Annotated in this window: 48 protein-coding genes (1 of these 48 running past the window's edge); 29 read left to right on the top strand and 19 right to left on the bottom strand. The window is 73.9% G+C overall.

Annotated elements, in window-relative coordinates; all coding sequences use genetic code 11:
- The 3 genes from ACBI99_RS43285 to ACBI99_RS43275 all read left to right on the top strand — a co-directional run.
- A protein-coding gene (locus tag ACBI99_RS43285; RefSeq protein WP_357588442.1) for an MFS transporter crosses the window boundary here: on the top strand, positions 1-1,606 show its 3' portion. The gene continues 47 nt to the left of window position 1, outside the view; the window shows 1,606 of its 1,653 coding nt (coding positions 48-1,653); the start codon falls outside the window, past its left edge; its stop codon occupies positions 1,604-1,606.
- On the top strand, positions 1,597-2,712 hold the full coding sequence (locus ACBI99_RS43280) for an FAD-dependent monooxygenase (protein WP_357588440.1): 1,116 nt from the start codon (positions 1,597-1,599) through the stop codon (positions 2,710-2,712). Before ACBI99_RS43285 ends, ACBI99_RS43280 begins: the two co-directional genes overlap by 10 nt.
- Before the next feature lie 87 nt (positions 2,713-2,799).
- Positions 2,800-3,822, top strand: coding sequence for an acyl-CoA desaturase (locus ACBI99_RS43275; protein ID WP_219513887.1), 1,023 nt, complete (start codon positions 2,800-2,802; stop codon positions 3,820-3,822).
- On the opposite strand, the gene ACBI99_RS43270 is transcribed toward ACBI99_RS43275, so the two are convergent.
- Positions 3,814-4,104: a hypothetical protein gene (locus ACBI99_RS43270; RefSeq protein WP_375075116.1), complete on the bottom strand. Its 291-nt coding sequence runs from the start codon at positions 4,102-4,104 to the stop codon at positions 3,814-3,816. The two genes, ACBI99_RS43275 and ACBI99_RS43270, sit on opposite strands and share 9 nt — an antisense overlap.
- Before the next feature lie 57 nt (positions 4,105-4,161).
- On the opposite strand from ACBI99_RS43270, the gene ACBI99_RS43265 reads away from it, so the two are divergent.
- On the top strand, positions 4,162-5,202 hold the full coding sequence (locus tag ACBI99_RS43265) for a hypothetical protein (protein ID WP_375075115.1): 1,041 nt from the start codon (positions 4,162-4,164) through the stop codon (positions 5,200-5,202).
- A 96-nt stretch (positions 5,203-5,298) separates the two neighbouring features.
- On the opposite strand, the gene ACBI99_RS43260 is transcribed toward ACBI99_RS43265, so the two are convergent.
- Positions 5,299-6,291 (bottom strand): aldo/keto reductase, encoded by a 993-nt coding sequence (locus ACBI99_RS43260; protein WP_375075114.1) that lies wholly within the window; start codon positions 6,289-6,291, stop codon positions 5,299-5,301.
- A gap of 131 nt (positions 6,292-6,422) precedes the next feature.
- Here ACBI99_RS43260 and ACBI99_RS43255 point away from each other — a divergent pair, with 131 nt between their 5' ends.
- The gene (locus ACBI99_RS43255; RefSeq protein WP_219513873.1) at positions 6,423-7,262 is read left to right on the top strand and encodes a helix-turn-helix domain-containing protein; all 840 of its coding nucleotides are present in this window, start codon (positions 6,423-6,425) and stop codon (positions 7,260-7,262) included.
- A 58-nt stretch (positions 7,263-7,320) separates the two neighbouring features.
- Here the strand turns inward: ACBI99_RS43255 and ACBI99_RS43250 are convergent, their stop codons facing one another.
- The 4 genes from ACBI99_RS43250 to ACBI99_RS43235 all read right to left on the bottom strand — a co-directional run bounded on the left by ACBI99_RS43250 (position 7,321) and on the right by ACBI99_RS43235 (position 10,768).
- Positions 7,321-8,217 carry a hypothetical protein gene (locus ACBI99_RS43250; protein WP_246646465.1) on the bottom strand — a complete coding sequence of 299 codons (897 nt, stop codon included), beginning with the start codon at positions 8,215-8,217 and terminating at the stop codon, positions 7,321-7,323.
- Positions 8,218-8,414: 197 nt separating this feature from the next.
- Positions 8,415-9,032, bottom strand: coding sequence for a pentapeptide repeat-containing protein (locus ACBI99_RS43245; protein WP_375075113.1), 618 nt, complete (start codon positions 9,030-9,032; stop codon positions 8,415-8,417).
- 83 nt (positions 9,033-9,115) lie between these two features.
- Entirely contained in the window at positions 9,116-10,276 is a 1,161-nt protein-coding gene (locus ACBI99_RS43240; RefSeq protein ID WP_219513861.1) for a cation:proton antiporter, read from the bottom strand.
- 9 nt (positions 10,277-10,285) lie between these two features.
- The gene (locus tag ACBI99_RS43235; protein WP_219513852.1) at positions 10,286-10,768 is read right to left on the bottom strand and encodes a cation:proton antiporter regulatory subunit; all 483 of its coding nucleotides are present in this window, start codon (positions 10,766-10,768) and stop codon (positions 10,286-10,288) included.
- 229 nt (positions 10,769-10,997) lie between these two features.
- Between ACBI99_RS43235 and ACBI99_RS43230 the strand changes: the two genes are divergently transcribed.
- From ACBI99_RS43230 to ACBI99_RS43215, 4 genes are all read left to right on the top strand, one after another.
- A complete protein-coding gene (locus ACBI99_RS43230; protein WP_375075112.1) occupies positions 10,998-11,660 on the top strand; it encodes a response regulator in 663 nt (220 codons plus the stop codon).
- Positions 11,661-11,731: 71 nt separating this feature from the next.
- Positions 11,732-12,127 (top strand): ATP-binding protein, encoded by a 396-nt coding sequence (locus tag ACBI99_RS43225; protein ID WP_375075111.1) that lies wholly within the window; start codon positions 11,732-11,734, stop codon positions 12,125-12,127.
- A 28-nt stretch (positions 12,128-12,155) separates the two neighbouring features.
- Entirely contained in the window at positions 12,156-13,196 is a 1,041-nt protein-coding gene (locus ACBI99_RS43220) for a PAS domain S-box protein (RefSeq protein ID WP_375075110.1), read from the top strand.
- Positions 13,193-13,564: a response regulator transcription factor gene (locus ACBI99_RS43215; RefSeq protein WP_375075109.1), complete on the top strand. Its 372-nt coding sequence runs from the start codon at positions 13,193-13,195 to the stop codon at positions 13,562-13,564. Before ACBI99_RS43220 ends, ACBI99_RS43215 begins: the two co-directional genes overlap by 4 nt.
- 13 nt (positions 13,565-13,577) lie before the next feature.
- Here ACBI99_RS43215 and ACBI99_RS43210 read toward each other — a convergent pair whose 3' ends face one another.
- Positions 13,578-15,881 carry a phosphoketolase gene (locus ACBI99_RS43210; RefSeq protein WP_375075108.1) on the bottom strand — a complete coding sequence of 768 codons (2,304 nt, stop codon included), beginning with the start codon at positions 15,879-15,881 and terminating at the stop codon, positions 13,578-13,580.
- Positions 15,882-15,972: 91 nt separating this feature from the next.
- Between ACBI99_RS43210 and ACBI99_RS43205 the strand changes: the two genes are divergently transcribed.
- From ACBI99_RS43205 to ACBI99_RS43190, 4 genes are all read left to right on the top strand, one after another.
- Entirely contained in the window at positions 15,973-17,676 is a 1,704-nt protein-coding gene (locus ACBI99_RS43205) for an IlvD/Edd family dehydratase (protein ID WP_375075107.1), read from the top strand.
- Between the two features lie 135 nt (positions 17,677-17,811).
- Positions 17,812-19,443 carry a glucose-6-phosphate isomerase gene (gene pgi, locus ACBI99_RS43200; RefSeq protein WP_375075106.1) on the top strand — a complete coding sequence of 544 codons (1,632 nt, stop codon included), beginning with the start codon at positions 17,812-17,814 and terminating at the stop codon, positions 19,441-19,443.
- A gap of 47 nt (positions 19,444-19,490) precedes the next feature.
- Complete coding sequence (locus ACBI99_RS43195) at positions 19,491-19,835, top strand: spore germination protein GerW family protein (RefSeq protein WP_219518865.1); 345 nt, start codon at positions 19,491-19,493, stop codon at positions 19,833-19,835.
- A gap of 20 nt (positions 19,836-19,855) precedes the next feature.
- Positions 19,856-20,491, top strand: a complete 636-nt coding sequence (locus ACBI99_RS43190) for a LysE family translocator (RefSeq protein ID WP_219518867.1) — start codon at positions 19,856-19,858, stop codon at positions 20,489-20,491.
- Between the two features lie 93 nt (positions 20,492-20,584).
- Here the strand turns inward: ACBI99_RS43190 and ACBI99_RS43185 are convergent, their stop codons facing one another.
- From ACBI99_RS43185 to ACBI99_RS43175, 3 genes are all read right to left on the bottom strand, one after another.
- On the bottom strand, positions 20,585-21,307 hold the full coding sequence (locus tag ACBI99_RS43185) for a VIT1/CCC1 transporter family protein (RefSeq protein ID WP_219518870.1): 723 nt from the start codon (positions 21,305-21,307) through the stop codon (positions 20,585-20,587).
- A 157-nt stretch (positions 21,308-21,464) separates the two neighbouring features.
- Complete coding sequence (gene merB, locus ACBI99_RS43180) at positions 21,465-22,160, bottom strand: organomercurial lyase (protein WP_357588422.1); 696 nt, start codon at positions 22,158-22,160, stop codon at positions 21,465-21,467.
- 42 nt (positions 22,161-22,202) lie between these two features.
- Complete coding sequence (locus ACBI99_RS43175) at positions 22,203-22,853, bottom strand: hypothetical protein (RefSeq protein WP_246646974.1); 651 nt, start codon at positions 22,851-22,853, stop codon at positions 22,203-22,205.
- 158 nt (positions 22,854-23,011) lie between these two features.
- On the opposite strand from ACBI99_RS43175, the gene ACBI99_RS43170 reads away from it, so the two are divergent.
- From ACBI99_RS43170 to ACBI99_RS43145, 6 genes are all read left to right on the top strand, one after another.
- Positions 23,012-24,088 (top strand): Clp protease N-terminal domain-containing protein, encoded by a 1,077-nt coding sequence (locus ACBI99_RS43170; protein ID WP_375075105.1) that lies wholly within the window; start codon positions 23,012-23,014, stop codon positions 24,086-24,088.
- 228 nt (positions 24,089-24,316) lie between these two features.
- Positions 24,317-26,416 (top strand): hypothetical protein, encoded by a 2,100-nt coding sequence (locus tag ACBI99_RS43165; RefSeq protein ID WP_219518982.1) that lies wholly within the window; start codon positions 24,317-24,319, stop codon positions 26,414-26,416.
- 62 nt (positions 26,417-26,478) lie between these two features.
- Complete coding sequence (locus ACBI99_RS43160; protein WP_357588416.1) at positions 26,479-29,868, top strand: phosphodiester glycosidase family protein; 3,390 nt, start codon at positions 26,479-26,481, stop codon at positions 29,866-29,868.
- A gap of 146 nt (positions 29,869-30,014) precedes the next feature.
- On the top strand, positions 30,015-31,142 hold the full coding sequence (locus tag ACBI99_RS43155) for an amidohydrolase family protein (protein WP_375075104.1): 1,128 nt from the start codon (positions 30,015-30,017) through the stop codon (positions 31,140-31,142).
- Positions 31,139-32,323, top strand: coding sequence for a M20 family metallopeptidase (locus ACBI99_RS43150; RefSeq protein ID WP_308126247.1), 1,185 nt, complete (start codon positions 31,139-31,141; stop codon positions 32,321-32,323). The genes ACBI99_RS43155 and ACBI99_RS43150 overlap by 4 nt, the downstream gene beginning before the upstream one ends.
- 11 nt (positions 32,324-32,334) lie before the next feature.
- A complete protein-coding gene (locus ACBI99_RS43145) occupies positions 32,335-35,154 on the top strand; it encodes a glycoside hydrolase family 2 TIM barrel-domain containing protein (RefSeq protein WP_375075103.1) in 2,820 nt (939 codons plus the stop codon).
- Positions 35,155-35,236: 82 nt separating this feature from the next.
- Here the strand turns inward: ACBI99_RS43145 and tuf are convergent, their stop codons facing one another.
- Positions 35,237-36,403, bottom strand: a complete 1,167-nt coding sequence (gene tuf, locus ACBI99_RS43140) for an elongation factor Tu (RefSeq protein WP_357588408.1) — start codon at positions 36,401-36,403, stop codon at positions 35,237-35,239.
- A 301-nt stretch (positions 36,404-36,704) separates the two neighbouring features.
- Between tuf and ACBI99_RS43135 the strand changes: the two genes are divergently transcribed.
- The 8 genes from ACBI99_RS43135 (at position 36,705) to ACBI99_RS43100 (ending at position 47,391) form a co-directional block, all read left to right on the top strand.
- Positions 36,705-38,591 carry a S9 family peptidase gene (locus ACBI99_RS43135; protein WP_375075102.1) on the top strand — a complete coding sequence of 629 codons (1,887 nt, stop codon included), beginning with the start codon at positions 36,705-36,707 and terminating at the stop codon, positions 38,589-38,591.
- Positions 38,555-39,868: a serine hydrolase gene (locus tag ACBI99_RS43130; protein ID WP_375075101.1), complete on the top strand. Its 1,314-nt coding sequence runs from the start codon at positions 38,555-38,557 to the stop codon at positions 39,866-39,868. The genes ACBI99_RS43135 and ACBI99_RS43130 overlap by 37 nt, the downstream gene beginning before the upstream one ends.
- A gap of 12 nt (positions 39,869-39,880) precedes the next feature.
- Entirely contained in the window at positions 39,881-40,708 is an 828-nt protein-coding gene (locus tag ACBI99_RS43125) for a serine hydrolase (RefSeq protein WP_375075129.1), read from the top strand.
- Between the two features lie 23 nt (positions 40,709-40,731).
- Positions 40,732-42,315, top strand: a complete 1,584-nt coding sequence (locus tag ACBI99_RS43120; protein WP_246646769.1) for a CdaR family transcriptional regulator — start codon at positions 40,732-40,734, stop codon at positions 42,313-42,315.
- A gap of 95 nt (positions 42,316-42,410) precedes the next feature.
- Positions 42,411-43,973, top strand: a complete 1,563-nt coding sequence (locus ACBI99_RS43115) for an ABC transporter substrate-binding protein (protein ID WP_357588402.1) — start codon at positions 42,411-42,413, stop codon at positions 43,971-43,973.
- Positions 43,974-44,912 (top strand): ABC transporter permease, encoded by a 939-nt coding sequence (locus ACBI99_RS43110; protein WP_219517728.1) that lies wholly within the window; start codon positions 43,974-43,976, stop codon positions 44,910-44,912.
- A complete protein-coding gene (locus ACBI99_RS43105) occupies positions 44,912-46,723 on the top strand; it encodes a dipeptide/oligopeptide/nickel ABC transporter permease/ATP-binding protein (protein ID WP_357588400.1) in 1,812 nt (603 codons plus the stop codon). The genes ACBI99_RS43110 and ACBI99_RS43105 overlap by 1 nt, the downstream gene beginning before the upstream one ends.
- On the top strand, positions 46,705-47,391 hold the full coding sequence (locus ACBI99_RS43100) for an ATP-binding cassette domain-containing protein (RefSeq protein WP_357588398.1): 687 nt from the start codon (positions 46,705-46,707) through the stop codon (positions 47,389-47,391). Before ACBI99_RS43105 ends, ACBI99_RS43100 begins: the two co-directional genes overlap by 19 nt.
- 68 nt (positions 47,392-47,459) lie before the next feature.
- Here the strand turns inward: ACBI99_RS43100 and menC are convergent, their stop codons facing one another.
- The 8 genes from menC to ACBI99_RS43060 form a co-directional block, all read right to left on the bottom strand.
- Positions 47,460-48,560, bottom strand: a complete 1,101-nt coding sequence (gene menC / locus ACBI99_RS43095) for an o-succinylbenzoate synthase (RefSeq protein WP_357588396.1) — start codon at positions 48,558-48,560, stop codon at positions 47,460-47,462.
- On the bottom strand, positions 48,557-49,321 hold the full coding sequence (locus ACBI99_RS43090) for a GNAT family N-acetyltransferase (protein WP_219517724.1): 765 nt from the start codon (positions 49,319-49,321) through the stop codon (positions 48,557-48,559). Before ACBI99_RS43090 ends, menC begins: the two co-directional genes overlap by 4 nt.
- 125 nt (positions 49,322-49,446) lie before the next feature.
- Positions 49,447-50,436 (bottom strand): M24 family metallopeptidase, encoded by a 990-nt coding sequence (locus ACBI99_RS43085; RefSeq protein WP_357588395.1) that lies wholly within the window; start codon positions 50,434-50,436, stop codon positions 49,447-49,449.
- 13 nt (positions 50,437-50,449) lie between these two features.
- Complete coding sequence (locus ACBI99_RS43080) at positions 50,450-51,400, bottom strand: ABC transporter ATP-binding protein (protein ID WP_357588393.1); 951 nt, start codon at positions 51,398-51,400, stop codon at positions 50,450-50,452.
- Positions 51,397-52,182 (bottom strand): ABC transporter ATP-binding protein, encoded by a 786-nt coding sequence (locus ACBI99_RS43075; RefSeq protein ID WP_219517722.1) that lies wholly within the window; start codon positions 52,180-52,182, stop codon positions 51,397-51,399. The genes ACBI99_RS43080 and ACBI99_RS43075 overlap by 4 nt, the downstream gene beginning before the upstream one ends.
- On the bottom strand, positions 52,179-53,054 hold the full coding sequence (locus tag ACBI99_RS43070; protein WP_246646768.1) for an ABC transporter permease: 876 nt from the start codon (positions 53,052-53,054) through the stop codon (positions 52,179-52,181). Before ACBI99_RS43070 ends, ACBI99_RS43075 begins: the two co-directional genes overlap by 4 nt.
- Complete coding sequence (locus ACBI99_RS43065; protein ID WP_219517720.1) at positions 53,051-54,085, bottom strand: ABC transporter permease; 1,035 nt, start codon at positions 54,083-54,085, stop codon at positions 53,051-53,053. The genes ACBI99_RS43070 and ACBI99_RS43065 overlap by 4 nt, the downstream gene beginning before the upstream one ends.
- Before the next feature lie 4 nt (positions 54,086-54,089).
- On the bottom strand, positions 54,090-55,664 hold the full coding sequence (locus ACBI99_RS43060) for an ABC transporter substrate-binding protein (RefSeq protein WP_219517719.1): 1,575 nt from the start codon (positions 55,662-55,664) through the stop codon (positions 54,090-54,092).
- Between the two features lie 55 nt (positions 55,665-55,719).
- Here ACBI99_RS43060 and ACBI99_RS43055 point away from each other — a divergent pair, with 55 nt between their 5' ends.
- Positions 55,720-56,409, top strand: coding sequence for an Lrp/AsnC family transcriptional regulator (locus ACBI99_RS43055; protein ID WP_357588391.1), 690 nt, complete (start codon positions 55,720-55,722; stop codon positions 56,407-56,409).
- 135 nt (positions 56,410-56,544) lie between these two features.
- Complete coding sequence (locus tag ACBI99_RS43050) at positions 56,545-57,312, top strand: hypothetical protein (protein ID WP_375075100.1); 768 nt, start codon at positions 56,545-56,547, stop codon at positions 57,310-57,312.
- Positions 57,313-57,461 lie beyond the last annotated feature (149 nt).

Below are 57,461 nucleotides of genomic sequence, written 5' to 3'. Positions count from 1 at the left end.
GCGCGGAACCCTGCTCCGGCTCGTAGGAGCGGGCGTCATGCTGGCGGTCATGGCCGACATCACGGCCACCACGATCGCCGTCGGCCTGATGCGCCACACCGACGCCGGCAACGGCATGCCGCTGAACGACCTGGTCTGGCTGACCAGCGCGGCCTTCGTCCCGATCGCGGCGCTGCTGGCGACCGCCGGTCGCTGGGCCGACCTGTTCGGCAGGCGGCGCGTGCTCGTCATCGGGCTGCTCGTGTTCGTCATCGGCGGCATCGCCACCCTCACCATGCCCACCTGGCCGCTCGTGCTGGCCGCCCGGGCCGTGCAGGGCGCGGGCGCCGCCGCGATGATCCCCGCCAGCCTCGCCGTCCTGCTCGGCGAACTGCCCGAGCACCAGCGGCGCGGCGCCATCGCGCTGTGGAGCTCCGCCTCCGGCCTCGGCTGCCTGCTGATGCAGGCCGGCGCCGGCTGGCTCGCGGGCGCCTTCGGCTGGCGCGCCCTGTTCGCGCCCGTCGTCGTCGTCGGCCTGCTGCTCCTCGTCGCCAGCGCCTGGCTGCCCGAGGGCAGCGCCCGCGCCCAGGCCAGGAGCAGGCCCGACATGATCGGCGCCGTGCTGCTGGCCGCCGCCATCGCCGCGCTCGTGCTCGCCATCTCCAAGGTCACCGCCTGGGGAGCCGACGCGGCCTGGCTCGCCTGCGGCGCCCTCGTGCTGCTCGCCGCCGCGCTCGCGCAGGCCCGCCGCCACCGGGTGCCCGCCATCGACCTGACGCTCTGGCGCCGTCCCGGGTTCGCCTGGGGCTGGCTGGCCACGTGGGGATTCGGCGTCCTGTCGTACGGGCTGCTCACCCTCCAGCCGCTCTACCTGATGCACGTGGGCTTCTCCATGATGGAGGTCGCCCTCTGGCTGACCCCGACCTCGATCGCCATGGTGATCACCGCCTGGCTCGGCGGCAAGATCGTCCGCAAGATCGGGCCGTACGGGCTCATCTACCTCGGCGCCGCGGTCTCCGGAGGCGCCTGCGTCGTGGCGCTCGCCCAGACCGGGCCGACCCTGTGGGGCCTGGCCGCCAGCGTCGCCGTCGGCGTCGGCGTCGGCGCCCTCGCGCCCGGCACCTCCATGGCCACCACCCTGGCCGCCCACCCGCACCAGTACGCCTCCGCGGTCGGCGCCGCCGTCATGTCCCGCATGGTCGGCGGGGCCGTGGGCGTCGCCACCGTCTCGGTCGTCATCGACCACCCGTTCATGGCCGGGCCCATGGGCGGACTCGCCAGCGCGCTCGCGCTGTGCGTGGCCGTCTCGGTGCTCATCGGCAGCCTGGCCCTGATCAAGATGCTCCGCATGCCGCACGCCACCGGCGAGGTCATGGTACTGGTGCCGCGCCGCATGCTCCTGGAGCTCCGCAGCACGCTCGCCGCGGTCGCCGCCGAGGCCGACGCGCTGCTGCCCGCCCAACCCGGAGAGCGCCCGGCAGCCGCGACCGGCCGAGCCCCCCATCCCGTACCCGCTCCGCGGCGAGCCCAGGCCCATGCCATGAGGGCCACCCCCGGCTCGTCCACCCGCGCCCATGGGGGCACGCGTCTCGTCCGATCATCAGAAGGGCTCTCGTCATGGCAATGACATCCTGCGACGTCGCGATCGTCGGCGCCGGGCTCGGCGGCTGCTTCCTGGCACTGCTGCTGGGCCGCGGCGGCAAGCACGTCGTCGTCGTGGAGCAGGGGCCGTCCGTCCCCACCGCCGGCGCCGACTTCGTCAAGCGCCCCGGCATGCAGGTGCTCGCCCGCCACGGCCTCATCGGCCTCGTCGAACGGCAGGCGCTCAAGCGCGACGTCGTCCGCTACTACCACGACGGGCAGCCGATCCAGGAGTGCCGCTACCCCGACGGGTTCCTCATCCGCCCCTACCGCGAGCTCGTCGAGGTCATCTACTCCTCCTGCGCGATGGAAGGCGTCGAGTTCCTGTTCGACGCCCGCATCGACCACCTGGCCACCGACGGCGACAACATCGGCCACCTGGTCCTCGCCGACGGCCGCGAGCTGCGCGCCGGCGTCGTCATCGGCGCCGACGGCACCCGCTCGGCCGTGCGCCAGGCGCTCGGCGTCGAGAGGAAGACCACCGCCTACCCGCACCTGCTGCGCGTGGCCACCGTGCCGCTGACGGCCAGCATCGCCCAGCTCAACCGGCTCTACTTCGACTCCAGAGGCTGGTTCAGCTACCTGTACCCGGTCGACCAGGACCAGGCCAGGGTGTTCGTCGGCCTGCCCGGCGAGGCCGAGCCCAGCACGCCCGAACTGCTCGACGGCCTCCGCTCGTTCGTCACCGACAACGCCGACGCCTTCGACGTGCTCGGCAACGCCGCCTGGCAGACGATCCCCATCTCCGCCATGCGGGTGCCCGCCTACCACCGGGGCAACGCCGCGCTCCTCGGCTCCGCCGCGTTCGCCTGCCACCCGATGACCGGCATGGGCATGAGCTACACGCTGCACGACGCCGAGATCCTCGCCGAGGCCGTCATCGGCGCCGGAGGCGACCCCGCCCGGCTGGAGAAGGCGCTGGAGGACGCGTACGAGCCGCGCAGGCGCGCGCACGGCGAGCTCATCGACTACGGCGACGCCCTGGCCGGGACCTACCACGACAGGGACGCCTACCTGCGGACGTTCCGCCAGGACCTGCACGTGTTCGGCGACACGCCGCCGATGGACGAGCAGTTCGTCACCCGCCTCTGAACCCCGCCGCGGTAGGGCCAGCCCTACCGCGAAGACGGGTGGCAGCGGCAGTCCGCCGGCCGGGCGCGACCGCGATGCTTGAGCGATATGACGATCGACCAAGCCCCGGCACGCCCGGCCCGGCAGGGCAGCGACTTCGCCGGCCTGTCCCGCCGCATCGCCCAGGCAGGGCTCCTGGAGCGCAGGCCCGTCTACTACGCCGTCCGCATGACCCTGGTGGCCGCCCTGTTCGCCGGCGGCTGGACCGCCTTCGCCCTCGTCGGGGACTCCTGGTGGCAGATCCTCGTCGCCGTCTTCCTCGCCGTGATGTTCGCCCAGGTCGCGCTGCTCGCCCACGACCTGGCGCACGGCCAGGTGTTCCGCTCCCGCCGCCGCAGCCGCGTCGCCGGCCTCATCGCCGGCAACCTCGGCATCGGCCTCGGCTACGGCTGGTGGACCGACAAGCACACCCGCCACCACGCCAACCCCAACCACGAGGACCACGACCCCGACGTCTCGCCCGACGTGCTCGTCTGGTCCGTCAAGCAGGCCGAGAACAGCAGCGGCGTGGCCCGCTTCGTCGGCCGGTGGCAGGCGTTCCTGTTCTTCCCGCTGCTGACGCTCGAAGGACTCAACCTGCACGTCTCCAGCCTGCGATCGCTGCGCCGCCCCACGCTCAAGAACCGCGGCACCGAGGCCGCCCTGCTCATCGCCCACGACGTCGCCTACCTGGCCGCCGTCTTCGCCGTCCTGCCCGTGGGCAAGGCGCTCGTCTTCCTCCTCGTCCACCAGGCGTGCTTCGGCGTCTACCTCGGCTGCACGTTCGCCCCCAACCACAAGGGCATGCCGGTCCTGACCGCCGACGACGAGCTCGACTTCCTGCGCAAGCAGGTGCTCACCTCACGCAACGTCCGCGGCGGCCATCTCGTCAACGTGGCGCTCGGCGGGCTCAACTACCAGATCGAGCACCACCTGTTCCCCAGCATGCCCGCGCCCAACCTGCGCCGCGCCCGGCCCATCGTGCGCGACTACTGCCGCTCCCTGGACGTCCCGTACACCGAGGCCGGGCTGTTCGCCTCCTGGGGGCAGGCGCTGCGCCACCTGCACGAGGTCGGCCGCCCGCTACGGTGACGACAGCACCACCAGCTCCGCGCCGTCGCCGTCCTCCGACACCTCGAACCCCGCCTCCGCCAGGACCGTCCGTAACGCCAGCCGGACCGCCACCCGGATCGTCGCCCCCCGCGCGCCGTCGCCGCGGGCGGGCACGTCCCACCGGACCACCACCCCGCGGCCCGGCTCCCGCCACACGCTCAGCCCGCCGTCCGCCGGGGCCGCCGCCCGCTCGATCGTGAACCCGGCGTCGATCAGCTCCCGGCGGACCAGCCGCTCCAGGTCCGGGCTCACAGCGCGCATCCCCTACGGCTGCCCGAGGACGGGCGCGGCGAACCTGGCCGCGCTAGGCTCGGCGGGATGCTGATCGCTGAGGCCCGGCGCGTCGCGGGGGAGTGGGCGCGCGACGAGGGGGCGCGGCTGCCCGGGTTCGCCGGGGCGTTCCTCACCGGGTCCGCCCTGTGGGCCGAGCCCGGCGACGACCTCCCCACCGGCTCCGACGTGGACGTGATGGTCGCCCTCGACCCCGTCCCCGACGCCGTCCCCCTCGCCGGGGGCGGCAAGTTCCGGCACCAGGGGGTGCTGCTGGAGGTCTCCTACCTGCCCGCCGACGCCGTCGCCGACGCGGAGACGGTCCTCGCCGACTACCACCTCGCGGGCGCCTTCCACCGGCCCGGCGTGCTCGCCGACCCCGCCGGGCGGCTCACCGCGCTCCAGCGCGAGGTCTCCCGCCGCTTCGCCGAACGCCGCTGGGTCCTCGCCCGGACCGGCCACGCGCTGGACCGGGTACGCGCCTTCCTGGCCGACGTCGTCACCCCCGGCCGCCCGGGTATGACGGAGGAGGCGCACGTCACCGCCTGGCTCTTCGGCACCGGCGTCACCGCGCACGTCCTCCTCGTCGCCGGGCTGCGCAACCCGACCATCCGCCGCCGCTACGAGGCCGCCGGCGAACTGCTCGCCGCGCGCGGGCTGCCCGAATGCCACGAACACCTGCTCGACCTGCTGGGCAGCGCCGCCCTCACCCCCGCCAGGGCCCGCCGCCACCTGGCCGCCGTCGAACGCGCCTTCGACCACGCCGCCCCGGTCCACGCGCCCGCCTACCGCTTCTCCTCCGACATCAGCCGCCCGGGCCGGCCCGTCGCCGTCGACGGCAGCCGCGACCTCCTCGACCGCGGCCTCCACCGCGAAGCCGCCTTCTGGCTCGTCGCCACGTACGCCCGCTGCCTCGCCAAACTCGCCTCAGCGGGCCGGCGGCCCCCGGCGGCCCTGCTGGACGACTTCCACGCCCTCCTCGCCGACCTCGGCGCCGACACCCCGCACGCCCGCCGCGACCGCGCCACCCGCGTCCTCGCCGCCCTCCCCGCCCTCACCGGGATCGCCCACACCCTGGCTCCCCCCTGATCCCAGCGGACGTGCGCACCCCCGCCCCCGCGCCGGACCGCCCGTCCCGCGCTGACCTCGCCCGCCTCCAGGGGGGCCGGATCCCCGGGTCGCGTCTCAGCGGCCGTCGAGGAGGCGGTATTCGGGGCCGAGGGCGGCGGAGGCGGCGTCGCCGATGAAGTCGAGCGGGAAGCCCAGGGAGAAGGGGACCGCGGACTCCAGGCGGCGCAGGGCGTCGTCGGGCAGGGTGACGGCGGCGGCGCCGAGGTTGTCGCGGAGCTGGCCGGGGCCGCTGGCGCCGATGATGGGGTGGACGGCGCGCGAGCGGGCCATCGTCCAGGCGATGGCGACCTGCGAGGCCGTGGCGCCCAGCTCGGCCGCGACCTCCAGCACCGCGCGCGCCGCCGCGTGCTCGCGCTCGCCGAGGGAGCCGGGCGTGACGCGGGTGCCGGGCGCGACCGGCGCGCCGCCGGTGAACTTGCCCGACAGGACGCCGCCCGCCAGCGGCCCCCAGGCGGCGACGCTCATCCCGAGCTCATCGGCCATCGGCAGCAGCTCGCGTTCGATGTCGCGCCACAGAAGGTTGTACGGGACCTGCAGTCCGGCGAAGCGGGTCCAGCCGCGCCATTCGGCCAGCGTGTCGGCCCGGCTGACCACCCACGCGGGAGCGTCCGACATGCCCACGTACAGGACTTTCCCGGCGCGGACCGCGTCGTCGAGGGCGCGCATGGTCTCCTCGATCGGCGTGTGCCGATCCCACATGTGCACCCAGAACACGTCGACGTAGTCGGTGCGCAACCGGCGCAGGCTGCGTTCGAGTGACAGGACGAGGTTCTTGCGGTGGTTGCCGGAGGCGTTCAGGTCGGAGGGGTCGCGGCTGAGCGTGTACTTGGTGGCGAGCACGAACCGGTCGCGCCGCCCGGCCAGCAGCTCGCCGACGACCTCCTCGCTCTCCCCGTACGCCGAGGCGGTGTCGATGACGTTGCCCCCGGCCTCCGCGTACAGGTCGACCATCTCGCGCACCTCGGGGGACGCCTCGCGGAACGTCATGGCCCCCAGGAACAGCTCGGAGACCCTCAGCCCGGTCCGGCCGAGCAGGCGATAACGCATGTTGTTCGTACCCTTTCGTCATGAGCGGTCCCCGCCCACGATGCCGTGCCGGTCGCGCCGGAGGGAGACCGGCCCGATACCGGCCCTGCGGGGGCCACCCTGAGCCCGTCCGATCCGTACACTTCGTCCCCGTGAGTGACAACGAGCTCGGCTCCTACCTGCGCGCCCTCCGTGAAGCCGTCCGCCCCGCCGACGTGGGGCTGCCCGCGGGCCCCCGGCGGCGCACCCCCGGCCTGCGCCGCGCCGAGCTGGCCACGCTGGCGGGCGTCAGCGTCGAGTACCTCACCCGGCTCGAACAGGGCCGCGACCGCAAGCCGTCGCCGCAGGTGCTGGGCGCGCTCGCCGACGCGCTGCGCCTGCCTCCGGGCGAGCGGCTCCACCTGCACCATCTCGTCAAGGTCAACACCGGTGAGAGCGCCCTGTGCCCGGGCATGGACCAGCCGCCCGCGCGGGCCGTGCGCGCCACCGTCCGGGCCGTGCTCGACCGGCTGGAGCCCGCCCCGGCCGTGCTGGTCAACCGGGTGTACGACGTGCTCGCGCACACCACCGGTTACGCCAGGCTCGCCGGGCCGCTCGGCGTGCTCGACGGCGAGGCGCCCAACCTGGCCCGTCACCTGTTCACCGATCCGCGGGCCAGGGCCGCCTACCCGGACTGGGAACGCCTCGCCGCCGCGCAGGCCGTCGAGCTGCACCGCGCCGCCGCGCTCGCCGACGTCCAGGCCCGTGCCCTGGTGGACGAGCTCGCCGTCACCGCCGGGGCGGCGTTCACCGGCCGCCCGGCGCTCACGGCGGCGGAGCCCGGCGCGTACCGGGTCGTCCATCCCGAGGCCGGCGAGCTGCGGCTGACGCCGGAGACCCTGGAGATCCCCGACGCGGACCAGCGCCTGGTCGTCCACCTGCCGGGCGACGCCGCCACGGCCGCGGCGCTCGACGCGCTCGCGGACCGGCGTCCCCGCGCGCTCACCGGCTGAGCACGGCAGGGCGGGCCCCGCCGCCACCGGCGGCGAGGCCCGCTGTCGGAACCGCCGGTCAGCCGGGCGGGATCCGGCCGTCCTTGGCGACCGGGACGCCGAGCTGGACCGCCGCGGTGAGCGTCGCCCGCTCCTCGGGCAGGCGGGCGAGCACCGGGTTGAGATGCCGCAGCGCCAGGTCGACGGGCGTGATCGCGCGCGCCGTGATGTCGTACTTCTCCAGGTCGATCCACCGGACGATCTCCAGCACGTCGGCCGGGATGTCGTCGCCGCCCTTGTACACGGGCACGCAGAGCTGGCGCGAGTAGCTCACCCGCACGTCCGCCGTCGGGATCTTGCCGACGAGCACCGGGTTGAGCTGCTGGAGCGTCAGCGCCCTGTTCATCGGCACGTTCGGGGTGGCGCCGTAGCAGAGCAGGTCGACGTGACTGACGACCCGCAGCACCTCAGCCGGGGGCAGCACGCCGTTCTTGGCGACCGGGACGCACAGCTGCTCCGGCCGGTTCAGCGTGATCTGCTTGCGCGGCACGTCACGCAGGACGGGGTTGAGCTGGCTGAGCACGAGCGGCTTGTTCGCCGCCGGCCCGGTGACCCGGTAGCACGACAGGTCCACGAACCGGATGAAGTCGAGCACCCCGTCCGGCGGGATCACGCCGTTCTTGGCGACGGGGACGCACAGCTGGTCGCGCTGGCCGAGCGTGACCTGCTCGCTGCGCAGGCCGCTGAGCACCGGGTTGAGGTGGCGCAGCGTCAGCCCGACGGCGGGCGGCTGGTAGGGGCTGGTCTTGAAGCACTCCAGGTCGAGGTTCGACACCAGTTGCAGCGGGGTGGGCAGCGCGACGGCGCTGACGGGCGGGGTGACGAGGAAGACCAGCGCGACGAGTCCGACGATCGCCGATAAGGCGCGGCGGACCCGGCGCGTGGGGCGGCGTTCTGCGGGGGCGGGCGGTTGCATGCTTCTCCTCAGGGTGCTGGACGGCGGGCGAGCGAGGGCTGGACGGCAGCACGCGCGGGTGGGACGGGCCGGTGAGACGGACCGGCCGGCGAAGGAGAACGCGTCGCGCGGCTCTCACCGTCGTGCGTGGCCGGCCTGACAACGCGACTGTCCGCCGCGTGAACCACCCGGTCAACCCCACGAATGAGGGGCGAGGCTCAGCCGGTCACCGTGAAGCCCAGGGCGCTCGCGACGACCGTGGCCTGGAAGGGGTCGATGATCGCCCGATCGACCGCCGTGACGTGCGGGTCGAGGCTGCCCAGGTCGCTGCCGCGCAGGTCGCAGCCGGTGAGGTCGGCGCTGTGCAGCCACGCGCCCGACAGGTCGCACCGCCTGACCTCCGAGCCCTCCAGCCGGGCCCCGGTCAGGTCGGCCTCGCGCAGCCGGACGCCGTGGAAGGAGCTGCCGCGCAGGTCGGCGCCCGGCAGGCCGGCGAACGACCAGTCGCCGCCCTCGACCTTGAACAGGCCGAACGTGCAGCCGTCGAACATGCTGCCGGTCAGCTTGCAGCCGCGGAACGTCGCGTCGAAGAAGGAGGAACGCGAGAACGTGCAGTTGAGGAAGCTGGCGTCCTCGTGCTCGGAGACGTTGAAGCGCACGTTGCTGAACGTGCACTCCTCGAACGCCGAGCCCCGGTCGACCAGCTCGGTCATGTCGACGTCGACGAACAGCACCCGGTGATAGGTCTCGCGGATCAGCTCACGGCCGTCCCAGTCGGCGGACCTGATCGCCGACTCCGTCGGCGGCGCCGGGACCCCGTGCTTGCGGTCGGCCATCCAGCCCGTCACCCCTTCCGCGCCCTGCCCTCACCTCGGACGACCAGCCTGCCATCGCCCACCGACAGAAAACGCGCCCGGGGTCAGGCGCGCTTGGCGATGGCCTCGAACAGCGGCTGCACCAGCTTGGCCGCCAGCGGGCCGAACGCCGCCAGGATCAGCACGTACGCCGCCGCCAGGGGCCCGAGGTCGGGATGCGCCCCGGCCGCCACCGCCAGACCGGCGATGACGATGTTGAACTCGCCGCGCGGCACCAGCGCGATGCCGGCCCGCGCCTGACCGGCCTTCGAGATCCCCGCCCGGCGGGCCGCGTACATGCCGGTCAGCAGCTTGGTGATCATGCTGACCAGCGCGAGGGCGGCGGCCAGCCCGGCCACTGGGAGGATCTTCGCCGGGTCGGTCTGCAGGCCGAAGAAGACGAAGAAGACCGCCGCGAACAGGTCGCGCAGCGGCGCGAGCAGCGCCTGCGCGTCGTGCGCGAGCTGGCCCGACAGCGCGATCCCGACGAGGAACGCGCCGACCGCCGCCGACACCTGGAGCTGCTGCGCCAGCCCGGCCACCAGCAGCGCCAGGCCGACGACCTTCAGCAGCAGCACCTCGGAGTTCGGGCTGGAGACGAACGCCTCGATCCACTTGCCGAACCTGAGCGCGACCAGCAGCACCACGCTCACGGTGCCCAGCGCGATCGCCACCGTCACGGCGCCGCTGACCAGGCTGAGCCCGGCGAGCATAGCCGTCAGCACCGGCAGGTAGATCGCCATCGTGAGGTCTTCGAACACCAGCAGCGACAGCACCGTGGGCGTCTCGCGGTTACCGATCCACCCCAGGTCGGACAGGACCTTCGCGGTGATCCCGGACGAGGTGGCGTACGTGACGCCCGCCATCGCCACGGCCGCGACCGGGCCCCAGCCGAGCAGCAGGGCGCAGATCGCCCCGGGCGCGGCGTTGAGCACCAGGTCGACGATGCCCGCGCGGGCGTTGCTCTTCAGGCTCGTGACGAGCTCGTCGGCGTTGTACTCGAGCCCCAGCGTCAGCAGCAGCAGGACGACGCCCAGCTCCGCGCCGACGGAGATGAACTCCTCGCTGGTGGCCAGCGGCAGCACGCCGCCCGTCCCGAAGGCCAGGCCGGCGATCAGATAGAGGGGGATGGGCGAGATGCCGGCGCGCAACGCCAGCGCGCCCAGCACACCCAGACCAAGAAGTACGGCACCGAATTCGAGAAACAGGATGGCGGTGTGGTGCACCCGCGGCCCTTAACCTTCGGCCAGGATGTCGGCGACTTCGGACGTGCTGTCGGCGGTGCCCACCACGACGACGATGTCGCCGGCCGCGAACACGAAACCGGGGCCCGGGCTGGCGACCACGTTCCCGTTGCGCACCACCGCCACGATGGAGGCGTTGGTGCGGGTCCGGACGCGGGCGTCGCCCATCGGGCGGTCGGCGTACGGGGAGCCCGGCGGGATCACGAGCTGGAGGCTGACCAGCCCCTCGACCTCCTGATGCGCCTGGTTGAGCCGCTGCACGATGCGGGGGGCGCCGAGGAGCTCGACCAGGGCGTCGGCCTCCTCGTCGTTCAGCTTGACGACCTCGCAGGCGCGGTCGGGGTCCTCGCGGTCGTAGATCACCAGGTCGCGGCGGCCGGTGCGGTGCGAGACGACACCGACGCGTTTGCCGGACTGGGTGGTGAAATCATGGCGCAGCCCGATCCCGGGCAGTGCCGTCTGCTCGACCTCCACCGGTCTATCCCACCCATCAAGTCCGGAAATATCCCGAATACCCTACCAATGCTCGCCGCCGGGTTTGTCCATACAGAAGACCTCTTCAGGGGACAACAGGCTCCCCTCACGGCCACAGACCGAGCCCGGTTCGGTCGCCCCCGGACGCAGGCAGGGGTCTCGCGGGCCTCCGGCGGGATCGCGGACAATGGACGGGCCCGGTGACCGGCCCTCAGCGAACGGAGCCCGCATGACGCAGTTACCGCGCCCCCCGGCGACCGGCCCGATCCGGCTGATGCTGGTGGAGGACCACGACATGGTGGCCGAGGCGCTGGGCGCTGCGCTGGGCGAGGCGGCGGGCATCGACCTGGTGGCCACGGCCGCGACCGTGGCGGCGGCGGTGGCCGGCGCCGGGAGGTGGCGCCCCGACGTGGTGGTGCTGGACCGGCGGCTGCCCGACGGCGACGGCGTCGCGGCGATCGGCCGCATCCGGGAGGCGGCGCCGGGCGCGCGCGTGCTGGTGCTGACGGCCGAGGCGTCGGCGGACGTGGCCGCGCGGGTGGTGGAGGCCGGGGGAGCGGGCCTGGTGGTGAAGACGTCGCCGCTGCGGGAGCTGGAGTCGGCGGTCCGCGAGGTGGCGGCGGGCGGCGTGGTGTTCGGGCCGGCGGTGCTGCCCGGGGTGCTCGACCGGCTGGCGGGCCGGGACCGCGGCCCGGGCGGGACGCTCACCGGGCGCGAACGCGAGACGCTGCTCCTGCTCGCCGACGGGGTGAGCACCGAGCAGATGAGCAGGCGGCTCGGGGTGGCGCGCAACACGGTGCGCAACCACGTGCAGCACGTCCTGGAGAAGCTGGGGGCCCGCTCGAAGCTGGAGGCGGTGGCGATCGCCCGCCGCGAGGGCCTGCTCGACTGATGCGTTTGCACCAGGCGGACCGGGGCGGATGCGTCTCGTGATCGACGGGCACGCTGCCCGACAGTAAAGGCATGGGCACGGAGGTCGGGCCGTTCAGGCTGGAGCACCGCCTGGCCGAGGAGATGGGCAGCATCACGGCGGCCCGGCGGATCGCCCGCGACGCCATGGACGCCTGGGACTACCACGGCTCCCGCGACGACGTGCTGCTGGTGGTGTCGGAGCTGGTCACCAACGCGCTGCGGCACGGCTCGGGCGAGCCGGTGCTGCGCATCACCGGCGGCTCGTGGCACGTGCGCGTCGAGGTCGGCGACGACGCGGAGCGGCTGCCGGAGGCGCGCATGCCCGGACCGGCCGACGGCTGGGGCCTGCACGTCATCGGCGAGCTGTGCACCCGCTGGGGCGTCACGCCGCACACGGGCGGGAAGGTGGTCTGGTGCGAGCTGACAGCCGGGGAGCGGGCGGTGTGACGAGCGCGCGGCTGTGCGAAGCTGCGGTATGCCCGAGCAGAGCGACCTGGAGCTGCTGGTCCAGAACGTCGTCGACTACGCGATCTTCATGCTGGACCCGCGCGGACACATCGTGAGCTGGAACGCCGGCGCCGAGCGCATCAAGGGGTGGACCGCCGGCGAGATCGTCGGCCGCCACTTCTCGGCGCTCTACCCGCCCGCCGACGTGGCGGCGGGCAAACCGGCGCGCGAGCTGGAGGTGGCCGTCGCGGAGGGCCGGCTGGAGGACGAGGGCTGGCGCGTCCGCAGGGACGGCACCCGGTTCTGGGCGAACGTGATCATCACCGCGCTGCGCGACGACCAGGGGCGGCTGCGCGGGTTCGGCAAGGTGACGCGCGACCTGACCGAGCGGCGCGCGGTCGAGCGGGCGCTGGACGAGCGCGGCAGGCTGCTGGCGCACCTGGTCCACGCGCAGGAGATGGAGCGCAGGCGCATCGCCTGGGACGTGCACGACGACACGATCCAGTCCATGGTGGCGGTCGGCATGCGGCTGCAACTGCTGGCCACGCGGCTGACGGGCGAGCACCAGGCGGCGGTGACGCGGCTCAACGACACGGTCGACGCCGCCGTGGGCCGGCTGCGCAACCTCACCTTCCGGCTGCACCCGCCGGGCATCGACAGCACCGGCCTGGTCGAGGGGCTGACCCGCTACCTGGACCAGGTGGTGTCGGGCGACGGGCTCACCTACGAGCTGACCCACGACCTGGCGGCCGAGCCGCCGCCGGAGACGTCGATCACGATCTTCCGCATCTGCCAGGAGGCGCTGACGAACGTCCGCAAGCACGCCCGCGCCCGCGCGGTGACGGTCCGGCTGGCCTCGGCCGAGCAGGGCGTGCACGTCTGGGTGAACGACGACGGCCACGGCTTCGAGCACGCCGGGGAGAACGACCCCGAACCCGGCCATTTCGGGCTGATCGAGATGCGGGAGCGCGCCGAGATCGCGGGCGGCTGGTGCGCCGTGCGCGGCAACCCGGGAGAGGGGGCGACGGTCGAGTTCTGGGTGCCCGCCGTCTCCCGGGGCGAGCCGTGAGCGACCCGGTCACGGTGCTGGTCGCCGATGACGAGCCGCTGATCAGGGAGGTGCTGGCCGAGGTGCTGGAGGCCGAGCCGGGACTGACCGTGGTGGCGGTGGCGGCCGACGCGGGCGAGGCGGCCGAGCTGGCGGAGCTGCACCGGCCGGCGGTGGCGGTCCTGGACGTGCGGATGCCCGGCGGCGGCGCGTGGGCGGCCCGCGAGATCCGCCGCCGCTCGCCCGCCACCTGCGTCGTGGCGTTCTCCGCCTACGGCGACTCCGCCTCGGTGGACGAGATGCGCCAGGCGGGCGTGACCACGTACCTGCTCAAGGGCCTGCCCAACACGGCCATCGTGGCGGCGGTGCGCCGGGCCGCCGCCGGCTGAACCCGCACGGCACTCAGGACATGGACGTGTCCGGCCAGGTCCACGAGCTGATCGCGGGGGCGTCCTCGCCGTGCAGCCGGGTGTGGGCGCGGGCCTGGAGGCGGGCGTCGGCCATCCGCTGGCGCAGGTGGGCGGCCCGGGCGCCGAGGCCGGGGACCCGGTCGACGACGTCCATGACCAGGTGGAAGCGGTCGATGTCGTTGAGCATCGCCATGTCGAACGGCGTGGTCGTGGTGCCCTCCTCCTTGTAGCCGCGCACGTGCAGGTTGGCGTGGCCGTGGCGGCGGTAGGTGAGCTGGTGGATCAGCGTCGGGTAGCCGTGGAAGTCGAAGATGATCGGCCTGTCCGTGGTGAACAGCGTGTCGAACTCGGCGTCGGACATGCCGTGCGGGTGCTCCGACGACGGCTGCAGCCGCATGAGGTCCACCACGTTGACGACCCGCACCTTCAGATCCGGCAGCTCCTCGCGCAGGATCGCGGCCGCCGCCAGCGTCTCCAGCGTGGGCACGTCGCCGGCGCAGGCGAGCACCACGTCGGGCTCGGCGCCCGCGTCGCTGGAGGCCCACGGCAGGATGCCCAGGCCGCGCGTGCAGTGGGCGATCGCCTCGTCCATGGTGAACAGGTCGAGCACCGGCTGCTTGCCCGCCACGATCACGTTCACGTAGTCGCGCGAGCGCAGGCAGTGGTCGGCCACCGACAGCAGCGTGTTGGCGTCCGGCGGCAGGTAGACGCGCACGACCGACGCCTTCTTGTTGACCACCACGTCCAGGAAGCCCGGGTCCTGGTGGCTGAAGCCGTTGTGGTCCTGCCGCCACACGTGCGACGACAGCAGGTACGTCAGCGACGCCACCGGCCGCCGCCAGGGGATCTTCTGCGACGACTCCAGCCACTTGGCGTGCTGGTTGAACATCGAGTCCACGATGTGGATGAACGCCTCGTAGCAGTTGAACAGCCCGTGCCTGCCGGTCAGCAGGTAGCCCTCCAGCCAGCCCTGGCACAGGTGCTCGCTCAGCACCTCCATCACCCGGCCGCCGGGCGCCAGGTGCTCGTCGGTGGGCAGCCGCTCGGCGTTCCAGGCCCGGTCGGTGGCGTCGAAGACGGCGCTGAGCCGGTTGGAGGCGGTCTCGTCCGGGCCCATCAGCCGGAACGTGCGCGGATTGTCCCTGATGACCTCGCGCAGCAGCGTGCCGAGGACCTTGGTCGGCTCGCTCGCCTGCGTCGCCGGTGACTTGACCTCGACGGCGAACCTGCGGAAGTCGGGCAGCCGCAGCGGCGACAGCAGCTCGCCGCCGTTGGCGTGCGGGTTGGCGCTCATCCGGCGCCCGCCCTCCGGGACCGTGCCGAGCACGCCCGCGACCGGCCGCCCGCCGGTGTCGAACAGCTCCTCCGGCCGGTAGGAGCGCATCCACTCCTCCAGCATCGCCAGGTGCTCGGCGTTGTCGCGCACCGCCGCCAGCGGCACCTGGTGGGCGCGCCAGGTGCCCTCCACCGGCAGCCCGTCGACCTCGCGCGGGCCCGTCCAGCCCTTCGGCGTGCGCAGCACGATCATCGGCAGCCTGCGGTCCGCGCCCTCCCGGTAGGCGGCGATCTCCTCGAACGCCTGGTCCAGGGTGGCCGCCATCTCGCCGTGGTCCGGGCCCACGACGTGCGGGCGGTACCCGTACCCCTCCAGGAGTTTGCGCAGGTCGGCCTCCGGGATGCGGGCCAGCAGCGTCGGGTTGGCGATCTTGTAGCCGTTCAGGTGGAGGATCGGCAGCACGACGCCGTCACGCTCGTGGTCCAGCAGCTTGTTGGAGTGCCAGCTCGCGGCGAGAGGGCCCGTCTCGGCCTCGCCGTCGCCGATGACGCACGCCACCACCAGGTCCGGGTTGTCGAACGCGGCCCCGTAGGCGTGCGCCAGCGCGTAGCCGAGCTCGCCGCCCTCGTGGATGGACCCCGGCGTCTCCGGCGCCACGTGGCTGGGCACCCCGCCGGGGAAGGAGAACTGCCGGAACAGCCGCCGCATCCCCTCCGCGTCCCGCGTGACGTCCGGGTAGCGCTCGGTGTAGGAGCCCTCCAGCCACGCGTGCGCCACCGCCGCCGGGCCGCCGTGGCCGGGACCGGCGATGTAGATCATGTCCTGGTCCCGCTCCCGGATCACCCGGTTCAGGTGGGCGAAGCAGAAGTTCAGGCCCGGCGTCGTGCCCCAGTGGCCGAGCAGGCGCGGCTTGATGTGCTCGGGCCGCAGCGGCTCGCTCAGCAGCGGGTTGTCCAGCAGGTAGATCTGGCCGACCGACAGGTAGTTGGCCGCGCGCCAGTATGCGTCGACATGGTCCATGCCGTGCCCCCTGCCCCGGCGGGCCGGGACGTAAGCGGCGGGCCGCGAGCGGGTACGGGACCGGAGCCGGACGCTCGGCTACAGTGCCGGCATGGCGCTGAGAAGCTCACGGTGGTATTCGGGCGACGACAGGAACTCCTACATCCACCGGGCCTGGATGCGCAGAGGCTTACCGCGCGAGGCCTTCGACGGCGAGCGGCCGCACATCGCCATCGCCAACACCGCCTCCGACCTGACCCCCTGCAACTCCCACCTCGGCGAGGTGGCCCGCAGCGTCTCCGACGGCGTCTGGGCCGCCGGCGGCGTCCCGCTCAACCTGCCCGTGATGTCACTCGGCGAGACGAACGTCCGCCCCACCGCCATGCTCTGGCGCAACCTGGCCGCCATGTCCGTCGAGGAGATGCTGCGCGCCAACCCGATCGACGGCGTCGTGCTCCTCGGCGGCTGCGACAAGACGATCCCGTCGCTCCTCATGGCCGCCTCCTCGGTCGACCTGCCGGCCGTCGTCATGCCCGGCGGGCCGATGCTCACCGGCCACTTCCGCGGCGTCCCGCTCGGCTGCGGCACCGACGTGTGGCGGCTCAGCGAGGAGGTGCGCGCCGGCACGCTGTCGCGCGAGGCGTTCCTCGACTCCGAATCCTCCATGATCCGCAGCCGGGGCCACTGCAACACGATGGGCACCGCCTCCACCATGGCCTGCATGGCCGAGGCGCTCGGCATGACGATCCCCGGCACCGCCGGCATCCCCGCCGCCGACAGCCGCCTGCTCGAACGCTCCCACGAGACCGGCCGCCTGGCCGTCGGCCTGGTCCGCGAGGGACGCCGGCCGAGCGACGTCATGACGCGCGGCGCGTTCCTCAACGCGATCGTCACGCTCGCCGCCATCGGCGGCTCCACCAACGCCGTCATCCACCTGCTGGCCATCGCCGGCCGCCTCGGCGTCGAGCTGGACCTCGACGACTTCGACCGCACCGGGTCGGGCGTGCCGCTGCTGGCCGACCTGCAGCCCGCCGGACGCCACCTCATGGACGACCTCTACCGGGCGGGCGGGCTGCGCGCCCTCCTCAAGGAGGTCGCCGACCTGCTCCACGACGAGCCCACCGTCACCGGCGCGCCGCTGTCCGCCTGCCTGGACGACGCCCGCATCTGGGACGAGACCGTCATCAGGCGGCGCGCCGACCCGCTCCTGCCCGACGCCGGCATCGCCGTGCTGCGCGGCAACCTGGCGCCGTCGGGCGCCGTCATCAAGCCCGCCGCCGCCTCGCCCGAGCTGCTGCGCCACCGCGGCCGCGCCGTCGTCTTCGACAGCGTCGAGGACGTCCACGCCCGGCTCGACTCGCCCGACCTGGACGTGGACGAGACCTCCGTGCTGGTGCTGCGCGGCTGCGGCCCCAAGGGCTACCCCGGCATGCCCGAGGTCGGCAACCTGCCGCTGCCCGCCAAGCTGCTGGCCAAGGGCGTGCGCGACATGGTCCGCGTCAGCGACGCCCGGATGAGCGGCACCGCCTACGGCACCGTCGTGCTGCACGCCTCGCCCGAGGCCGCCGCCGGCGGGCCGCTGGCCCGGGTCCGCACCGGCGACCCGATCGTGCTCGACGTGGCCGCCCGGCGGCTCGACGTCGACATCCCCGACGCCGAGCTGAACTCCAGGCCGCCCGTCGCCGACGGCCACGCCAGGCCCGCCCGCGGCTGGGAACGCCTCTACATCGACCACGTGAACCAGGCCCACCAGGGCGCCGACCTGGACTTCCTGCGCGGGTCGAGCGGCGACGCCGTGGGCCGCGATTCCCACTGACCGGCAAACCGGCCGGCAAAGAGTCCGCTCCGCCATGCGCGGAATGAGGACCGGGGGGTACGGGGTTGCGGGACGATGTGACCGGCCGGCGGTGATCGGCCGGATGAGATCGGATTGACGGTGCCAGGAGGAAACGTGAGCGGCGACATCACCCGGAGCCAGGAGTGGGCGGCCCTGGAGAAGCATCATGAGGAGCTGGCGGGCAGGCATCTGCGCGAGCTGTTCGCGGACGATCCCGGCCGGGCCGCCCGCATGACGGTGACCGCCGGCGACCTCTACCTCGACTACGCCAAGCACCGTGCCACCGAGGAGACCATCGGCCTGCTGGTGCGCCTGGCCGAGCGGGCCGGGCTGCGTGAGCGTGTCGAGGCGATGTTCACCGGTGAGCACATCAACGTCAGCGAGGACCGCGCCGTGCTGCACACCGCGCTGCGCGCCCCCGCCGGGGACAAACTGGTCGTGGACGGCCAGGACGTGACAGGCGACGTGCACGCGGTGCTCGACCGGATGAGCGAGTTCGCCGGCCGGGTCCGGTCCCAGGAGTGGCGCGGCGCCACCGGGCAGCCCATCACCACCGTGGTCAACATCGGCATCGGCGGCTCCGACCTGGGCCCGGCGATGGCCTACGAGGCGCTGCGCGACTACGCCGACGCCGGCATCGAGGCCCGGTTCGTCTCCAACGTCGACCCGGCCGACATCTCGGGCAACCTGCGCGGCCTCGACCCGGCCACGACGCTGTTCGTGGTCAGCTCCAAGACCTTCACCACCCTGGAGACGCTCACCAACGCCAAGGTGGCCCGCGACTGGCTGGTGGGCGCGCTCGGCGAGCACGCCGTCTCCCGCCACTTCGTCGCCGTCTCCACCAACGCCGCCAAGGTCGCCGAGTTCGGCATCGACACCGGCAACATGTTCGGCTTCTGGGACTGGGTCGGCGGACGCTACTCCTACGACGGCGCCATCGGCCTCTCCCTCATGATCGCGATCGGGGCCGACCGGTTCCGCGAGATGCTGGCCGGTTTCCACGCCATCGACCGCCACTTCCGCACCGCCCCGTTCGAGGCCAACATGCCGGTGCTGCTCGGCCTCCTCGGGGTGTGGTACACCGACTTCTTCGGCGCCCAGACGCGCGCCGTGCTGCCCTACAGCCAGCGGCTGCACCGCTTCCCCGCCTACCTGCAGCAGCTCACGATGGAGTCCAACGGCAAGTCGGTGCGCGCCGACGGCACCCCCGTCACCGTCGACACCGGCGAGATCTTCTGGGGCGAGCCCGGCACCAACGGCCAGCACGCCTTCTACCAGCTCCTGCACCAGGGCACCCGGCTCGTCCCGGCCGACTTCATCGGCTTCGCCGAGCCGTACGAGGACCACGAGGGCATGCACGACCTGCTCACCGCCAACCTGCTGGCGCAGACCTCGGCGCTGGCGTTCGGCAAGACCGCCGAGGAGATCGCCGCCGAGGGCACCGCGCCCGAGGTCGTGCCGCACAAGGTGATGCCGGGCAACCGGCCCACCTCCACCATCCTGGCGCCCAAGCTGACGCCCTCCACGCTCGGCCAGCTCGTCGCCCTCTACGAGCACGCCGTGTTCGTCGAGGGCACGATCTGGGGCGTCGACTCCTTCGACCAGTGGGGCGTCGAGCTGGGCAAGAAGATGGCGCTCGACCTGGCGCCCGCGCTCACCTCCGCCGAGCCGCCCGCCGAGTTCCCCGACCCGTCGACCGAGCTGCTCGTGCGCCGCTACCGCGAGCTGCGCGGACGGCGCGTCTGACCCCGAGGGCGCTGGCGCCCGGGCCGTCGCGGGGAGAGCATGGCCGCATGGACATCATGCGACTGGTGGATCAGGCCAAGGACGCCGCGACGGTCGGGCGCGTGTTCGGCGAGCCCGTCGAGCGCGACGGCGTGACGATCATCCCGGTCGCCCGGGTCGCCCACGGCGGCGGGGGCGGCCAGGGCACCGGCGGGCAGGGTGAGCAGGGCAGCGGCTCCGGCTACGGCGTCGCCGCAGCCCCGGCCGGCGTCTTCGTCGTCAAGGACGGCGACGTCCGCTGGCAGCCCGCCGTCGACGTCAACCGCATCGTGCTCGGCGGCCAGGCCGTCGCCGTCGTGCTGCTGCTGACGCTGCGCGCGATCCTCAAACGCCGGGGCCGCCGCAAGCGGTGATCGCCTCTACGCTGGGGGCCATGACCTCTCTGACGCAGATCGTGGCCTTCGGCGGCGTGGTGATGCTCGGCGCGATGTCGCCCGGCCCGGACTTCGCGGTCGTGGTGCGCCGCTCGGCGCTGTCGGGGCGCGGCCACGGCATGGCCGCCGCCGCGGGCATCTCCCTCGGCGTGTTCGTGTGGGTCGTCGCCGCCGCGACCGGCGTCGCCGCGCTGCTGGCCGCCTCGGCGGTGGCGTTCACCGTGGTCAAGGTCGTCGGCGCCGCCTACCTGCTCTACCTGGGCGCCAAGGCGCTGCGCGCGGCGGTCAAGGGCGGCGGCGGGCTCGCCCTCGACACGCCCGCCACGGGCGGCAGGGGGCCGTGGGCGGCCTTCGCCGAAGGGCTGCTCACCAACGTGCTCAACCCCAAGGCGGCGTTGTTCTTCGTCGCGCTGGTGCCGCAGTTCCTCTCCGCGGGGGCCTCGCTCGCCGACACGCTGCTGCTGTCGCTGATCGCGCTCGCCGGGACCGTGCTGTGGTTCCTCACCGTGGCCAACGTCGTCAGCGCGCTGCGCCGCGCGTTCGCCCGGCCCGCCGTCCGCCGCACGCTCGACGGCCTCACGGGCGCCGCGCTCGTCGCCCTCGGCGTCAACCTCGCCACCGCCGCCCGCCCCTGACCCCCTTCCCGGTACGGGGCGCGTACCGGGAACGGGGGCGGGGCGCGTACCGGGAACGGGGGCGGGGCGCGTACCGGCTCGGGCGTGGGCCGGTCAGGCGATGGTCACGCCCAGCAGGTGGCCCAGCCCGAACGTGACCGTGGCCGCGCCCACGCCGAGCGCGAGCTGGCGCAGGCCGCCCAGCCACCACGGGCGGGCCGTCATCACCGCCACCACCGCCCCGAACCCGAACAGCCCCAGCACGCTCAGCACCACGGCCAGCGTCAGCCCCGACGCCCCGAACAGGAACGGCGCCAGCGGCACCAGCGCGCCCAGCGCGAACGCGCCGAACGACGCGGCGGCGGCCAGGCGCGGCGACGGCAGGTCGTCCGGGTCCACGCCCAGCTCCTCCCGTACGTGCACGCGCAGCGCCTGCTCCGGGTCGGCCGACAGGCCCGCCGCCACCCGGTCGGCCAGCTCGGCGTCCAGGCCCCGCGAACGGTAGAGCGCGGCCAGCTCGGCCCGCTCGCCCTCCGGGTTCCTGGCCAGCTCCTGGCGCTCCACGGCGATCTCGGCGCGCATCAGCTCGGTCTGCGACTTCACCGACGTGTACTCGCCCGCCGCCATCGAGCACGCCCCGGCCACCAGCCCGGCGAACCCCGCCAGCACGGCCCCCCGCCCGGCCCCGGCGGCGCCCACCACTCCGGCGATCAACGCGAAGTTGGACACCAGGCCGTCCATGGCGCCGAACACCGCCGGCCGCAGCCAGCCGCCGGTCACGTCACGGTGGCTGTGGTGCTTCTCGGGCGAGTACGTCCGCTCCAGCTCAATAGTCATGACATTCCCTCCCATAAGACCAACTCGTCCGACATTTAGACATATGTCGGCATGATCCGCAACGAAGGGGAGGCTTGCCTGACCTGCGGTTCCACCCTTGGTCGGAACCGCTTCCCGAACGTGTTGACGAGAAAGGGCGCACGTCGGGGCAGGGGTCTCAGAGGCCCCAGAACGGGCCGTCCAGCCCGGCGGCGGCGAAGTGCGCGGCGGCCTCGGACGGCTCCCGGCGGGTGTAGCCGCGCTCCAGGCGGCCGTCGTACCAGCCCCGGGCCAGCCGCCACAGCGCCGGCACGTCCATCACGTAACCGCGCGGCAGCCCCGTACGCGCCAGCCATCCGTCCACGCAGCCCGCCGAGCAGAACAGCCGCTGGTTCGAGCACGTCCGCACGACGTCGTCCCACATGCGGGCCACCGGGACCAGGAAGTGCGCCACCTGCTCACCCGGGGGAGGCGCGGCGCGCCCCACCGACCAGGCGTGCGGCGTCCCGCATCCGGGGCACCGGGTGGCGACCAGCACCTCGGGCTCGTCCTTGAGCAGGTGCGGCACGGCGAACGCGTCCCACGCGCAGCCGCCCCACCACAGCGTCTCCCGGCCCATGACCGAGAACCCCAGCGGCACCGACGAGAACGGGTGCGCCATGACGATCGCGCCGCCCTGGCCCTGGCCTTCGCCCTCGTCGCTGTCGCCGTTGTCGCCCAGTACCAGTGCCCGGGCCCCGTGCAGCCGCCGCAACGCCCGCCGCACCTCGCCGGGCCCGGCGCCGGTGGTCGCGGCCAGCTCCTCGACTCCGGGGGCCCGCCCCGTACGGGCGAACCCGGCGTAGACGGCCACCCGCACGTCCTCGTCGTCCATCCCCACCCCCATCCAGAGGGTCAAGGGTACGGCCCGGTCCGCTCAGGACAGGGGGACCGGGAGAGGGTTCGTGACGGCCTGCCGGGCTTCCTTTTCCTGGATGAGGGCGGCGCAGTCGGCGATCGCCCCCGCCAGCAGGTCACGCAGCAGCGGGTCCGGGTCCGGGACGCACGCCTGGACGATGCCCACCACGGCGAGCTGGACCGCGTTGGGCGCGGCGTAGCGGCGGAAGCCCTTCTCGGTGATCCGCGCCGCCCGGCTGAACCTGCGCGCCTGCGCGGCGGCCTGCGGCACCTGCTCCATCGCCGCCCGGCTCCGTTCGCTCAGCCGCCCCGGCGGCCGGCCGTCGAGCCTGGCCAGCATCTCCTCGGCCGCCAGCACCGACACCGCCAGCGCGAGCTGCCGCTCGGCCGCCGCTACGGGCAGCGCCGTCGTGGCGCAGCGCAGCGCGATGTGGGCGTCCACCCGCAGGTCGTCGGAGGTCAGGCCGATGATCGACGGGACGAGCTCCACGAGCCGGCCGCGTTGCGCGTCGCCGATGTTGTCGTTGACCAGCCGGGCGAGGGCCGCCAGCAGCGGATGGGTGCAGGCGGGATGGTCGCTCCACCGCTCTCCGGCCAGGTAGGAGGCCAGCTCCATGAAGCAGGCGCCCCGCTTGGGGTTGCGATGCCTGCCTCGGGACAGAACCGGCATGTGATCAAGGTGGTTGTCCACGGGTGCTCCACTGTTTCGCGGGATCGCCGTCCTTTCAGTCTGCGCTCCCGGCCGCGGCAAAGCCAGTCTTCTCGAGCTCGGGGAGCATATAACCCGCGTGGGGTTATAGTGGGGGCATAGTCGAAGGAGGAGGTCGCGTGCCGAAGATCAACGTTTATCTGCCCGACGAGCTCGCGGAGGCCGTCAAGGAGGCGGGGGTGCCCGTGTCGGCCATCTGCCAGCGGGCGCTGGAGCAGGCGGTGCGCCGGGTGGCGGCGATCCGCGCCAGCGTCCCCGCGGACCTCGACCCGGACCGGCCGTCCGGGGCGCTCAGCCACCTCACCGCCCGCACCCGCACGGTCCTCAAACTCGCCGCCGACCTCGCCGCCGCCGGCCGCGCCCCCGCCGTGGGCACCGAGCACCTGCTCGCCGCCATGCTCGACGAGGGCACCAACCTCGCCCTGCACGTCCTGCGCGCCATGGACATCGACCCCGCCCACGCCCGCCCCCACCTCCCGGCCGCCCCAACCACGGAAGGCGCCTCCCGCCACCCCAGGGTTCCGACCCCGGAGGGCGCCGGCCGACGGCCCGACGGGACGGACCCCGAGGGCGCCGGCGCGCTCGCCTCCGGCGGATCGGACACCGAGGGGGCCGGTCCCCGAGCCTCCGGGGAGCCAGCTGCCGGGGGTGCGGCCCCCCGGCCGGCCGATGCGCCGTCTCCCGAAGGCGCCGCCCCGGAAGGCGCTGCCTCCGAAGGCGCTGCCTCCGAAGGCGCTGCCTCCGAAGGCGCTGCCTCCGGGGTGGCTTCCTCTGGGGAGCAGGGTGGGGGGCGGTTCAGTGGGGCGGCGGCCAACGCGCTGGAGTTCGCCGTGAACGAGGCCGCGTCGCTCGGGCACAACTACATCGGCTGCGAGCACCTCCTGCTCGGCCTGGTGAACGAGCCCGACGGGACGGCCGGGCAGGTGCTGCGCGGCCTGGGCGCGGAGCCGAGGCTGACCCGCCGGGCGGTGGTCGCCGCGCTGGCGGGCTACGTCCACCTGCGCGCCCAGGCCCAGCAGGCCCCCACGGCAGGCGGGCCTGCGGCAGGCGCCCCCGTGGCGGGTGCGCCCGCCAGCGGAACGCAGGACCCGGCGCAGATGCTGGCCGCCGTGATGCGGGACCAGTTGCAGCCCGTGATCCGGCGGCTGGAGCGCCTGGAGGAGCGGGCGGGCCTCACCCCGGACGCCTCGCCGTGACGATCGCCCGGGCCGCCGTGCTCACCGCGGCGGCCCTGATCGTCGCCGGGATCGTCGTGGCCGCCTTCCTGTGAGCCGCGCCCCGGGAGCCTGTGCCGCACCCAGTCCCGGGGCGTGAAAAGGATCACCTCCGCGGCTGCTCCCGTGCTAGGTTGCCTGCGTTCCATGACATGAGTGGCGCGGGGCGGCCCCGCCGCACTCCCTTCCTTCTCCGCATGGGGGCCAACGGTGAGGTGGGCGCTTTTCCTGCTGGTCGCTTCGACGTTGTGGTGGGCGGCGCCCGCCGTGGCGGCGACCGACGACGCCGCTCCCGGCCGGGTGGCCTTCATCGGGGTGCCGGGCCTGCACTGGGACGACGTCACCCCCGAGTCGGCCCCGAACCTGTGGCGGCTGGCCGGGCAGAGCGATCTCGGCTCGGTGTCGGTCAAGACCCTGGGCACCGTGGCGTGCCCGTACGACGGCTGGCTGACCGTCTCGGCGGGCGTGCGGTCGGCGTTCGGGCAGCGCTGCGGCCTGCCGCCGGAGCCGGAGCGGCGGGGTGAGGGCGCGGTGGTGCCGGGGTTCGCCGGCATCCTGGCCAAGCGTGACGGCGGCTACGTGGGCACGCTCGGCGCGGCCGTGCAGGCGGCGGGGGAGTGCACGACGGCGGTCGGCCGGGGCGCGGCGCTGGCGCTGGGCGACCGTGAGGGCCGCGTCGACGTGTACGCGCCCGACCCGGCCTCGCTGGCCGACTGGTCGCGCTGCAAGGTCGTCGCCGTGGACGTGGACGAGCTGATCAGGCCCTATCTCGGCGCCGACGGCAAGCTGTCGAGGGAGCCGGAGGCGATCACGCCGGAGGCGCGGCGCGCGGCGGTGCGGGCGGCGGACGCGGAGGTCGGCGCGGCGCTGGCCAAGCTGCCCGCCGGGACCCAGGTGGTGCTGGCCGGCAACGGCGACCACGGCTCGGTGCCGCACCTGCGCGTGGCCATGTGGAAGCACGACCAGGCGCGCGGGGCGATCCTCGGCACCAGCTCCACCCGGCGCGAGGACATCGTGATCCTCACCGACATCACGACGACGGTGCTGACCGCCGCCGGCATCCCGGTGCCGCCCACGGTCATCGGCATCGCCTGGACCCCCGGCGACGTCGCCGGGCGGGACGCGGGCGTGGAGCGGCTGCGGGAGGCCGACCTCAAGGCCACCACCGTACGGAGCGCGACCGGCGTGTTCTTCACCGTCTTCGCCACGATCACGGTGTTCTTCTATGCGATCGCCTACTTCGTGCTGTCGCGGCGCAGGCGGCCGGGGGCGATCGGCCCGGTGGCGCTCGGCCTGGCGGCGGTCCCCGTCTCGACGTACCTGGTCAACCTGGTGCCCTGGGTGCAGGGCACGTACCCGATCGTCCCGCTGGTCTGCGCGGTCGTGGCGATCGACCTGGCGATCGTGGGGCTGGCGGTGGGCGGGCCGTGGCGGCGCGACCCGCTGGGGCCGCCGGCGGTGGTGGCGACGTTCACCGGCCTGGTGCTCGTCGCCGACCTGCTGACCGGCACCTACCTGCAGTTCAACAGCCTCATGGGCTACACCGCCGTGGTCGGCGGGCGCTACTACGGGCTGGCCAACATCCCGTTCGCGCTGCTGGCGACGGGTGTGCTGATGACCACGGCGATGGCCGCCGACCGGCTGGTGCGGCGCGGGCACAGGCGGGCCGCGGTGTGGGTGGTGGCCGGGCTCGGCGTGGTCGCGATGCTGCTGGCGGGCTGGCCGGGCGTGGGCAGCGACTTCGGCGGCGTAATCGCGTTCGTGCCGGGCATCGCGGTGACCGCGCTGCTCGTGGCGGGCCGGAAGGTGTCGGTGGTGAAGCTCGGCGCGTTCTGCGTGCTGGGCGGCGTGGCCGTGTCGATCATCGCGGTGCTCGACCACCTGCGGCCCCCGGCCGCGCAGACGCACCTGGGCAGGTTCGTCGGACAGGTGATCGACGGCACGTTCTGGCCGATGATCATGCGCAAGCTCGGCGCCATGCTCAACACCATGCTCTCGCCCAACCTCATGCCGATCGTCATCGCCGGGCTGGCGTTCCTGGTCTTCGCGATCCTGCGGCCGGAGAAGATCAGCGCGGGCATCGTGCCGAGGGCGTTCGCGCGCACCCCGATGCTGCGGGCGGGGCTCATCGGCGCCCTGGTCAGCGGGGTCGTCGGCATGCTGGTCAACGACTCGGGCACGGCCGTGCTGTCGATGGCGGTGGCCACGGCGGTGCCGCTGGTGCTCTACGCGGGCATCAGGTCCGCCCCGCAGGAGGCCGGAGCCGGTGACGGGGCGCCCGATGAGCGGGTCGTCGCCGGCAAGATCTGAAATTTTCTTTTAGTTCACCCCCAAGTCTTGAAAGTTATATCCATGGGCGATTGAGTTCGGTCGTGCAGACCCTCCGTTATCTGGCCGCCGCGGCTCTGGTGTTAACCGCGGCGTCCCCCGCTCACGCCGAGCCCACACCCCCTGCAGAGGACGCGCTCACCGCGTCGTCCTATCCGCCGCCCTCCACGCTGATCGCCACCTCGGACGCCCCGGGCGGCAGGCTGGAGACGGACAAGAAGACCCGGCCCGTCGCGCCCGGCATCACCCTGACCTCCTTCGACACCTACGACGCGCTCGGCTGGCTGCGCGCCGACGCGCTCACCGCCGACCTCGGCGGCGGCGCGAAGGCCGGGTACGTGTACTCCGGCGAGGTGTCCAAGACCGAGCCGCTGTCCGGACCGGCCAAGCGCTCGCGCGCCGTCGCCGCCGTCAACGGCGACTTCTTCGACATCAACAACTCCGGCGCCGCCCAGGGCATCGGCGTCCAGAACGGCGAGCTCGTCCAGTCGCCGCGCGCCGGCCACGAGAACGCGGTCGCCGTCAGCGCCGACGGCGTCGGCCGGGTGCTCAAGATGTACTTCGAGGGCACCGCCACCCCCGAGGGCGGCGCGCCGGTCACGCTCACCCAGTTCAACCAGATCGTCCAGAACAACGGCGTCGGCCTGTTCACCCCGCTGTGGGGCTCCTACACCCGGGCCCGCGCCGTCGAGGGCGCCGCCTCGGTCACCGAGGTCGAGCTCAAGGACGGCGTGGTCGCGGCGGTGCGGCAGGAGGCCGGCAGCGGCCCCGTCACGGCCGGCACCACGATCCTGCTCGGCCGCGACGCCGGCGCGAGCGCCCTGGCCGCGCTCAAGCCGGGCGACCGGGTCGACGTGCGCTACCAGCCGAAGGCCTCCGACGGCGGCGCCGTCGAGTCGGCGGTCGGCGGCAACTACGTCCTGGTCAAGGACGGCGCCGTGCAGCACTCGTCCGACCAGTCGGCCCACCCGCGCACCGCGGTCGGCTTCTCCGCCGACGGCAGGAAGATGTACCTGCTCACGGTGGACGGCCGCCAGGCCGACAGCCGCGGCGTCACGCTGGACGAGCTGGCCGCCATGATGGCCGACCTCGGCGCCGCCGACGCGCTCAACCTCGACGGCGGCGGCTCCTCCACGCTGCTCGCCCGCGAGCCCGGCCAGGCCGACGTCCAGGTGGAGAACAGCCCCTCCGACGGCGGCGAGCGCCACGTGCCCAACGGCCTGGCCCTCTACGCGCCCGAGGGCAGCGGCAAGCTCAAGGGCTTCTGGCTGGAGACCGCCACCGACCCGGCCAGGGCGCCCGGCGCGGCCCCCGTCGCCGGTGGCCGCCCCGACCGCGTCTTCCCCGGGCTCACCCGGCGGCTGACCGCCGCCGGCTACGACGAGACGTACGGGCCCGCGTCCGGCACGCCGCTGTGGCGCTCCACCCCGGCCGTGCACGGCGTCGTACGCGACGGCAGGTTCCACGCCCTGGTGCCCGGCCAGGCGAAGGTCACCGCCTCGCGCGGCAAGGCCAAGGGCACCCTGGAGCTGACCGTGCTGCAGCCGCTGCGGCGGCTCGGCGCCACCGCCGACCGGGTCGGCCTGCCCGGCCAGGACGGCACCGCCGCGTTCGGCGTCGTCGGCTACGACCGCAACGGCAACAGCGCGCCCATCGAGCCGGCCGACCTCACGCTCGACTACGACCGCGGCCTGTTCGAGGTCACCGCGGCCGAGCAGGGCTACTTCACGGTCAAGGCCAAGCGGCCCACCGGGTCGGGGCTCATCACCGCCAAGGTCGGCAAGATCAGCACCGCGGTGCCGGTGACGGTCGGCTTCGAGGACCAGTCGGTGGCCGACTTCGAGAACGCCGCCTCGTGGAAGTTCGCCACCGCGCGCGCCACCGGCTCGCTGTCGGCCGCGCCCGGCCAGAGCGGCGGCGGGCTCAAGCTCGCCTACGACTTCACCCAGTCCACCGCCACACGCGCCGCGTACGCCAGCCCGCCCGAGCAGATCGTGGTGAACGGCCAGCCGCAGGCGTTCGGCCTGTGGATCCACTCCACCGGCAAGGGCGAGTGGCCCAGCCTGGAGTTCTACGACGCGGCCGGGCAGTCGCAGATCCTGCGCGGCCCGTACCTGACGTGGACGGGCTGGAGGTTCGTCGAGTTCGCGGTGCCGCCGGGCGTCAACTACCCGCTCAAGCTGCGGCGCTTCTACGTGGCCGAGACCAAGGCCGCGGCCTCGTACACCAACGAGATCCTGATCGACGGGCTGGTGGCGAAGGTGCCGCCGTCGGTCGAGGCGCCCGAGGTCCCGGCCGTGGCCGATCCGGTGGTGCGGCCGGAGGTCGGCGACATGCCGTGGCGGTTCGCGGTCATGTCGGACGCCCAGTTCGTCGCGCGTGATCCGGACAGCGACATCGTCCGCAACGCCCGGCGCACGCTGCGCGAGATCAAGGCGGCCAAGCCCGACTTCCTGGTGATCAACGGTGACCTGGTGGACGAGGCGTCGCCGGAGGACTTCGCGCTGGCCAAGCGCATCCTCGATGAGGAACTCGGCGGTGAGCTGAAATATCACTACATCCCGGGCAACCATGAGGTGATGGGCGGCAAGATCGACAACTTCCGGGCCGTCTTCGGCGACACGTACCGGACCTTCGACCACAAGGGCACCCGGTTCATCACGCTCGACACCTCCCGCCTCAACCTGCGCGGCGGCGGCTTCGAGCAGGTCGCGCTGCTGCGCTCGGAGCTCGACGAGGCCGCCCGCGACTCCTCGGTCGGCTCGGTGGCGGTGCTGTTCCACGTGCCGCCGCGCGACCCGACGCCCGGCAAGGGCAGCCAGCTCGGCGACCGCAAGGAGGCCGCGCTGGTCGAAGGCTGGCTGGCCGGCTTCCAGCGTGACACCGGCAAGGGCGCCGCGTTCATCGGCGCGCACGTCGGGACCTTCCACGCCTCCCGCGTGGACGCGGTGCCGTACTTCATCAACGGCAACTCCGGCAAGAACCCGGCCACCGCGCCCGGCGACGGCGGCTTCACCGGCTGGTCCCTGTGGGGCGTCGACCCGGTGACGGGCAAGGAGGCCGAGCACGTCAGGCGCAACTGGTTCGCCGACGCGCCCACGTGGATCGGCGCCCAGGTCAGGCCGCACGTCGACGAGCTCACGCTGAGCGCTCCGGCCACCGTCGCGGTCGGCGCGCCGGCCCCGGTGTCGGCGACGGTCAAGCAGGACGAGCGCGCGGTCCCGGCCGCCTACCCGGTGTCGGCGCGCTGGTCGGGCTCGCCGAACCTGCACGTCGGGCCCCGGCAGACGGCCAAGCCGTGGCACGTGGCCGTCCTCGACCCCGAGGCGGGCACGCTCACCGCGCTGCGGCCCGGGAACGTCACGGTCGCCGTGACGGTCAACGGCGTCACCCGGCAGGCAGGCGTCGCCCTGACCGCCAAGGCCGCCGCCTGACCGCCAAGGCCGCGGCTCTGACCGCCGAGGCCGCGGCCTGATCGCCCCCGAACGCCCCGCCCCTTCCCGGGCGGGGCGTTCGGGAGGCGATCTCGCGGGAACGGGGGGAGGATGCCGAAGTCCGACAACCGGGTAGGACCCTCCCAGTGACCGACCTGATCACCGCGCTGCGCGACCTGCCGCTGGTCGACCACCACGTGCACGGCGCCACCGGGCACGACCTGTCGCGCACCGCGTTCGAGGAGCTCATCACCGAGTCCGACCGGCCCGTGCCCTCCTGGATGACGCAGTTCGACTCCCAGCTCGGTCACGCGATCCTGCGCCACTGCGCGCCGCTGCTCGGGCTGGATCCGCACACCGCGCCCGAGGCGTACCTGGCCAGGCGCGCCCGGCTCGGCGCGGACGAGGTCAACCGCCGCCTGCTCGGCGCCTCCGGCGTCGGCCACTACCTGGTGGAGACCGGCTACCGGCCCGGCGAGATCCTCGGCCCGTCCGGCATGGCCGAGGCCACCGGCGCCCCGGTGGACGAGGTGGTCCGGCTGGAGGCCGTCGCCGAACAGGTCGCGGCCACCGGCGTCGACGCCGCCGGTTACGCAGGGCGCTTCGCCGAGACGCTGGCCGAGCGCACCCGCACCGCCCGGGCGGTCAAGACCGTCCTGGCCTACCGGCACGGCCTCGACGCCGACCCCGAGCCGCCGGCGGCCGCCGAGGTGACCGAGGCGGCCGGCCGCTGGCTGGCCGGGGGCGGCGCCCGGCTGGACGACCCGGTGCTGCTGCGCCACGCCGTCTGGGCCGGGATCGAGCGCGGCCTGCCGTTGCAGATCCACACCGGGCTCGGCGACCCCGATCTGGACCTGCGGCGTTCCGACCCGCTGCTGCTGCGCGGGCTGATCGAGCGGGCCGAGCCGTCCGGGGTGCCGCTGCTGCTCCTGCACTGCTACCCGTACCACCGCCAGGCCGGCTACCTCGCGCACGCGTACCCGAACGTCTACTTCGACGTCGGCCTGGGCCTGCACTACAGCGGCGCCACCTGCGCCGCGCTGGTGGCCGAGAGCCTGGAGGTGGCGCCGTTCGCCAAGCTGCTGTTCTCCTCCGACGCGTGGGGGCCGGCCGAGCTGCACTTCCTCGGCGCCGAGCTGTGGCGCCGGGCGATGGCCCGGGTGCTGGGCGGCTTCGTCGCCGAGGGGGAGTGGTCGGCGGCGCAGGCGGCGCGGGTGGCGGCGATGGTGGGCGCGGACAACGCCCGCCGCGTCTACGGCCTGGGGGCGCCGTGACCAGCCGCCGCGACGTCCTGCTGCGCGAGGTGCTCCGGCGCGAGCTGCACACGGCCGTGGAGCTGCGGCGCGAGCTGCACGCCGAGCCCCGGCTGTCCGGCAAGGAGGGCCCGACGCTCAAACGGGTGCTCGACGCGCTGCCCGGCGGCCAGGTGGAGCACGTCGCGGGCACCGGCGCGCTGCTGCGCGTGGGCGGCGCCGGACCGGCCGTCGGCGTGCGCGGCGAGCTGGACGGGCTGCCGATCGTCGAGCGGACCGGCGTGCCGTGGGCGTCGGTCAACGGCGCCATGCACGCCTGCGGCCACGACGTGCACCTGGCCGCCGTGGTCGCGCTCGCCCGCGCCGTCGACCGGGTGACGGACGTGCTCGGCCCCCGTGACGGCGGCGTCACGCCGCTCGTCGTCGTGCTCCAGCCGCGCGAGGAGAGCTACCCGTCCGGGGCCGCCGACATCGTCCGCTCCGGGGCGCTCGGCCGCCACCGGATCACCGCCATGATCGGCGCGCACGTGCAGCCGGTGCTGGACGACGGCGTCATCGCCTGCACGCCCGGCGCGGTCAACGCCTCCTCCGACGAGTTCCGGGTGACGGTCAGGGGCAAGGAGGGGCACGCCGCCTACCCGCACCTGGCCCGCGACCCCGTCGTGGCGATGGCGCAGGTCATCGTGGCCGCCCAGCAGCTCGTCAGCCGGGCCGCCGACCCGATGACGCCGACCGTGGTCACCTTCGGCACCGTGCACGCCGGCACCGCGCCCAACGCCATCCCCGGCGAGGCCGTCGCCCGGGGCACGCTCCGGTCGCTGTCGCAGCCCTGGCGCGAGACCCTGCACGAGCGCTTCGCCCAGATGGCCGCCGACGTGGCCAGGGCGCACGGCTGCGAAGCCGAGGTGACGGTCCTGCCCGGCGAGCCCGTCCTGGTCAACGACGCCTCCCTGGCCGTGCGGACCGGCGAGCTGCTGCGCGCGCGGGGCCGTACGGTCACCGCCGAGCTGCGCTCGTGCGGCGCGGACGACTTCGCCCAGTACGGGGCGCTGGTGCCGTCGCTGATGATGTTCGTCGGCGTCGACACCGAGACCGGCCTGCACACGCCCGGGTTCCTGCCGGACGACGCCAGCGTGGGCGCCGTCGCGGAGAGCATGCTGGCCGGCTACCTCGCCGCTGACGAAAGCACCGCCAGCCTCTAGGCTCGGCGGCGATGGACATCGAGACATTCACCCCCGGTTCCGGCCGCCTGGCTCCCAGGGCGGCTCTCCGCTCCGACGCACCCTCCCTCGACCTCAACGGCCCCTGGCGCTTCCGGCTCTCGCCGCACGCCCGCGTCGCCGACGACTTCGCCGCCCCCGGCTACGACGACTCCGGCTGGGACGAGCTGCCCGTGCCGTCGCACTGGCCGCTGCACGGCCACGGCGCGCCCGCCTACACCAACGTGTCCTATCCGTTCCCGATCGATCCGCCGCACGTGCCGTCGGAGAACCCCACCGGCGACTACCGCCGCGTCTTCGACCTGCCCGAGGGCTGGACCGGCGGGCGGCTGCGGTTCGACGGCGTCGAGTCGTACGCCAAGGTGTGGCTCAACGGGCACGAGCTCGGCTTCACCACCGGCAGCCGCCTGCCCGCCGAGTTCGACGCCGGGCCCTGGCTGCGGCCCGGGCGCAACGTGCTCGCCGTCCGGGTCCACCAGTGGTCGGCCGCCAGCTACCTGGAGGACCAGGACATGTGGTGGCTGCCCGGCATCTTCCGCGACGTGACGCTCACCCGCTCGGCCGCCGACGTGTTCGTGCACGCCTCCTACGACGACGGGCGCGGCACGCTCAGCTTCGACGGGCCCGGCCTGCTCACCGTCGCCGAGCTCGGCGTCACCGGCCTGGCCTCCGGCACCCCCGTCACGCTCGACGTCGAGCCGTGGACCGCCGAGACGCCCCGCCTGTACGACGCCGAGGTGCGGCTCGACGACGAGACCGTGCGGCTGCGCATCGGCTTCCGGACGATCTCCATCGTCGACGGCGTGCTGCTGGCCAACGGGCGGCCGCTGCTGTTCAAGGGCGTCAACCGGCACGAGTTCCACCCCGACCACGGCCGCGCCGTCCCGTACGAGACCATGCGCGAGGACGTGCTGCTGATGAAGCGGCACAACGTCAACGCCGTCCGCACCAGCCACTACCCGCCCCACCCCGACTTCCTCGACCTGTGCGACGAGCTCGGGCTGTGGGTGATCGACGAGTGCGACCTGGAGACCCACGGCTTCGGCCAGGTCGGCTGGCGCGCCAACCCCATCGACGACCCGCGCTGGGAAGAAGCCCTGCTCGACCGCATGCGCCGCACGGTGGAACGCGACAAGAACCACCCCAGTGTCGTCATGTGGTCGCTCGGCAACGAGGCGGGCACCGGCCGCAACCTCGCCGTCATGGCCGCCTGGACCCGCGAGCGCGACCCGTCCAGGCCCATCCACTACGAGGGCGACCTGTCCTGCCCGGACGTGGACGTCTACTCCCGCATGTACGCCTCCCACGCCGAGGTCGAGGCCATCGGGCGGGGCGTGGAGGAGCCGCTGGACGACCCAGCGCTCGACGCCCGGCGGCGCGCGATGCCGTTCCTGCAGTGCGAGTACGCGCACGCGATGGGCAACGGGCCCGGCGGCCTGGCCGAATACCAGGAGCTGTTCGAACGCTACCCGAGGCTGGCCGGCGGGTTCGTCTGGGAGTGGATCGACCATGGGCTCACCCACCCGGTTCTCGGCCACGCCTACGGCGGCGACTACGGCGAGCCGGTCCACGACGGCAACTTCGTCATCGACGGCCTGCTGTTCCCCGACCGGACGCCGTCACCCGGGCTGCTGGACCTCAAGAAGGTGTACGAGCCCGTCCGGTTCGCCTTCTCGGCCGGGGCCGTGTCGATCACCTGCCTGTACGGGTTCCGCGACCTGACCGGGCTGGCCTTCTCCGCCCTGCTGGAGATCGACGGGGAGGAGGTCGCCGCGTTCGCCCTGGAGGTGCCCGCGGGCGGGGGCGAGGTGAAGCTGCCCGACCTGCCCGAGGGTGACGGTGAGCGGTGGCTGACCGTGCGCGCCGTGCTGGCCCGCGACGAGGCGTGGGCGCCGGCGGGCCACGAGGTGGCGTTCGGCCAGGTCCGCCTGGGCACGGGCGGAGCCCCCTACCACGACGGCGGAGCCCGGCCCGCGCCGGCCGCGATCTCCGCCCCGGGGTCCGTGACCGCCGCGCCGGGCGGTGAGCTCGTGCTCGGCGGCGGCGTGTTCGACCCGGTCGGCGGGCGGCTCACCCGCCTGTTCGGGATCGACGTCGAGGGGCCGCGACTGGAGCTGTGGCGGGCGCCGATCGACAACGACCGCTACAGCGACACCGAAGGGCGCTGGCGGCGGCTCGGGCTGCACCGGCTCACCCACCGGGTCGACGCCGTCGAGACCGGCGACGGCCTGGTCGTGCGCACCCGCGTCGCGCCCGCCGCCACCGACGTCGGCCTGCGCGTCACCTACCGGTGGAGCGCCGGCGGCGACGTCCTCGGCCTCACCGTGGACGTCGAGCCCGACGGCGACTGGACCGAGCCGCTGCCCAGGCTCGGCGTGGCCCTGACCCTGCCGGCGGCCTTCGACCGCGTCACCTGGTTCGGCCGGGGGGCCGGCGAGGCGTACCCGGACACCGGGATGGCCACCCGGGTCGGCCGCTGGAGCGCCACCGTCGACGAGCTCCAGACCCCGTACGTCTACCCGCAGGAGAACGGGCAGCGCGCGGACGTGCGCTGGGCCGAGCTCACCGGGCCGGCGGCGGGCCTGCGGGTGACGGGCGACCCCGTGTTCGGGCTGACCGCCCGCCGCTGGAGCACCGCCGACCTGGACCGCGCCACCCACCTGCCCGACCTCGTGCCGGGTGACCGGGTGCACGTCCACCTGGACGCGGCCCAGCACGGCATCGGCACCGCCGCCTGCGGCCCCGGCACCCTGCCCCGCTACGAACTCAGGCCCGCCCCCACCACCTTCACCTTCACTTTCGCCCCGATCTGACCCGACCGGCCCCCGGCAACGACCGCCCGGCCCGGTGCCGGGCGGTCCTCGCTGGGGGCGTCCCGTGGTGGCGGCGGGAGGGTCAGTCGTCCACCGTGAGGACGGTGCCGGCGCCGACCGTGAGGCCGCCCTCGCGGATGGCGAAGCCGAGCCCCGGGTCGAGCGCGACCGGCTTGCCGAGCTCGACCCTGACGTCCACCGTGTCGCCCGGCCGGACGGGCCCGGGCAGCAGCAGCTCGCCCGGCACGTCGGTCGTGCGCAGGTAGAACTGCGGCCGGTAGCCCGGCGCGACGGCCGTGCGCCGCCCGCCCTCGTCCGCCGTGAGCAGGTGGACGCGGGCGGTGAACGTGCGGTGCGCCCGCTGGTGGCCGGGGGCCGCCAGCACCATGCCGCGCCGCACCTGCTCGCGCCGGACGCCGCGCAGCAGCACGGCGGCGTTGTCGCCCGCCTCGCCCCGCTCCATCGTCCGCCCGAACGTCTCGACGCCGGTCACCACGGCCGTCAGCTCGCCGCCGAGCCCGACGGCCTCGACGGTGTCGCCGACGCGCACGGCGCCGCGCTCGATGGCGCCGGTGACGACCGTGCCCCGGCCGGTGATGGTCAGGACGTTCTCCACCGGCATGAGGAACGGCGCGTCCACGTAACGCACCGGGACGGGCACGTGGTCGTCGACGGCCTGGAGCAGCGCCTCGACGGACGCCGTCCAGTACGGGTCGCCCTCCAGCGCGCGCAGCCCGGACACCCGCACCATCGGGGTACCGCGGTAGCCGTGCTCGCCGAGCAGGTCCTGCAGCTCCAGCTCGACGAGGTCGGTGAGCTCCGGGTCGGCGCCGTCGGCCTTGTTGACCGCGACGACCAGGTGCTCGACGCCGACGCGCCGGGCGAGCAGCACGTGCTCCCTGGTCTGCGGCATGATGCCGTCACGCGCGGACACGACGAGGATGGCGCCGTCGAGCTGCGCCGCCCCCGTGATCATGTTCTTCACGTAGTCGGCGTGCCCGGGCATGTCCACGTGCGCGTAGTGCCGGGTCGCGGTCTCGTACTCGACGTGCGAGATGTTGATCGTGATGCCCCGGGAGTGCTCCTCCGGGGTCCGGTCGATCCGCTCGAACGGCGTGTACGTCGCCTGGCCCCGCTCGGCGAGCACCTTGGTGATCGCCGCCGTCAGCGTGGTCTTGCCGTGGTCGACGTGGCCCATCGTGCCGATGTTGAGGTGCGGCTTGGTGCGGGCGTAAGCCTGCTTCGCCATGATCCTTCCTTCTTGACGCCTGGAATCCGTGGTGACCCGTACGGGCCGCTACCTCCCCCCGCCGGGTCACACTCGGGACATACGGGAAGAGGTCAGCGCTCCAGGCCGTCGCAGGCAAGCCCGGACGCGCCCGCGGTGCGGGGCGTCGTCAGGAGGGCGTGCCGGATCATGGTGACCATAGTGAGGGAGTGAGCGTTCCCGGGCAACGGGATATTCCCTTTGGCCGGCCGTACAAGGTCGGAGCTCGCCTTCGTCGTGCAGACCGAAGAACGCGGGGCGGCGCTGGCCTAGCGTTCGCCTCATGCCCCGCCTCACGCTGGACGACCTGTTCCGCATCGCCGTACCGTCCGATCCCCAGACGCGGCCCGACGGCTCCGCGGTCGCGTACACCCTGACCACCTCCCGGCGCGAGCCGGACGAGAACCGTGCCGAGATCTGGCTCGCCGCGCCCGGCGCGGAGCCCCGGCGGCTGGCCGAGGGCTCGTGCCCGCGCTGGTCGCCGGACGGGCGCACGCTGGCGTACCTGCGCGCCGACGGCGGGCCGCCGCAGATCTGCCTGCTGCCGATGGACGGCGGCGAGCCGGTCGCGCTGACGTCCGCGCCGCTGGGCGCGGGCGCGCCGGTGTGGTCGCCCGACGGCACGAGGATCGCGTACGCCGGCCCGCACGGCGAGGCCGACCCGCACGCCCCGGTGGTGGCCGACCGGCTGGACTACAAGGCCGACGGCGCCGGGCTGCTGCGCGGGGTCACCACGCACGTGTTCGTCGTGGCAGCGGGGCAGGCCGGCGGCGAGCCGGTGCGGCTGACGGAGGGCGGCTTCCACGCGGGCCAGCCGGCGTGGTCGCCGGACGGGGAGCGGCTCGCGTTCACCGCCGGGATGGAGCCCGACGGCGACCTCGACCTGTCGAGCTCCGTCTACACGGTCGAGGCGGCCGGCGGCGAACCCAAGCGGCTCACCGGGCCCGAGATGATCGCCGTGGGCGTGTGGTGGCTCGGCGAGCGGCTGGTCGTGGCGGGGATGCGCGGGCCGGTCGCCCACACGCGGCTGTACACGGTCGGCGAGGGCGGGGCCGAGGAGCTGGAGACCGGGCTCGACCGCAACGTCATGGTGGGCGCCCCCGGCTACCCGGGCGCGGCGCCGCAGCTCGCGGGCGACCGCCTGCTGTTCGCGGCCCGCGACGCGGGCTGCACCCACCTGTACGCGCTGCCGGCGGGCGGGGGAGCCGCCGTGAAGGTCGCCGGCGGCGACGCGGTGGTGTCGGGCGCGAGCGTCGCCGGGGGCGTGATGGCGTACGTGGCGTCGACGCCGCGCAGCGCCGGGGACGTGTACCTGGCCGGCCTCCCCACGGACGAGCCGTGCCAGGCGCTGCCCGGCAGGCCGCTCACCGCGTACGCCCTGGACGGGGTGGAGCTGTTCGAGCCGGTGCGGCGCACGTTCACCGCGGCCGACGGGACGCCGGTCGAGGGCTTCGTGCTGCGGGACGAGACGCGGGACGGGCCGGGCCCGGTGCTGCTCGACGTGCACGGCGGGCCGCACAACGCGTGGGCGCCCGTCTTCGACGGCGCGCACCTCTACCACCAGGTGCTCGCCGCGAACGGCTGGACGGTCCTCACCATGAACCCGCGCGCCAGCGACGGGTACGGCGAGGCGTTCTACACGGCGGCGGCCGGGGCCTGGGGGCTGGCCGACGAGCAGGACTTCCTCGGCCCGCTCGACGACCTGATCGCCGACGGGATCGCCGACCCGGAGCGGCAGGCCGTCACCGGCTACAGCTACGGCGGCTACATGACGTGCTGGCTGTCGGCGCGCACCGGCAGGTTCAGGGCCGCCATCCCCGGCGGAGCCGTGACCGATCTGGTCAGCATGGCAGGAACCTCCGATATGGGATATTTCCTGAAAACCTTTGAATGTGGAGGTGATGTCGTCGCCCAGTCCCCGTTCACCCACGTGAGCGACGTGACGGCCCCCACCCTGATCCTCCACGGAGACGCCGACGACCGATGCCCGGTGAGCCAGGCCGAGCAGTGGTTCGGCGCGCTGCGCGAGCGGAACGTCCCCGTACGCATGGTGCGCTACCCGAACGCCTCCCACCTGTTCATTCTCAACGGACGCCCCTCACACCGCCTGGACTACAACGAGAGGATCATCGCGTGGCTGGAGCAATGGGTCACCGGTTCACCGAGCTGATCACCCAGTACGAGGTGCCCGGCGCGGCCCTCGCCTACCTGCACGACGGCCAGGTCCACGAGTTCGCCGCCGGCGTGCTCAACGCGGACACCGGCGTGGAGGCGACCCCCGACTCGCTCTTCCAGATCGGCTCGGTCACCAAGGTGTGGACCGCGACGATGCTCATGCAGCACGTCGAGGCGGGCACCTTCACCCTCGACACGCCCGTCGCCGAGGTGCTGCCCGAGTTCCGCGTCGCCGACGCCGAGGTGACCAAGACGGTCACGATCCGCCACCTGCTGTCGCACACCAGCGGCATCGACGGCGACCTGTTCCTCGACACCGGCCGGGGCGACGACTGCGTGGAACGCTATGTCGAGGCCTGCGCCGACCTGGTGCAGAACCACCCGCTCGGCGTCACCCAGTCCTACTGCAACTCCGGGTTCACCGTCGCCGGGCGCATCCTGGAGAAGCTCGACGGCAAGGTGTGGGACGCCGTGCTGCGCGAGCGGATCATCGAGCCGCTCGGCCTCACCCACACCTGCACGCTCCCCGAGGACGTGCTGCGCCACCGGGCGGCCATCGGCCACGTCGAGGGCGGCAAGGTCGCCCCGGTGTGGGGGCTGATGCGCTCCGCCGGACCGGCCGGGCTCATCTGCGCCCGCCCCGCCGACGTCGTCGCCTTCGGCCGCGCCCACCTGGAGGGCGGCCTGCTGGACGACCCGCAGGCCATGTGGGAGCCGCAGATCGACATCCCCAACCCGCACACGCTCGGCAAGCAGTGGGGCATCGGCTGGATCCTGGACGAGTGGGACGGCCACCGCGTCATCTCGCACGGCGGCAACACCATCGGCCAGCACGCGATGCTGTGGGTGGTGCCCAGCACCGGCACGGTCGTCGCGGTCGTGGCGAACGGCGGCCACAGCGGCGCGTTCACCCACGCCGTCGCCACCGAGCTGTTCGCCGAGCTCGACGGCATCACCGTGCCGCCGACGCTCGGCCCGCCCGCGACGCCGGTCGAGGTCGACGCGTCCCGCTACGCGGGCGTCTACGAGCGCGCCGGCGCCCGGATGACGATCAGCGAGCGGGCCGGTGGCCTCCAGCTGCGCATCGAGGCCACCGGCCCGCTCGCCGAGCTGCAGGAGCCGGTCGAGCTCGGCCTGGTCCCCGTCGACGCGACCACGTTCGTCGGCCGCCGCGACGGCGACCCCGACTGGATGTCCGCGGTGTTCTACGAACTCCCCGACGGATCCCCGTACGTGCACCTGGGGGCCAGGGCGACCCCCAAGGTGAGCTGAGCGGTGCGGGAGATGCTCGCGGGCGCGCGCGGTTTCGTGCACGCCCGCGACATCGACGGCGACGCCGAGTTCGGCCTCGACCCGGACGAGCCGGTGGTCCTCGCCTCCGTGTTCAAGATCGCGGTGGCGCTGGAGTACGCCCGCCAGGCCGCGGCGGGCGAGCTGTCGCGCACCGAGCGGCTGACCGTCACCGCCGCCGACAAGGACGGCGGCATCGGCACCTCCGGCTGCGCCGACGACGTCTCGCTCACGCTGCGCGACCTGGCCCACTTCATGCTGACGATGAGCGACAACGCCGCCACCGACGTGCTGCTGCGCCGGGTCGGCCTGGACCGCGTGCACGCCACGCTCGCCGGTCTCGGCCTGCGCCGGACCCGGCTGATCGGCGGCTGCGCCGAGCTGTTCGCCCAGGTGGTGGCCGAGCTGGGCACGATCGACACCGACGGCATGCCGCGCGAGCGGATCGAGCCGCTGGCGGTGCGCGACCCGGAGCGCACCACGTCCAGCACGCCCCGCGAGACGACCGCGCTGCTGGCGGCCATCTGGCGGGACGAGGCCGGTCCGCCCGAGGCGTGCGCCGAGGTGCGCACGATCATGGGCAACCAGATCTGGCCGCACCGCCTGGCCGCCGGGTTCGGCGACGAGGTGCGCGTCTCCGGCAAGACGGGCACCCTGTGGGGCATCCGCAACGAGGCGGGCGTCGTGGAGTACCCCGACGGGGGCCGCTACGCCGTCGCCGTCTTCCTGCGCACCACCCGTCTCGGCGGCCGCGACCCGGAGGCCGACGCCGCCATCGGCCGCGCCGCCCGCCACGCGGTGGACCGGTTGCGCAGGCGATGACGAACGCCGCCTATGGTGTGTGGATGACCACCCGCCCACGTGCCAGCCTGCGGCGGATCCTGGACGACCTCGGCAGCACCGTGCTCGACGTCGCCGCCGCGCCCGGCGACCTCGACGCCGAGGTCACCGGCGTGCACATCCACGACCCGCTCGACGAGCCGCACGTGCCGCCGGGCGGGATCGTGCTGGCCGTCGGCATCCACGGCGCGGCCGGCATCCGCGCGCTGCTGGAGTCCGTGCCGGCCGCGGCCGGCGTGGTGGTCAAGCTGCCCGTCGACGTGGACGACGGCGTCCGGGCGGCGGTCGCCGAGACCGGGGTCGCCGTCCTCGGGCTCACCCGGGCCGCCTCCTGGGCGCAGGTCGCCGCGCTGCTGCGCTCGCTGCTGGCCGAGGGCGACCTGGCCGAGGCGGGGGAGGAGGCGCAGGGCGACCTGTTCTCGCTGGCCAACGCCGTGTGCGCGCTCCTCGACGCGCCCGTCACGATCGAGGACCGCTCCTCGCGGGTGCTGGCCTACTCCGGCCGCCAGGACGAGGCCGACCCCGGCCGCGTCGAGACCGTGCTCGGCCGCCAGGTGCCCGAGCGCTACCAGCGCATGCTCGACGAGCGCGGCCTGATCAAGCAGCTCTACCAGAGCCGCGACCCCATCTACATGGAGCTGCCCGGCGACAGCATCAACCGGGCCGCCGTCGCCGTCCGGTCCGGGGACGAGATCCTCGGCTCGATCTGGGCGGCCGTGCACGAGCCGCTGACCGAGCAGCGCCAGCGGGCGCTCGCCGACGCCGCCAAGATCGTCGCGCTGCGGCTGCTGCGCGAGCGGGCCGGCGCCGACACCCAGCGCCGCCTGCGCGCCGACCTGCTGTCCACCGTGCTCGCCGGCGGCGCCGACGCCGCCGAGGCCGCGGGCCGGCTCGGCGTCGCCACCCAGCGACTGTGCGTGCTGGCCGCCCAGCTCACCGGCGAGCCCGAGGGCGACCCGGCACGCGGCGAGAGCGACCGGCAGCGCTTCTGCGACGCGCTCGCCCTGCACGTGGCCACCATCCACCCCAAGGCCGCCGCCGCGCTCGTCGGCTCCGTCGCCTACGCCGTCCTGCCGCTCAACCCCGGCGGCGAGGAGGAGGCCCGCGCCGTCCGCATCGCGCGCAGCTTCCTGGCCAGGGTCGGCCCCCGCCACCCCGCCAACGTCGGCGTCGGCCGTCTGGCCGGCACGCTCGCCCAGGTGGCCAGGTCCCGCGCCGACGCCGACCGGGCGCTGCGCGTGCTGCGCTCGCGCGGCGCCTCCGGCGAGGCCGCCGGCTACGCCGACGTCCACTTCGAGTCGCTGCTGCTCCAGGTCGCCGACGTGGTCAACGCCGAGGAACAGACCCCCACCGGCCCCTACCAGCGGCTGCTCGCCCACGACCGCGAGCACGGCAGCGAGCTCGTCGCCACCCTGCGCGCCTATCTCGACGCCTTCGGCGACGTCAACGCCGCCTCCGCCCGGGTCCACGTGCACACCAACACCTTCCGCTACCGGCTCAAGCGGCTCGTCGAGATCAGCGGCCTCGACCTGACCGACCCCGACGCCCGGCTCACCGTCATGCTGCAGATGCGGATCTTCGGCCCCTAGCACGACGCCGCCCGTACATTTCGTCGCAGGGAACGAAGAACGCGCGCCGGTGAGCGGACAGGGTGAGGCATCACCCCCAGACTCCCGGAGTCACCATGAGAAAAGCAGCAGTGGCCGCCGCACTGGCCCTGTTCGCCACCGCCTGCGGCGGCGCCCCCGAGACCACGCCCGCCGGGGGCGGCGGCACCTTCACCTTCGCCATCCCCGCCGACCCCGGGGTGCTCGACCCCGCCACCGCCGTGCTGTCGGCCACGAACTCGTTGCTCGTCTTCGCCTACGACACGCTCGTCAACGTCGGCGAGAAGGGCGAGATCATCCCCGGGCTGGCCGAGAAGTGGGAGGTGAAGCCCGACTCCGTCACCTTCACCCTGCGCAAGGACGTCACCTGCTCCGACGGCTCCAAGCTCACCCCGGCCCAGGTCGCCGCGAACGTCAACCACATCGCCGACCCCGCCACCAAGTCGCCCGTCTACGGCGTCCTGCTGCCCACCGGGATGAAGGCCGAGGCCGACGACGCCGCGGGCACCGTCACGCTGTCCATGCCCGAGCCGTACGGGTTCATCCTGGAGACCACCCGCAACCTGTTCATCGTCTGCGGCAAGGGCGTCGAGGACCGGTCCGTGCTGGCCCGCGGCACCTCCGGCTCCGGCCCGTTCGTGCTCACCGAGGCCGCGCCCGGCGACCACTACACCTTCGAGCCGCGCCGCGAGTACGCCTGGGGGCCCGGCGGTGCCACCGGCAAGGACCTGCCCGACAAGGTCGTCCTCAAGGTCGTGCCGAACGAGCAGACCGCCGCCAACCTGCTCGTCGCCGGCAGCATCAACGGCGCCACCTTCTTCGGCCCCGACCGCGCCCGCATGGAGTCCACGCCCGGCCTCGGCAAGCTCACGCCGCCCGGCGGCAACGGCCAGTTCCTCTTCCATCAGGGCGACGGCCGGCCCACCGAGGACGTGGCCGTGCGCAAGGCCCTCACCCAGGCGCTCAACCTCCAGGAGCTGGCCGGCATCGCCTCCAGCGGCACCGGCAGGCCCGTCACCGGGCTCGTCATCGACCCGCGCCCCTGCCCCGGCGACAGCGTCACCGGCCACCTGCCCGCCTTCGACGCCGCCGCGGCCGCCGCCGCGCTCGACGCCGCAGGCTGGAAGGCCGGCCCCGACGGCACCCGCGCGAAGGACGGCGACAAGCTGAGCCTGCGCGTCCTGTACGCGACCACCCGCGGGCCCGGCGTGCAGGCCGCCGTCGAGTACATGGCCGCGGCCTGGAAGAAGATCGGCGTCGACGTCAAGCTCAACGGCGTCCTGGACACCAAGCTGTCGGAGTCGCTCAACGCCACCCAGGACTGGGACGTGGTCTGGCTGCCGATCACCGTCACCCTGCCCTCCCAGCTCATCGGGTTCCTGTCCGGCCCCGCCGCGCCCAAGGGCGCCAACTTCGCGCACCTGTCCAACGACCGCTACGAGGAGCTCGTCGCCAAGGCCATGCCGGTGCCCGGCGCCGAGGGCTGCAAGTCGTGGCTGGAGGCGGAGTCCGCGCTGTTCGACAACGTCGACCTCGTGCCCGTCGTGGAGAACACGCTGCTCGTCGCCACCAAGGGCGCCACGTTCGCCTTCGATGCCGGGGCGCTGGTGCCCACGTCGATCCGCGTCACGGGGACCTGAGTGTCACGCCTTGTGCTGAGGAGGCTCGTCCGGTTCGCCGTGTCGCTCGCGGTGCTCGTCGTGGCCGCGTTCGCGATGATCCACCTGATCCCCGGCGACCCCGTGCGGGCCTCGCTCGGCCCGGCCGCCCCGGTCGAGCTGATCGAGGCCCGCCGGGCCGCGCTCGGCCTCGACCAGCCGCTGCCCGCCCAGTTCGCCGCCTACGTCGCCGGGTTGTTCTCCGGCGACCTCGGCACCTCGTTCCTCACCGGCGAGCCCGTCGCCGAGGTGATCGCCACCCGCCTGCCGAACACGGTGGGCCTGGCGCTGATCGCCACCGCGGTCGCGCTGCTGGCCGCGGTGCCGCTCGGCATGTGGGCGGCCGTCCGCACCGAGAACGGCCGCAACCGCGGCACCGAGGCCGCGTTCGGCTCGGTGACCGGCACCGCCGTCGCCGTCCCCGAGTTCCTGTACGCGATCGCCCTCGTCACCGTCTTCGCCATCGGCCTCGGCGTGCTGCCGCCCGCCGGGAAGGAGGGCGCCGTCTCGTACGTGCTGCCCGTGCTCGCGCTGGCCATCGGCCCCACCGCCACGATCGCGCGCATCGCCAGGGTCGAGACGCTGCGCGCGCTCGGCACCGACTACGTCCGCCTGGCCCGGGCCAAACGGCTGCCGGCCGCCCGGCTGCACCTGCGGCACGTGCTGCCCAACACGCTCACCGCCACCCTCACGCTCGGCGGCCTGATGCTGAGCGCGCTCATCGCCGGCAGCGTGCTCGTCGAGTACGTCTTCGCCTGGCCCGGCCTCGGCATGAAGATCGTCGAGTCGATCACGCAGAAGGACTACCCGGTCGCCCAGGGCGTCATCCTCGTCTACGGCGCGATCGTGCTGCTCGTCAACCTCCTCGTCGACCTGGCGCTCGGCGTCCTCGACCCGACCTCTTCGATCAAGGAGTCGTGATGTTCCGCACCCCCGCGGCCGTCGCGGGCGCCGTCCTGGTCGCCGCCATGGTGGTGCTGGCCGTCATCGGGCCGCCCATCTGGGGGGAGGCCGCCGAGCACATCGACGCCGGCGCCATCCTCCAGGGCTCCTCGGCCGCCCACCCGCTCGGCACCGACAACCTCGGCCGCGACCTGCTCGCCCGGGTGCTCGTCGCCGGCCGCTACTCGCTGCTGCTCGCGCTGGCCGCCGCCCTCATCGGCGCCACCGCCGGGATCGTGCTCGGCGCGCTGCCGTCGGTGCTGCCCGCCCGCCCCGCCCGCCTGGTCACCGGCGCCGTCAACGCGCTCGTCGCCTTCCCCGGGCTGCTGCTGGCCATGTTCACCGCGGTCGTCGCCGGGCTCGGCGCGCGCGGCGCGGTCCTCGGCATCGGCGCCGCCATCGCGCCCGGCTTCGCCCGCCTCACCCAGACGCTCGCCGCCTCCGTCGCCGGGGCCGACTACGTCTCGGCCGCCCGCATGCTCGGCGTGCCGCGCCGCCGCATCCTGGCCAGGCACGTGCTGCCCAACATCGCCGAACCGCTCATCCTCCACCTCACCCAGGCGCTCGGCGGCGCGCTGCTCGGCCTGGCCGGCATGTCGTTCCTCGGCCTGGGCGTGCAGCCGCCCTCGTTCGACTGGGGACGGCTGCTGTTCGACGGGTTCGGCCGCATCTACGTCACGCCGGAGGTCGCGCTCGGGCCCGCCCTGGCCGTCGCGCTGGCCGGCATCGGCTTCAACCTGCTCGGCGACGCCCTGGCCAGAGGCGCCGCGCGCACCTCCGCGCCCCGGACGAAGGCCGTGGCGCCCGAGAGCGCCGACCCCGGCGAGCCCGAGCCGGGCGCCGTGCTCGACGTGCGGGACCTGACCGTCACCTTCCCCGGCGGCGTCACGCCCGTGCGCGGCGTGTCGCTGAGCGCCGCCCCCGGCGAGATCGTCGGCCTGGTCGGCGAGTCCGGCAGCGGCAAGTCGCTCACCGCCGCCGCCATCGGCGGCCTCGTCCCCTACCCCGGCGTCGTCGGCCACGCCCGGCTGCGGCTGGACGGCCGCGACGTCGCCGGCCTCAGCCGCAAGGAGCTCGGCACCTCGCTCGCCATGGTCTTCCAGGACCCGATGGCCTCGCTCAACCCCGCGCTCAAGGTCGGCGGCCAGCTCGCCGAGGTCGCCGTCGTCCACCAGGGCGCCACCCGCGCCGAGGCCCGCGCCCGCGCCGTCGACCGGCTCGGCCACGTGCACCTGCCCGAGCCCGGACGCCAGGCCCGCAGGCACCCGCACGAGCTGTCCGGCGGCATGCGCCAGCGCGCCGTCATCGCCATGGGCCTCATGGGCACGCCCCGCCTGATCATCGCCGACGAGCCCACGACCGCGCTCGACGTCACCGTGCAGCGGCAGATCCTGCGGCTGCTGCGCGAGGTCACCGAGGAGACCGGCTCGGCCGTGCTGTTCATCTCCCACGACATCGCCGTCGTCGGCGAGCTGTGCGACCGCGTCGTCGTCATGTACGCCGGCCGCGTCGTCGAGGAACTGCCCGCCGACCGGCTCACCGAGGGCGCCCACCCCTACACGCGGGCGCTCATCGCCTCGCTGCCCGACATGGACACCGACCGGTCGCTGCCCCTGGCCAGCATCCCCGGCCGCCAGCCCGCCCCCGCCGAGGTCGGCGACGGGTGCGCGTTCGCCCCCCGCTGCCCGCTCGCCACCGGCGCGTGCGCGACCGGGCGCCCCCCGCTCGTCGAGCACGGCCCCGCCCACCGGGTCGCCTGCTGGGAGGTCACATGCACATCGACGGCCTGACCGTGCGCTTCGGCGCGTTCACCGCGGTCGACTCCGTCACCCTGGAGGTGCCGCCCGGCCGCATCGTCGGACTCGTCGGCGAGTCGGGCAGCGGCAAGTCGTCGCTGGCCAAGGCCGTGTGCGGGCTCGTCCCGCACACCGGCAGCGTCACCGGCGCCTCCCGCGTCCAGATGGTCTTCCAGGACCCGTACGCCTCACTCGACCCGCGCATGCGCGTGGGCGAGTCGGTCGCCGAGGCGCTGCTGCGGATGCCCAGGCAGGCCAGGGCCGCCGAGGTGGAACGGCTGCTCGGCCTGGTGTCGCTGCCCGCCGAGGCGGCCGGCCGCTACCCGCGCGAGCTGTCGGGCGGCCAGCGGCAGCGCGTCGCCATCGCCCGCGCCCTCGGCGCCGAGCCCGACCTGCTGGTGGCCGACGAGATCACCAGCGCCCTGGACGTCTCTGTGCAGGGCGCGGTGCTCAACCTGGTCCGCTCGCTGCGCGACCGGCTCGGCCTGCCGATCCTGTTCATCTCGCACAACCTGGCCGTGGTCCGGTACGTGTGCGACGAGGTCGCCGTCATGCACCGGGGCCGGCTCGTCGAGCACGGCCCCACCGAGGACGTCGTCGGCTCGCCCGGCCAGGACTACACCCGCACCCTCCTGGAGGCGGTGCCCCGCCTGCGCCGCTGAGCCCGCGAAGCGGGCAGGGCCGCCTTCGCACCGGAAGGCGGCCCTGCCGCCGTACTACCGCCGTCTCGCTACAGCGGGATCCACTCCGTGGCCGTGGTGACCTCGTCCAGGATCGCCGGGACCGGCTCCACGCCCAGGCCGGGGCCGGTCGGCACGTCCAGGTGGCCGTCACGCAGCTCGAACGGCTCGGTGACGTCCGTGGCGTAGTAGCGGCGCGAGCCGGAGGTGTCGCCCGGCAGCGTGAAGCCGGGCAGCGCGGCCAGCGCCACGTTCGCGGCCCGGCCCAGCCCGGTCTCCAGCATGCCGCCGCACCACACGGCGACGCCGTTGGCCCGGCACAGGTCGTGGATGCGGCGGGCCTCCAGGTAGCCGCCGATCCGGCCCGGCTTGACGTTGATGATCGAGCAGGAGCCGAGCGCGATCGCCGCCGCCGCGTGCTCGGCCGACTCGATCGACTCGTCCAGGCAGATCGGCGTGCGCAGCTGCCTGGCGAGCTTGGCGTGCTGGACGAAGTCGTCGTTGGCCAGCGGCTGCTCGATCAGCAGCAGCCCGAAGTCGTCCAGCCTGGCGAGCTGACGGGCGTCGACGAGCGTGTAGGCGGCGTTCGCGTCGACCTGGAGCAGCAGGTCGTCGCCGAAGCGCTCGCGCACCGCGCGGACCGGCTCCACGTCCCAGCCGGGCTCGATCTTGAGCTTGATCCGCACGTAGCCCTCGTCCAGGTAGCCCTCGACCGCGTCGAGGAGCTGCGGCACCGAGTCCATGATGCCGACCGACACCCCGCACGGCACCCGGTCGCGGGCCGCGCCGAGATACTGGCCGAACGACTCGCCCGACGCCCGGAGCTGCGCGTCCAGCACCGCGGTCTCGACGGCCGCCTTGGCCATCCGGTGCCCCTTGACGTGCTCCATCGCCCGGCCGGCCGACTGGGCGTCCAGCGTCGCGGGCAGCGCCGGCAGCAGGAAGCGGCGGATCACCTCGGCCGCGCCGTCGACGTACTCGGAGGAGTAGAGCGGCTCCGACATGGCCACGCACTCGCCCCAGCCCTCGGCCTCCGGCGTCACCACCCGGACCAGCAGCACGTCGCGGGCCGTCTCGGTGCCGAACGAGGTGCGGAACGGCGCCACCAGGGGCATCGCGATCCGGCGCAGCTCTACTCCTGTGATCTTCACGCTCTCTCCACTACATAGAACGATTTATTGTGAAATCCCGTGACTTTGCGGCCCTCGGACAGCATCTCGCCCAGCGTGTCCCGTACGGCGTGCCGCCACGCCTTGGCCGTTCCCGGGTCGGCGCCCCGCAACCGCTCGACGTCCTCCGGCACCGCCACCAGCACCGTCGCCGCGTCGGCTCGGCCGGGCACCGGCCGGCCGCCCTCGTCCGCCAGCGCCACCACCGCGTCCGCCGGCACCCGCGCCGGCGCCACCCGGCCGCCCTCCAGCGCGCGCACGTGCGGCGCGGTCAGCGGCCACGCCGCCAGCACCCGGTCCGACTCGTCGCCCTGGTTGATGGCGTCGCCCATCACCCCGTAGAAGGCCGGCAGGTACTCCTGCGGCATGGCGCCCAGCTTGGCCAGGTTGAAGTGCGCGTTGCGGCGCACCAGCGGGTCGAACGTCCAGGTGATGCGCTCCACGCCGCGCTCCAGGGCCCAGCGCCGCTGGTGCAGCTTCAGCGCGAAACCCGTGCCCGGGGCCCGGGACACTCCGGTGATGTGCGAGTGCAGCGTCGCGCCCGCGCCGAAGAACGCGACCGACGCGCCCGCCAGCCGCTCGCCGTCGAAGGCGCCCGCCACGTAGTTGCCCGCGTGCGCCAGCGCCCGCATCAGCTCGACGGTGATCGGCCGGCCGGCCGGCTCGAACTGCCAGATGTCCTCGAACAGCGCCATGACCTGCTTGAACTCCGCGATGTCGTGGAGCTCCCTGATGGCGATCAAGCTGTCGGCCCTCTCCCTGGATCGGATGTCACCGCGACCGTACTTCGCGGCGGGGCCGAACGGATTCGTGCCAGAGCACCAAGACCGCGCCGACCTTCGTCCAGCCGTCCTATGGGAGCCGGGACTCAGCGGTCGAGGACGAGCAGGGGCTGCGGGCCGGCCGTCAGGAGCGCCGCGCCCTGCGCCGTGCAGGCCGCCACGTCCGCCACCCGGGCGCCGAACAGGTCCGGCACGTAGATGGCCGGCTCGACGCAGAGCACCATCCCCGGCTCCAGCGCGGTGTCCTCGCCCGGCCGCAGCCGGGGTCCCTCGTCGTGGCCCAGGCCGAGCCCCCGCCCGGCCGACGGGGCGGCGAAGTGGCCGTAGCCGCTGCCCTCGATCACCGCCCGGGCGGCGGCGGCCACCGACCCGGCCGGGGCGGCGGGCCGTACCGCCGCCAGGGCCGCGCGGTGCGCGGCGATCACCACCGAGTACATGGCCTCGAAGTCCTCGGGCGGCTCGGCGACGGCGAACACCCGCGCGGCCTCCGCGCACCAGCCGTCCCAGCGCCCGCACACCGACACCAGCAGCGCGTCCCCCGGATTGATCACCCGCTCGCCCGGCAGGTGCGCGGGCCTGGCGGTGTGCTCGCCCGCCGACACCCGCACCGACAGCGCCTCCTCGCAGCCGCCCTCCAGCAGCAGCAGCCGCAGCCGGGCGGCCATCTCCCGCTCGGTCGCGCCGAACCAGGCCAGCTCCCGCGCCTGCGCCAGCACCGCCTCGGCCGCTCCGGCCGCCGCCGCGACCGCCTCCACCTCGGCCGGGTGCTTGCGCAGCCGCAGCGGCGCCAGCACGGCCGCCGCCGGGACCAGCTCCGCCTCGATCGCCAGCCCGAACAGCTCCCGCACCCGCATCTCCGGGTCCACGCCCACCCGCCGCGCCCCCGCGGGCACGTGCGGCGCGGGGTCGGCGGTCTCGACGGCCGCGTCCGCCGTCACCACGAGGAACGCCCCGCCGCGCCCGCCCAGGAACCGGAAGTCCGGCGACGGCCGCAGCACCAGGGCGTCGATCTCGGATCCGGTCATGGCGGCCCGTACCTGGGCCAGCCGCGCCGCGTCTTCGGGAATGCCCGTCACCACGGCCTCCGTATCACGCCTTCTCGGGCCGCCCGGCCGCCGCCGGGGCCGGTGGGCCGTCGTCGGCGTGCAGCCAGCAGGCCACCGGGCCGAACGTGGGATCCTTGACCCGGCACACGTCCATCACGTGCGGGCAGCGCGGATGGAAGCGGCAGCCGGCCGGCGGGTCCGCCGGGTCCGGCACGTCGCCCGGCAGCTCGGCGGGCAGCACGCCCAGGCCGTCGGGCGCGGGGATCGCCTCCAGCAGCGCCCGCGTGTAGGGATGGCGGGGGTTCGCCCACACCTCGGCGGTGTCGCCGGACTCGACGATCCGGCCCAGGTACATGACCGCGATCCGGTCGGCGATCAGCCGCACCACCGACAGGTCGTGGCTGATGAACAGCAGCCCCGCCCCCGACTCCACCGCCAGGTCGCGCATGAGGGTGGCGACCTGCGCCTGCGCCGAGGCGTCCAGCGCGGAGATCGGCTCGTCGCCGATGAGCAGCCTCGGCCGGGCGGCCAGCGCCCGGGCGATCGCGATGCGCTGCCGCTGCCCGCCGGAGAACTCGTGCGGGTGCCGCCGCTCGAAGTCGCGCGGCAGCCCGACGCGTTCCAGCAGGTCGGCGGGCCGGGTGGTGGTGTCGCCCGAGGTGCGCAGCCCGTCGGCGATCTGGTCGCCGACCCGGCGGCGCGGGTTCAGCGACGCGTACGGGTCCTGGAACACCATCTGGATGCCGGTCAGCCTGCGCCGCCGCAGCCCGAGCGGGGTGACGGCCTCGCCCTCGAAGGAGATGCCGCCCGAGGTGATCGGGTTCAGCCCGCACACGGCCCTGGCCAGCGTGGACTTGCCGCAGCCGGACTCGCCGACGAGGCCGACGACCTCGCCCGCGCGCACCTCCAGGCTGGCCCCGGCCACGGCGCGGACCACCGGCCGGCCGGGGGAGCGGTGCTCGACGACCAGGTCGTCGATGGTCAGCAGGCTCATCGGCCCCCCTCGTCGATCTGCGCGTCCGGCAGCGAATCCAGCAGGGATCGGGTGTACGGGTGCGACGGCTCGCGCAGCACCCGGCCCCGCGGCCCGGTCTCGACGACCAGGCCGTCCTTCATCACGCTCACCTCGTCGGCGACCGCCGACATCACGCCCAGGTCGTGCGTGACCAGCAGCACCGCCAGGCCCAGCTCGTCGCAGAGCCCGCGCAGCAGCCGCAGCACGCCCGCCTGCACGGTCACGTCCAGCGCGGTCGTCGGCTCGTCGGCGATGAGCACCCGGGGCGAGCAGGCCAGCGCCACCGCGATCGCGATGCGCTGCCGCATCCCGCCGGAGAACTGGTGCGGGTAGCGCCCGACGGCCTCCTCCGCGCCCGGGATGCGCACCTTGCCGAGCAGCTCGACGGCCCTGGCCCGCGCCTCCCGCTTGCCGAGGCCCAGGTGGTGGCGCATGTGCTCGGTGAGCTGCCTGCCGATCGTGAGCATCGGGTGCAGGCTCGTCGCAGGGTCCTGGAAGACCATCGCGACCTCGCCGCCGCGCACCTTGTTCAGCTCGGCGGGCGGCATCGTGAGCAGTTCCCGGCCGCCGAGCGTGATGCTTCCCGAGGTACGCGAGCCGTGCGGCAGCAGGCCGAGCACGGCCAGCCCGGTCATCGTCTTGCCCGAGCCGCTCTCCCCGGCCAGGCCGTGCACCCGGCCCTCCTGGAGCGTGAGGTCCACGCCGCGCAGCACCTCCTTGCCGCCGATCGACACCTTCAGGCCGGTGATGTCCAGCGTCACAGGGCACGCTCCTTGATGGCGCGGGCGGTGCGGGGGTCGAGGGCGTCGCGCAGCGTGTCGCCGAGGAAGTTGAACGCCAGCACCACGGTCAGGATGGCCAGGCCCGGGAAGGCCGCCACCCACCAGCTGTCGAACACCTCCATGCCGGAGGCCACCATCGAGCCCCACTCGGGCGACGGCGGCTTGGCGCCCAGCCCCAGGAACGACAGGCCCGACAGCAGCAGCAGCGCGGTGCCGATGTCCAACGTGGCCAGCACCAGGATGGGGCCGGTCACGTTCGGGAGCACGTCCACGCGCAGCGAGCGCCACGCGGAGAAGCCGAGCAGCCGCCCGCTGAGCACGAACTCGCGCTCACGCACGCCGAGCACCAGGCCGCGGGTGACGCGGGCGTAGGCGGGCCAGGCGACGACGAGCACGGCCAGCACCGCGTTGGTGAGGCTCGCGCCGAGCGCCGCCGCGACCACCATGGCCAGGATGACCGTCGGGAACGCGAACACCAGGTCCGCGACCCGCATGATCGTCTCGTCCACCCATTTGCCGAAATATCCGGCGCAGGCGCCGAGGAGGCCGCCGACCAGCACCGACAGCGCCACCAGCAGCAGCGTCAGCGGGATCGACACCCGCGCCCCGTACAGCACCCGGCTCAGGATGTCGCGCCCGAGCTGGTCGGTCCCGAACCAGTGGTCAGGGCCGGGCGGGGCCAGCCGGGGGAGTTCCTGGGCGAGCGGGTCGTGCGGCGCCAGCAGCGGCGCCGCCAGGGCGATCACCAGCCAGGCGAGCGCGATCACCACGCCCACGACGGCCAGCGGCTGCCGCCAGGCCTCGGGCAGGCGCCGCAGCAGCCCCTTGCGGGCCAGCGGGTCCCGTCTCATTGCAGCCTCACTCGGGGGTCGATCACGCCGTACAGCACGTCCACGATCAGGTTGATGACGAGGTAGACCACGCCCACCACGAACCCGACGCCCATGACGGCGGGCAGGTCGAGCGTGGTGGCGCTCTTGTAGGCGTACTGGCCGATGCCCGGCCAGGCGAAGATCGCCTCCACCAGCACCGTCCCCGACAGCAGGCTGCCGAACGCCAGCCCTGCCACCGTGATGACCGGCACCAGCGCCGAGCGGAGCACGTACCGGAACAGGACCGTGCGGCCCGGCAGGCCCTTGGCCCGGGCGGCGCGCACGTAGTCCTGGCCCAGCACCTCCAGCACCGCCGAGCGGGTGAAGCGGGTCAGCAGCCCGATCGTGTAGAGCGCCAGCACCAGCGCCGGCGTGACCAGGTGGCCGACGGCGGAGACGAACACGTCCCACCGGCCGGCGATCAGCGCGTCCACCGTCTGCAGCCCGGTCACGCCGGGCGCCAGGCCGAGCGCCGGGTCGACCCGGCCGCTGCCCGGCGTGATCTGCAGCCGGTAGAAGAACACGTAGAACGCCACCAGCGCCAGCCAGAACGTCGGCACCGAGATGCCGATCAGGCTCAGCACGCGCAGCACGTGGTCCGGCAGCCGGTCGCGGCGCAGCGCGGCGACCACGCCGAACGCCACGCCGAGCACCAGCGACACCAGGATGGCCGCGCCGGCGAGCTCCAGCGTCGCCGGCACGAACTCGGCCAGGTCCTGGGCGACCGGCCGGTGACTCTGCTGGCTGGTGCCCAGGTCGCCCTGGAGCATGCCCTGGAGGTGCAGCCAGTACTGCTCCCACAGCGGCTTGTCCAGGCCGTGCTCGGCCCGCCACTGCGCGACGATGGCCGGGTCGTTCATGGCCCGCTGGCCCAGGTTGGCCGCCACCGGGTCGCCGGGCACCAGGTTCGTCAGCACGAACGTCACCACCGTGATGCCCCAGGCCAGCAGGATCGCGGTGAGCACCCGCCGGATGAGGAACCGCGCCAGCGGCGGCATGGTCCAGGCCATCGGCTTACTTCGCGCCCAGGTCGGCCAGGTCGACCGTCCACACCGGGTGGTACTCCACGCCGGTCACCGAGGCGGCCGTCACGATGTTCTGACCCGGCTGGATGAGCGGCACGAACGGGCCGGAGGCGTTCAGCTTCTCCTGGACCTCGTGGTAGGCGGCGGTGCGGGCCTCGTCGCCGATCGCCTTGGCGGCCTTCTCGCCCGCCTCCTCGATCTCCTTGGCCGAGCCGGTCTTCCACCCGGCCCGCGCGCCGACCGTCTGGCCGGGCAGGAACGCCAGGTAGTCGTTGGGGTCGGGGTAGTCAGGGCCCCAGTACCACAGGCCCATCTCCTCCTTGCCGTTGCGGTAGTTGTCCAGCGCCACCGTCACCGGCGCGGGCTGGAGGTCCACCGTGATGCCGACCTCCTTGAGGTTGGCCTGGATGCGCTCGGCCAGCGGCTGGAACGACAGGCCGTTCACGGTCAGCTCGCTGGGGAACTCCAGCTTGACGCTCGGGTTGGACAGGCCGCTCTCGGCGAGGGCCTTCTTGGCGCCCTCGACGTCGCGCGCCGGCGCCCGGTCGGCCGGCAGCGCGCCGAGGAGCTGCGACGGGATGACGCCCGGCGCCCGCGTCGAGCCCTCGCCGGCCAGCTCCAGCAGGCCCGCGTAGTCGACGCCCTTGCGCACGGCCTCGACGAACTTGGCGTTCGTGGTGGTCTTGCTGATCGCCGGGTCCTGGTTGGCCAGCAGGAAGATGACGTTGGCCGAGGCGGTCTTCTTGACCTGCAGCGTCGCCGGCATGTTCGTCACCTGGTCGCCGGACAGGTTGAGGGCGATCTGGCTGTCGCCGCGCTGGACGTTCAGCTTCTGCGTGGCCGCCTCGACGTTGCGGATGACGACCTTGTCGTAGGCGGGCTTGGCGCCGTAGTACTTGGGGTTCGCCTTGAGCACGACCTGGCTGCTGACGTTGAACGACTCGATCTGGTACGGGCCCGAGCCCGCCGAGTTGCCGTTCAGGTACTGCTCGGCCTTGTCCTGGGCGTCGGCCGTGCCGCCCTGGGCCTTGACGACCTTGCTGTTGAGGATGCCGAGCGCCGGGTTCGGCAGGATGTACGGCAGCGCCGCGTTGGCCTTCTCCGACGTGAGCGTGATCGTCGAGTCGTCGGTCTTGGCGATCTCGACGCCGTCGAGCAGGAACGACGGGGTGCCCTTCATGTCGCGCACCCGGGTCAGCGAGAAGACCACGTCGTCGGCCGTGACGGGGGCGCCGTCGGCGAAGGTCGCGCCCTGCTTGAGCTTGAGCGTGACGACCTTGCCGTCCTCCGACAGCTCGTACGACTCCGCCAGCGCCGGGACCGGCTTGGTCACGTCGCCGCCGTCGAAGGTGAGCAATGTCTCGTACGTGGCCTTGCCCACGATGAGGCCGGTCGGCTCGTAGGTGCGGCCGGGGTCGGCCGTCTTGAGGTCGAAGGACGTGTCGATGACGAGCGTCTTGCCGCCGCTCTGCGCGGCAGGGGCCTGTGAGCCGCCGCTTCCGCAGGCGGCGAGGGCGAGTGCACCGGCGAGCAGCACAGCCGCCGTCTGCGAGCGGGTCGCCATGGTGAGTCCTCCAGATGGACGTTCGGAACGAGGATGCCGAGGATTGTCCGGCAGAATGTCCAGGCCCCGTGCGGTCACCAAGACGGATATAAAGGGGCGAGAGGTAACAATGAGTGAAATTTCCAGAAATGGTGGCATGGGCGGCGCTCAGCCTGGACGGATCGGCATCGGTCTCGAGCTGGACGACATCCATATGAAGATCCTTGAGGTCCTGCGCGAGAACGGCAGGATCTCCGTCGCCGCGCTCGCCGAGCGGGTCGGCATCTCCCGCGCGAACGCCTACACCCGATTCGAGGCGCTGCGTGCCGACGGCGCGATCAAGCGTTTCACCGCCGAGATCGACCACGTCAGGACCGGTCTCGGCATCACCGCGCTCATCTTCGTGACCGTGCGGCAGCAGATGTGGCGCCAGTTCAGGGCCGAGCTGGCCAGGATGCCGGAGGTCGAGTACTGCGCGATCACCACCGGTCAGCACGACGCGATGATCCAGGTCCGCGTGGCCGACGTCGCCGAGGTGCACGCCATGGTGACCGATCGGCTGGCCAACATCCCGGCCGTCAAGGCGACCGAGACCGTGTTCATCCTCGACGAGGTGCTCAGACGGCCCTACGTGCTGCCCGGCGACGGCGACAGGAGCCGCCCCGCCCGGCGGCCCGCGCCCGAGGCCCCGGGCGACGTGCCGCTCGGCAAGATGCGCTTCGTCGGCGCCGCCGAGGGCCGGGCCGCCCTCCGGAAGGACGGCTGACAGCCCGGCTGGACGGATCTTCCCCGTGGACGGCGCGCTCCGGCGATCCGTCCAGCGACCGTCATGACTTCCTTTGCATTGCGCAATGTGATAGCCAGATAACGGTCAGTAGTCGTCGGGCAGAGGGAGATCCACATGATGGCGTACGTGCTGTCGGTCATGGCGGCGGTCGGGGTGGTCGCGACCGCCGCCGTGGTGTTCCGGGTGGCGCGCAAGGGCACCGACGACCGGCACGCCGACGGCCCGTCGGCGGGCCACGCGGGCGCGATGCTGTCGGCGCTGTTCCTGCTGGTGTTCGCCATCGCCATCATCGTGCCGTGGACCACCGCCGACTCCGCCCGGCAGAACACCCACACCGAGAGCCGGGCCGCGGTCGACGCCTACTGGGCCGCCGCCGACCTGCCCGCCGACTCCCTCGCCCAGGTGCGCGGCGGGCTGCAGGAGTACGTCGCGTTCGTGGTCGAGGACGAGTGGCCGGTCATGGCGCAGGGCAGGCTCGACCCGTCCGGGTCCGCCCGCCTCGACACGCTGCGCGCCCAGGTCTCCGCGCTGAAGCCCGCCACCGAGAACGAGCAGGAGGCCAAGGGCGCCGTCCTCGACCACCTCGCCGCCGTCTCCGCCGCCCGCGCGCAGCGCGCCGCCGACGCCGCCGCCACCCCGCCCGACGGGCTGCTGCTGCTGACCGTCCTCACCGGCCTGATCGTCGTGGTCTTCCCGTTCCTGGCCGGGGCCAGGCCGCGCGGGGCGTCGCTGCTGCCGCTCGGCGCGATGGCCGCGATGCTCGGCTTCGGCGTCTACCTGACCGCCGACATCTCCCACGCCTTCGCCGGGCCGCTGGCCGTGGGGCCGGAGGCGTTCGGCGGGGCGCTGCAGGAGTTCGCTCGCATCGCCGGCGGGGTGTGACATGGCCGCCAGGCACGCGCCCCTGCTCGTCGCCGCCGCGCTCCTCGCCATCTGCGCGAGCGGTCCCGCCACCGCCGAGCACCCGCGCCGCACCGCGACCGAGGGCGGCCTGTACGGCGTCCGCGACGCCGACGTCACCCCGGTCCGTC

Source organism: Nonomuraea sp. ATR24, assembly GCF_041950485.1.
Classification (GTDB): Bacteria; Actinomycetota; Actinomycetes; order Streptosporangiales; family Streptosporangiaceae; genus Nonomuraea; species Nonomuraea ceibae.
The sequence above is the reverse complement of the archived record's forward strand: the minus strand, read 5'-3'. Positions and strand labels throughout refer to the sequence as shown.

What these genes read in the sequence shown, in the direction of transcription:
- ACBI99_RS43280 (WP_357588440.1), top strand. Translation starts at nt 1,597, where the DNA reads ATGGCAATGACATCCTGCGACGTCGCGATCGTCGGCGCCGGGCTCGGC.
- ACBI99_RS43275 (WP_219513887.1), top strand. Translation starts at nt 2,800, where the DNA reads ATGACGATCGACCAAGCCCCGGCACGCCCGGCCCGGCAGGGCAGCGAC.
- ACBI99_RS43270 (WP_375075116.1), bottom strand. Translation starts at nt 4,104, where the DNA reads ATGCGCGCTGTGAGCCCGGACCTGGAGCGGCTGGTCCGCCGGGAGCTG.
- ACBI99_RS43265 (WP_375075115.1), top strand. Translation starts at nt 4,162, where the DNA reads ATGCTGATCGCTGAGGCCCGGCGCGTCGCGGGGGAGTGGGCGCGCGAC.
- ACBI99_RS43260 (WP_375075114.1), bottom strand. Translation starts at nt 6,291, where the DNA reads ATGCGTTATCGCCTGCTCGGCCGGACCGGGCTGAGGGTCTCCGAGCTG.
- ACBI99_RS43250 (WP_246646465.1), bottom strand. Translation starts at nt 8,217, where the DNA reads ATGCAACCGCCCGCCCCCGCAGAACGCCGCCCCACGCGCCGGGTCCGC.
- ACBI99_RS43245 (WP_375075113.1), bottom strand. Translation starts at nt 9,032, where the DNA reads ATGGCCGACCGCAAGCACGGGGTCCCGGCGCCGCCGACGGAGTCGGCG.
- ACBI99_RS43230 (WP_375075112.1), top strand. Translation starts at nt 10,998, where the DNA reads ATGACGCAGTTACCGCGCCCCCCGGCGACCGGCCCGATCCGGCTGATG.
- ACBI99_RS43225 (WP_375075111.1), top strand. Translation starts at nt 11,732, where the DNA reads ATGGGCACGGAGGTCGGGCCGTTCAGGCTGGAGCACCGCCTGGCCGAG.
- ACBI99_RS43220 (WP_375075110.1), top strand. Translation starts at nt 12,156, where the DNA reads ATGCCCGAGCAGAGCGACCTGGAGCTGCTGGTCCAGAACGTCGTCGAC.
- ACBI99_RS43210 (WP_375075108.1), bottom strand. Translation starts at nt 15,881, where the DNA reads ATGGACCATGTCGACGCATACTGGCGCGCGGCCAACTACCTGTCGGTC.
- ACBI99_RS43205 (WP_375075107.1), top strand. Translation starts at nt 15,973, where the DNA reads ATGGCGCTGAGAAGCTCACGGTGGTATTCGGGCGACGACAGGAACTCC.
- ACBI99_RS43195 (WP_219518865.1), top strand. Translation starts at nt 19,491, where the DNA reads ATGGACATCATGCGACTGGTGGATCAGGCCAAGGACGCCGCGACGGTC.
- ACBI99_RS43190 (WP_219518867.1), top strand. Translation starts at nt 19,856, where the DNA reads ATGACCTCTCTGACGCAGATCGTGGCCTTCGGCGGCGTGGTGATGCTC.
- ACBI99_RS43185 (WP_219518870.1), bottom strand. Translation starts at nt 21,307, where the DNA reads ATGACTATTGAGCTGGAGCGGACGTACTCGCCCGAGAAGCACCACAGC.
- merB (WP_357588422.1), bottom strand. Translation starts at nt 22,160, where the DNA reads ATGGACGACGAGGACGTGCGGGTGGCCGTCTACGCCGGGTTCGCCCGT.
- ACBI99_RS43175 (WP_246646974.1), bottom strand. Translation starts at nt 22,853, where the DNA reads ATGCCGGTTCTGTCCCGAGGCAGGCATCGCAACCCCAAGCGGGGCGCC.
- ACBI99_RS43145 (WP_375075103.1), top strand. Translation starts at nt 32,335, where the DNA reads ATGGACATCGAGACATTCACCCCCGGTTCCGGCCGCCTGGCTCCCAGG.
- tuf (WP_357588408.1), bottom strand. Translation starts at nt 36,403, where the DNA reads ATGGCGAAGCAGGCTTACGCCCGCACCAAGCCGCACCTCAACATCGGC.
- ACBI99_RS43135 (WP_375075102.1), top strand. Translation starts at nt 36,705, where the DNA reads ATGCCCCGCCTCACGCTGGACGACCTGTTCCGCATCGCCGTACCGTCC.
- ACBI99_RS43125 (WP_375075129.1), top strand. Translation starts at nt 39,881, where the DNA reads ATGCTCGCGGGCGCGCGCGGTTTCGTGCACGCCCGCGACATCGACGGC.
- ACBI99_RS43120 (WP_246646769.1), top strand. Translation starts at nt 40,732, where the DNA reads ATGACCACCCGCCCACGTGCCAGCCTGCGGCGGATCCTGGACGACCTC.
- ACBI99_RS43115 (WP_357588402.1), top strand. Translation starts at nt 42,411, where the DNA reads ATGAGAAAAGCAGCAGTGGCCGCCGCACTGGCCCTGTTCGCCACCGCC.
- ACBI99_RS43105 (WP_357588400.1), top strand. Translation starts at nt 44,912, where the DNA reads ATGTTCCGCACCCCCGCGGCCGTCGCGGGCGCCGTCCTGGTCGCCGCC.
- ACBI99_RS43100 (WP_357588398.1), top strand. Translation starts at nt 46,705, where the DNA reads ATGCACATCGACGGCCTGACCGTGCGCTTCGGCGCGTTCACCGCGGTC.
- ACBI99_RS43080 (WP_357588393.1), bottom strand. Translation starts at nt 51,400, where the DNA reads ATGAGCCTGCTGACCATCGACGACCTGGTCGTCGAGCACCGCTCCCCC.
- ACBI99_RS43070 (WP_246646768.1), bottom strand. Translation starts at nt 53,054, where the DNA reads ATGAGACGGGACCCGCTGGCCCGCAAGGGGCTGCTGCGGCGCCTGCCC.
- ACBI99_RS43065 (WP_219517720.1), bottom strand. Translation starts at nt 54,085, where the DNA reads ATGGCCTGGACCATGCCGCCGCTGGCGCGGTTCCTCATCCGGCGGGTG.
- ACBI99_RS43060 (WP_219517719.1), bottom strand. Translation starts at nt 55,664, where the DNA reads ATGGCGACCCGCTCGCAGACGGCGGCTGTGCTGCTCGCCGGTGCACTC.
- ACBI99_RS43055 (WP_357588391.1), top strand. Translation starts at nt 55,720, where the DNA reads ATGTCCAGGCCCCGTGCGGTCACCAAGACGGATATAAAGGGGCGAGAG.
- ACBI99_RS43050 (WP_375075100.1), top strand. Translation starts at nt 56,545, where the DNA reads ATGATGGCGTACGTGCTGTCGGTCATGGCGGCGGTCGGGGTGGTCGCG.